This window comes from Halostella pelagica (assembly GCF_004762015.1).
Classification (GTDB): domain Archaea; phylum Halobacteriota; class Halobacteria; order Halobacteriales; family Natronoarchaeaceae; genus Halostella; species Halostella pelagica.
In genome coordinates, this window is record NZ_SJES01000003.1 from 448,672 (window position 1) to 504,199 (window position 55,528).

General features: G+C 64.4%; 56 protein-coding genes and 1 tRNA gene (2 of these 57 running past the window's edge). 22 read left to right on the plus strand and 35 right to left on the minus strand.

All coding sequences use genetic code 11. The annotated features are described in order from the left end of the window. The 3 genes in view from EYW42_RS10315 to EYW42_RS10325 are tightly spaced (at most 32 nt apart) and all read left to right on the plus strand, a layout consistent with a single transcriptional unit that may run on beyond the window. Positions 1-197: the 3' portion of an ABC transporter permease gene (locus EYW42_RS10315; RefSeq protein WP_375137130.1), read on the plus strand. 1,630 nt of this gene lie to the left of the window's left edge; the window shows 197 of its 1,827 coding nt (coding positions 1,631-1,827); the start codon falls outside the window, past its left edge; it ends in the stop codon at positions 195-197. After that, positions 190-1,287 carry an ABC transporter ATP-binding protein gene (locus EYW42_RS10320; RefSeq protein ID WP_135535174.1) on the plus strand — a complete coding sequence of 366 codons (1,098 nt, stop codon included), beginning with the start codon at positions 190-192 and terminating at the stop codon, positions 1,285-1,287. Before EYW42_RS10315 ends, EYW42_RS10320 begins: the two co-directional genes overlap by 8 nt. A gap of 32 nt (positions 1,288-1,319) precedes the next feature. Beyond that, positions 1,320-2,690 (plus strand): hypothetical protein, encoded by a 1,371-nt coding sequence (locus EYW42_RS10325; RefSeq protein WP_135535175.1) that lies wholly within the window; start codon positions 1,320-1,322, stop codon positions 2,688-2,690. A 121-nt stretch (positions 2,691-2,811) separates the two neighbouring features. Here the strand turns inward: EYW42_RS10325 and EYW42_RS10330 are convergent, their stop codons facing one another. The 3 genes from EYW42_RS10330 to EYW42_RS10340 form a co-directional block, all read right to left on the minus strand. Further along, positions 2,812-5,262, minus strand: a complete 2,451-nt coding sequence (locus EYW42_RS10330; RefSeq protein ID WP_237561307.1) for an ATP-dependent DNA helicase — start codon at positions 5,260-5,262, stop codon at positions 2,812-2,814. Positions 5,263-5,430: 168 nt separating this feature from the next. Next, entirely contained in the window at positions 5,431-6,051 is a 621-nt protein-coding gene (locus EYW42_RS10335; protein WP_135535176.1) for a YtxH domain-containing protein, read from the minus strand. 237 nt (positions 6,052-6,288) lie between these two features. Beyond that, a complete protein-coding gene (locus tag EYW42_RS10340) occupies positions 6,289-6,738 on the minus strand; it encodes a PaaI family thioesterase (protein ID WP_237561308.1) in 450 nt (149 codons plus the stop codon). Positions 6,739-6,872: 134 nt separating this feature from the next. On the opposite strand from EYW42_RS10340, the gene EYW42_RS10345 reads away from it, so the two are divergent. Continuing rightward, positions 6,873-7,421: a DUF1684 domain-containing protein gene (locus tag EYW42_RS10345; RefSeq protein WP_135535177.1), complete on the plus strand. Its 549-nt coding sequence runs from the start codon at positions 6,873-6,875 to the stop codon at positions 7,419-7,421. A gap of 42 nt (positions 7,422-7,463) precedes the next feature. Here the strand turns inward: EYW42_RS10345 and EYW42_RS10350 are convergent, their stop codons facing one another. After that, positions 7,464-8,144 carry a class I SAM-dependent methyltransferase gene (locus EYW42_RS10350; RefSeq protein WP_135535178.1) on the minus strand — a complete coding sequence of 227 codons (681 nt, stop codon included), beginning with the start codon at positions 8,142-8,144 and terminating at the stop codon, positions 7,464-7,466. Between the two features lie 89 nt (positions 8,145-8,233). On the opposite strand from EYW42_RS10350, the gene EYW42_RS10355 reads away from it, so the two are divergent. Then, positions 8,234-8,677 (plus strand): DUF2391 family protein, encoded by a 444-nt coding sequence (locus tag EYW42_RS10355; RefSeq protein WP_135535179.1) that lies wholly within the window; start codon positions 8,234-8,236, stop codon positions 8,675-8,677. A 60-nt stretch (positions 8,678-8,737) separates the two neighbouring features. Then, complete coding sequence (locus EYW42_RS10360) at positions 8,738-9,316, plus strand: DUF7090 family protein (RefSeq protein ID WP_135535180.1); 579 nt, start codon at positions 8,738-8,740, stop codon at positions 9,314-9,316. Here EYW42_RS10360 and EYW42_RS10365 read toward each other — a convergent pair. The 6 genes from EYW42_RS10365 to EYW42_RS10385 form a co-directional block, all read right to left on the minus strand. Beyond that, the gene (locus EYW42_RS10365) at positions 9,313-10,089 is read right to left on the minus strand and encodes a DUF7089 family protein (protein WP_135535181.1); all 777 of its coding nucleotides are present in this window, start codon (positions 10,087-10,089) and stop codon (positions 9,313-9,315) included. The genes EYW42_RS10360 and EYW42_RS10365 overlap by 4 nt on opposite strands. Next, on the minus strand, positions 10,089-10,178 hold the full coding sequence (locus EYW42_RS20685; RefSeq protein WP_449271870.1) for a hypothetical protein: 90 nt from the start codon (positions 10,176-10,178) through the stop codon (positions 10,089-10,091). Before EYW42_RS20685 ends, EYW42_RS10365 begins: the two co-directional genes overlap by 1 nt. A 164-nt stretch (positions 10,179-10,342) precedes the next feature. Next, on the minus strand, positions 10,343-11,818 hold the full coding sequence (locus EYW42_RS10370) for an MATE family efflux transporter (RefSeq protein WP_135535182.1): 1,476 nt from the start codon (positions 11,816-11,818) through the stop codon (positions 10,343-10,345). Positions 11,819-11,968: 150 nt separating this feature from the next. Continuing rightward, positions 11,969-12,727, minus strand: coding sequence for a Zn-ribbon domain-containing protein (locus tag EYW42_RS10375; RefSeq protein WP_135535183.1), 759 nt, complete (start codon positions 12,725-12,727; stop codon positions 11,969-11,971). Continuing rightward, positions 12,727-13,113: a DUF2073 domain-containing protein gene (locus EYW42_RS10380; RefSeq protein WP_135535184.1), complete on the minus strand. Its 387-nt coding sequence runs from the start codon at positions 13,111-13,113 to the stop codon at positions 12,727-12,729. Before EYW42_RS10380 ends, EYW42_RS10375 begins: the two co-directional genes overlap by 1 nt. A 4-nt stretch (positions 13,114-13,117) precedes the next feature. Further along, positions 13,118-13,759: an Era-like GTP-binding protein gene (locus EYW42_RS10385; protein WP_135535277.1), complete on the minus strand. Its 642-nt coding sequence runs from the start codon at positions 13,757-13,759 to the stop codon at positions 13,118-13,120. A gap of 1,199 nt (positions 13,760-14,958) precedes the next feature. On the opposite strand from EYW42_RS10385, the gene EYW42_RS10390 reads away from it, so the two are divergent. Beyond that, complete coding sequence (locus tag EYW42_RS10390) at positions 14,959-16,452, plus strand: Cdc6/Cdc18 family protein (RefSeq protein WP_135535185.1); 1,494 nt, start codon at positions 14,959-14,961, stop codon at positions 16,450-16,452. Between the two features lie 484 nt (positions 16,453-16,936). Here the strand turns inward: EYW42_RS10390 and EYW42_RS20110 are convergent, their stop codons facing one another. Further along, entirely contained in the window at positions 16,937-17,755 is an 819-nt protein-coding gene (locus EYW42_RS20110) for a S26 family signal peptidase (RefSeq protein ID WP_135535186.1), read from the minus strand. Positions 17,756-17,885: 130 nt separating this feature from the next. Between EYW42_RS20110 and EYW42_RS10400 the strand changes: the two genes are divergently transcribed. Next, on the plus strand, positions 17,886-19,529 hold the full coding sequence (locus tag EYW42_RS10400) for a DNA-directed DNA polymerase II small subunit (RefSeq protein WP_135535187.1): 1,644 nt from the start codon (positions 17,886-17,888) through the stop codon (positions 19,527-19,529). A 506-nt stretch (positions 19,530-20,035) separates the two neighbouring features. Here the strand turns inward: EYW42_RS10400 and EYW42_RS10405 are convergent. Beyond that, positions 20,036-20,461, minus strand: coding sequence for a hypothetical protein (locus EYW42_RS10405; protein WP_135535188.1), 426 nt, complete (start codon positions 20,459-20,461; stop codon positions 20,036-20,038). A gap of 97 nt (positions 20,462-20,558) precedes the next feature. Between EYW42_RS10405 and EYW42_RS10410 the strand changes: the two genes are divergently transcribed. From EYW42_RS10410 to EYW42_RS10435, 6 genes are all read left to right on the plus strand, one after another. Next, positions 20,559-21,689 carry an ATPase domain-containing protein gene (locus tag EYW42_RS10410; protein ID WP_135535189.1) on the plus strand — a complete coding sequence of 377 codons (1,131 nt, stop codon included), beginning with the start codon at positions 20,559-20,561 and terminating at the stop codon, positions 21,687-21,689. A 186-nt stretch (positions 21,690-21,875) separates the two neighbouring features. Beyond that, on the plus strand, positions 21,876-23,054 hold the full coding sequence (locus EYW42_RS10415; protein ID WP_135535190.1) for an aspartate kinase: 1,179 nt from the start codon (positions 21,876-21,878) through the stop codon (positions 23,052-23,054). 317 nt (positions 23,055-23,371) lie between these two features. Beyond that, positions 23,372-23,611 (plus strand): hypothetical protein, encoded by a 240-nt coding sequence (locus EYW42_RS10420; protein ID WP_135535191.1) that lies wholly within the window; start codon positions 23,372-23,374, stop codon positions 23,609-23,611. Between the two features lie 65 nt (positions 23,612-23,676). Then, the gene (locus EYW42_RS10425; RefSeq protein WP_135535192.1) at positions 23,677-23,871 is read left to right on the plus strand and encodes a cold-shock protein; all 195 of its coding nucleotides are present in this window, start codon (positions 23,677-23,679) and stop codon (positions 23,869-23,871) included. Positions 23,872-24,050: 179 nt separating this feature from the next. Next, positions 24,051-24,470, plus strand: coding sequence for a Rieske (2Fe-2S) protein (locus EYW42_RS10430; protein WP_135535193.1), 420 nt, complete (start codon positions 24,051-24,053; stop codon positions 24,468-24,470). 152 nt (positions 24,471-24,622) lie between these two features. Continuing rightward, entirely contained in the window at positions 24,623-25,963 is a 1,341-nt protein-coding gene (locus EYW42_RS10435) for a tryptophanase (RefSeq protein ID WP_135535194.1), read from the plus strand. 18 nt (positions 25,964-25,981) lie between these two features. Here the strand turns inward: EYW42_RS10435 and EYW42_RS10440 are convergent, their stop codons facing one another. The 4 genes from EYW42_RS10440 to EYW42_RS10455 form a co-directional block, all read right to left on the minus strand. Next, a complete protein-coding gene (locus EYW42_RS10440) occupies positions 25,982-26,167 on the minus strand; it encodes a hypothetical protein (protein WP_135535195.1) in 186 nt (61 codons plus the stop codon). Continuing rightward, complete coding sequence (locus EYW42_RS10445) at positions 26,167-26,508, minus strand: hypothetical protein (RefSeq protein ID WP_135535196.1); 342 nt, start codon at positions 26,506-26,508, stop codon at positions 26,167-26,169. The genes EYW42_RS10440 and EYW42_RS10445 overlap by 1 nt, the downstream gene beginning before the upstream one ends. 69 nt (positions 26,509-26,577) lie before the next feature. Beyond that, positions 26,578-27,237: a metallophosphoesterase family protein gene (locus EYW42_RS10450; protein ID WP_135535197.1), complete on the minus strand. Its 660-nt coding sequence runs from the start codon at positions 27,235-27,237 to the stop codon at positions 26,578-26,580. 50 nt (positions 27,238-27,287) lie between these two features. Continuing rightward, complete coding sequence (locus EYW42_RS10455; RefSeq protein ID WP_135535198.1) at positions 27,288-27,914, minus strand: IMP cyclohydrolase; 627 nt, start codon at positions 27,912-27,914, stop codon at positions 27,288-27,290. A 389-nt stretch (positions 27,915-28,303) separates the two neighbouring features. Between EYW42_RS10455 and EYW42_RS10460 the strand changes: the two genes are divergently transcribed. Next, a tRNA-Gln gene (locus EYW42_RS10460) sits at positions 28,304-28,376 on the plus strand. 97 nt (positions 28,377-28,473) lie between these two features. Here the strand turns inward: EYW42_RS10460 and EYW42_RS10465 are convergent. Beyond that, positions 28,474-29,112, minus strand: a complete 639-nt coding sequence (locus EYW42_RS10465; protein ID WP_135535199.1) for a zinc-ribbon domain-containing protein — start codon at positions 29,110-29,112, stop codon at positions 28,474-28,476. A 239-nt stretch (positions 29,113-29,351) separates the two neighbouring features. Between EYW42_RS10465 and EYW42_RS10470 the strand changes: the two genes are divergently transcribed. Further along, positions 29,352-30,401 carry a hypothetical protein gene (locus EYW42_RS10470; RefSeq protein WP_135535200.1) on the plus strand — a complete coding sequence of 350 codons (1,050 nt, stop codon included), beginning with the start codon at positions 29,352-29,354 and terminating at the stop codon, positions 30,399-30,401. Position 30,402: 1 nt separating this feature from the next. Here the strand turns inward: EYW42_RS10470 and EYW42_RS10475 are convergent, their stop codons facing one another. Beyond that, on the minus strand, positions 30,403-31,056 hold the full coding sequence (locus EYW42_RS10475; protein WP_135535201.1) for a helix-hairpin-helix domain-containing protein: 654 nt from the start codon (positions 31,054-31,056) through the stop codon (positions 30,403-30,405). Between the two features lie 140 nt (positions 31,057-31,196). Between EYW42_RS10475 and EYW42_RS10480 the strand changes: the two genes are divergently transcribed. Both EYW42_RS10480 and EYW42_RS10485 read left to right on the plus strand, forming a co-directional pair. Next, the gene (locus EYW42_RS10480) at positions 31,197-31,817 is read left to right on the plus strand and encodes a hypothetical protein (RefSeq protein WP_135535202.1); all 621 of its coding nucleotides are present in this window, start codon (positions 31,197-31,199) and stop codon (positions 31,815-31,817) included. After that, positions 31,814-33,136 (plus strand): cytochrome P450, encoded by a 1,323-nt coding sequence (locus tag EYW42_RS10485; RefSeq protein WP_135535203.1) that lies wholly within the window; start codon positions 31,814-31,816, stop codon positions 33,134-33,136. The genes EYW42_RS10480 and EYW42_RS10485 overlap by 4 nt, the downstream gene beginning before the upstream one ends. Before the next feature lie 227 nt (positions 33,137-33,363). Here EYW42_RS10485 and EYW42_RS10490 read toward each other — a convergent pair whose 3' ends face one another. The 5 genes from EYW42_RS10490 to EYW42_RS10510 all read right to left on the minus strand — a co-directional run bounded on the left by EYW42_RS10490 (position 33,364) and on the right by EYW42_RS10510 (position 40,520). Continuing rightward, positions 33,364-34,323 (minus strand): transcription initiation factor IIB, encoded by a 960-nt coding sequence (locus tag EYW42_RS10490; protein WP_135535204.1) that lies wholly within the window; start codon positions 34,321-34,323, stop codon positions 33,364-33,366. Between the two features lie 531 nt (positions 34,324-34,854). After that, entirely contained in the window at positions 34,855-36,165 is a 1,311-nt protein-coding gene (locus EYW42_RS10495; RefSeq protein ID WP_135535205.1) for an oxidoreductase, read from the minus strand. A 69-nt stretch (positions 36,166-36,234) separates the two neighbouring features. Further along, positions 36,235-36,732: a KEOPS complex subunit Cgi121 gene (cgi121, locus tag EYW42_RS10500; protein ID WP_135535206.1), complete on the minus strand. Its 498-nt coding sequence runs from the start codon at positions 36,730-36,732 to the stop codon at positions 36,235-36,237. Beyond that, on the minus strand, positions 36,732-39,083 hold the full coding sequence (locus EYW42_RS10505) for an ATP-dependent DNA helicase (protein ID WP_135535207.1): 2,352 nt from the start codon (positions 39,081-39,083) through the stop codon (positions 36,732-36,734). The genes cgi121 and EYW42_RS10505 overlap by 1 nt, the downstream gene beginning before the upstream one ends. A 48-nt stretch (positions 39,084-39,131) precedes the next feature. Further along, on the minus strand, positions 39,132-40,520 hold the full coding sequence (locus EYW42_RS10510; RefSeq protein WP_135535208.1) for a hypothetical protein: 1,389 nt from the start codon (positions 40,518-40,520) through the stop codon (positions 39,132-39,134). Between the two features lie 115 nt (positions 40,521-40,635). Here EYW42_RS10510 and EYW42_RS10515 point away from each other — a divergent pair, with 115 nt between their 5' ends. Further along, positions 40,636-40,881, plus strand: coding sequence for a ferredoxin (locus EYW42_RS10515; RefSeq protein WP_135535209.1), 246 nt, complete (start codon positions 40,636-40,638; stop codon positions 40,879-40,881). Between the two features lie 268 nt (positions 40,882-41,149). Here the strand turns inward: EYW42_RS10515 and EYW42_RS20340 are convergent, their stop codons facing one another. Beyond that, positions 41,150-41,284 carry a hypothetical protein gene (locus EYW42_RS20340; RefSeq protein WP_259371289.1) on the minus strand — a complete coding sequence of 45 codons (135 nt, stop codon included), beginning with the start codon at positions 41,282-41,284 and terminating at the stop codon, positions 41,150-41,152. Between the two features lie 137 nt (positions 41,285-41,421). Further along, positions 41,422-42,336 carry a malate dehydrogenase gene (gene mdh, locus EYW42_RS10520; protein WP_135535210.1) on the minus strand — a complete coding sequence of 305 codons (915 nt, stop codon included), beginning with the start codon at positions 42,334-42,336 and terminating at the stop codon, positions 41,422-41,424. A 140-nt stretch (positions 42,337-42,476) separates the two neighbouring features. Between mdh and EYW42_RS10525 the strand changes: the two genes are divergently transcribed. Then, complete coding sequence (locus EYW42_RS10525) at positions 42,477-43,115, plus strand: Sjogren's syndrome/scleroderma autoantigen 1 family protein (RefSeq protein ID WP_135535211.1); 639 nt, start codon at positions 42,477-42,479, stop codon at positions 43,113-43,115. A 2-nt stretch (positions 43,116-43,117) separates the two neighbouring features. Here the strand turns inward: EYW42_RS10525 and EYW42_RS10530 are convergent, their stop codons facing one another. Further along, positions 43,118-45,577, minus strand: coding sequence for a DEAD/DEAH box helicase (locus EYW42_RS10530; protein WP_135535212.1), 2,460 nt, complete (start codon positions 45,575-45,577; stop codon positions 43,118-43,120). A gap of 456 nt (positions 45,578-46,033) precedes the next feature. On the opposite strand from EYW42_RS10530, the gene EYW42_RS10535 reads away from it, so the two are divergent. Both EYW42_RS10535 and EYW42_RS10540 read left to right on the plus strand, forming a co-directional pair. After that, positions 46,034-46,423, plus strand: a complete 390-nt coding sequence (locus EYW42_RS10535; RefSeq protein WP_135535213.1) for a hypothetical protein — start codon at positions 46,034-46,036, stop codon at positions 46,421-46,423. Then, positions 46,416-46,670 (plus strand): HalOD1 output domain-containing protein, encoded by a 255-nt coding sequence (locus EYW42_RS10540; protein ID WP_135535214.1) that lies wholly within the window; start codon positions 46,416-46,418, stop codon positions 46,668-46,670. Before EYW42_RS10535 ends, EYW42_RS10540 begins: the two co-directional genes overlap by 8 nt. A 197-nt stretch (positions 46,671-46,867) precedes the next feature. Here the strand turns inward: EYW42_RS10540 and EYW42_RS10545 are convergent, their stop codons facing one another. The 9 genes from EYW42_RS10545 to EYW42_RS10585 form a co-directional block, all read right to left on the minus strand. Continuing rightward, positions 46,868-47,440, minus strand: a complete 573-nt coding sequence (locus EYW42_RS10545; RefSeq protein WP_135535215.1) for a dolichol kinase — start codon at positions 47,438-47,440, stop codon at positions 46,868-46,870. Beyond that, positions 47,440-49,203 carry a glycine--tRNA ligase gene (gene glyS, locus EYW42_RS10550; RefSeq protein WP_135535216.1) on the minus strand — a complete coding sequence of 588 codons (1,764 nt, stop codon included), beginning with the start codon at positions 49,201-49,203 and terminating at the stop codon, positions 47,440-47,442. The genes EYW42_RS10545 and glyS overlap by 1 nt, the downstream gene beginning before the upstream one ends. Continuing rightward, positions 49,196-50,047, minus strand: a complete 852-nt coding sequence (locus tag EYW42_RS10555) for a CBS domain-containing protein (protein ID WP_135535217.1) — start codon at positions 50,045-50,047, stop codon at positions 49,196-49,198. The genes glyS and EYW42_RS10555 overlap by 8 nt, the downstream gene beginning before the upstream one ends. 77 nt (positions 50,048-50,124) lie before the next feature. Then, positions 50,125-50,694 carry a DUF7529 family protein gene (locus EYW42_RS10560; RefSeq protein WP_135535218.1) on the minus strand — a complete coding sequence of 190 codons (570 nt, stop codon included), beginning with the start codon at positions 50,692-50,694 and terminating at the stop codon, positions 50,125-50,127. 63 nt (positions 50,695-50,757) lie between these two features. Beyond that, entirely contained in the window at positions 50,758-51,168 is a 411-nt protein-coding gene (locus EYW42_RS10565) for a DUF7555 family protein (RefSeq protein WP_135535219.1), read from the minus strand. Continuing rightward, positions 51,168-52,739: an ABC transporter ATP-binding protein gene (locus EYW42_RS10570; protein ID WP_135535220.1), complete on the minus strand. Its 1,572-nt coding sequence runs from the start codon at positions 52,737-52,739 to the stop codon at positions 51,168-51,170. The genes EYW42_RS10565 and EYW42_RS10570 overlap by 1 nt, the downstream gene beginning before the upstream one ends. Beyond that, on the minus strand, positions 52,732-53,970 hold the full coding sequence (locus EYW42_RS10575; RefSeq protein ID WP_135535221.1) for an ABC transporter ATP-binding protein: 1,239 nt from the start codon (positions 53,968-53,970) through the stop codon (positions 52,732-52,734). The genes EYW42_RS10570 and EYW42_RS10575 overlap by 8 nt, the downstream gene beginning before the upstream one ends. Beyond that, a complete protein-coding gene (locus tag EYW42_RS10580) occupies positions 53,967-55,496 on the minus strand; it encodes an ABC transporter permease (RefSeq protein ID WP_135535222.1) in 1,530 nt (509 codons plus the stop codon). The genes EYW42_RS10575 and EYW42_RS10580 overlap by 4 nt, the downstream gene beginning before the upstream one ends. A 2-nt stretch (positions 55,497-55,498) precedes the next feature. Continuing rightward, positions 55,499-55,528: the 3' end of an ABC transporter permease gene (locus EYW42_RS10585; RefSeq protein WP_135535223.1), read on the minus strand. The gene runs 1,011 nt beyond the window's last position; only the last 30 of its 1,041 coding nucleotides appear in the window; its start codon lies off the right edge, out of view; the stop codon is at positions 55,499-55,501.

The following is a 55,528-nucleotide window of genomic DNA, read 5'->3' on the forward strand; positions in this document are numbered from 1 at the left end:
CCATCAGCGTCGGCGAGTTCGATTCGACGGTTATACTCGCGGAGGGGTCCAAGAGCTACACGATGCCAGTCGCCGTCGAACGCTACCGCGGCCGCCGTCTCGGCCCGGCGACCGCGATGGGAACGGTCCTGCTCGTCGTCACGAGCGTCAGTTTCGTCGTCATCGACCGACTCGGGGGGCGGTTCGAGCGTGGTTGACCTGCGCGTCGACGCCGTCTCGAAACGGTACGGCGAGACGACGGCGCTCGCGGACGTGAGTCTGACCATCGCAGACGGCGAGTTCTTCACCCTCGTCGGTCCCTCCGGTTGCGGGAAGACGACGACGCTCCGGGCCGTCGCCGGATTCGAAAGCCCGACGACCGGCGAAATACGCTTCGGCGACCGCGAGATGACCGGCGTCCCGCCCGAGGACCGGGACGTGGGCATCGTCTTCCAGTCCTACGCGCTCTTTCCGCACATGAGCGTCGCCGAGAACGTCGCTTACGGCCTGCGGTTCCGCGACCCGCCCGACGGCCAGTCAGTCGACGAGCGCGTCGCCGACCTCCTCGACCTCGTCGACCTCAGTGGGACGGGCGAGCGCGACCCCAGCGAACTGTCGGGCGGTCAGCAACAGCGGGTCGCACTCGCTCGCGCGCTCGCACCCAACCCGCAACTTCTCCTGCTCGACGAGCCGATGAGCGCGCTGGATGCCCGCCTCCGCGAGCGACTCCGCCAGCAGGTCAAGCAGATCCAGTCGGACCTCGGGATCACGACGCTGTACGTCACCCACGACCAGGAGGAGGCGCTCGCGGTGTCCGACCGCGTCGCCGTCATGCGCGACGGCCGCGTCGAACAGGTCGGCACGCCACAGGACATGTACCGCCGCCCCGAGACCCGCTTCGTCGCTGAGTTCGTCGGCGAGAACAACGTGTTCGAGGGCCGGGTCGCCGGTCACGCCGGTGAGACGACGACGGTAACGGTAGACGGTGAGGACCTGCTGATCTCTCGCGTCGACGCTACCGAGGGGGAGTCCGTCGCGTTCTGCGTCCGCCCCGAAGCGCTGTCGGTGGTCGACGGAGCGGCCGACGGCAGCGCCGGTGACACCGCGGACGGGAGGACTCTCGACGCCCCCGCGAACCGCCTTTCCGCCGATGTGGAGTACGCCGAGTTTCTGGGCGAGGCGGTTCGTGTCCATGCGACGTGGAACGGGCGAGATCTCGTCGTGCGCCTCCCGGACGAACCGAACGACGGCGCGCTAACGGTCGGGTTCGACCCCCGGTCGGCACACGTCGTCGAAGGCGACCGGTAGAACTTTCGTCGGTTGATCGATACGTTTTCGTGATGCATCTCACACGGAGAGGACTTCTCGGCGCGGTCGGCGCGGCCGGGGTCTGTGGCGTCGCGGGCACGGCAGTCGGACGCCGCAGGGCGAGGCAGGCCGACGAAGAGATGTGGACGACGAGCTACGACGCCGGCCGCGTGGAGTACGCCGACGCTGCGGCCCGGCGCGGTGACGCCGTTTTGCTCGCCGGCCGATCGATCGGCCAAGAGACGACAGCGTACTGGACGCTGGCGGTCGGTTCCGATGGCGAGAAGCGACCGGCGACGACGTTCGAGCGAGAGACACAAAGCACCGTCGACGCAGTGGTGCCGACGCCCGAGGCCGCCGTGGTCGCGGGCATCGATCTTGGGCCGGAGGACGCCGTCACGGCTCCGTGGACGCCGTGGGTATCGAAGGTCGGTCAGGACGGGGTCGAGTGGACTTACGGAAAGGACGAGGTAGAGGAGGACTACCGAGTCAGCGGCACTGCCCGGACGAACGGCGGCGACTACGTCATCGTCGGCTCCCGGGGCATCTACGACCCCGACCCGTGGATACTCCGCCTCGCCGAGGACGGGAGCGTCATACAGGAACGGTCACTGGACCGAGACCGACCGGCGGAGTTCTGGGACGTCACCGCGGTCGGCGACGGCGAAATCGTGGTCGGCGGGACCGTCGGCGAGTCTCGGGAGTCGTCCGCGTTGCTCCTGCGGATCGATTCGGATGGCGATACCCGCTGGGATCGGACGTACGACGATGCTGACGGGGTCGGCCTCACCCGCGTGCGGTCGGTGGCGACCGACGGCGACGGGGTCGCACTCGCGTTGGACGGCCACACGGACGGTGACGCCGGTCCGACAGTCGGATGGGCTGACGGTGAAGGGTCGCTCGAACAGGCGACGTACCTGTTCCCGTCGCAGGCATCGGCGGCCGAGTCGGTCGTCCTCACTGACGCCGGCTACCTTGTCGGCGGGAATTTCGTCCTCGAAGACAGCGTCGACGACTACTGGCTCGCGGCCGTCGACCGCAACGGCAGCGTTCGGTGGCAGGCCCGATACGACGATGGAGGCTACTTCGGTGACCTCCTCGGCGACGGAGCGTACGCCCTGTTCGCTGGTGGTGACGGAGAGGATGCGACCCTCCATCGGTTCGACTCCGCGACGGTTCCCCGTCGGAACGAGGCGCGGAGCGCGTCGATGGCGAGCGAGCAAGAAACGACTGAAGCGGCGACCGACCGAGCATCCCCCGATACCGCCGACGGCGGGACGACGCCCGGGGACGCCAGTACTGAGGAGACAGCGACGAGCGGTACGCCCGGATTCGGCGTCGGCGAAGCCATCGCAGGGAGCGCCGCACTCGCGCTGATCCGTCGGCGGCGGTGCGACGACTGACCGCCACAGCGGCCAGCCTCGACTTCGCGGCCGCCGTCTTTCCTGGAACCGACGGAGCCCGACCGTATCACGATCTCCAGATGAAACCAAGGGGTCTCAGCCGTGGACTGCCGCGGGAGTGCTACTCCACGCTCGACCAGAATCGGTCCAGCCCTAACGACAGCATGTCGGGGCTCACGGGCTGGAACTCGTCGTCGTCGGGCAGGTACTCTCGAACGCTGTCCCACGAATCGCGGGCGTACCGCTCGTCGACGAAGACGCGGACGCCCACTTCCTCCGGGCCGCGGATCACGCGGCCGATGGCCTGACGGGCCTTCCGTACCGCGGGGATGGTCAGTGCGTACTCGAACCCGCCGCGGGACGCCCCCCGAGAGCCTCCGTCACCGGAACCGCCGCCGAACTCGCGGTCGTACGCCGTCCGTACCGCTCGCGTCCGAGGACTGGCGGTGTTGATGATCGGGACGCCACAAACCACCGCGGCGCGGAGTTTGTCGCCCTGATAGTCGACACCCTCCGTGAGCGTGCCGCGCAAACTGGTGACGAGCACTTTCGACTCGCCCGCGAAGAAGTCGTCTTTGAGGTTCTCGGTGGCGTCGTCGCCACTGGACTCGTCGATGAGGACGGGTTTGTCGACGCGCTCGCGCAGACTCCCGGCCGCCCACTCCGCCTCCGCGTAGTTGGGCATCCCGACGAGTACGTTGCCCGGCGAGCGCGCGACTTCGGCGATAGCGTCCGAGTAGGTCTGGCGCGTCTGGTTGCTCTCATCCGCGGTCCGCTGGTCGGTGCCTTCGCCGCTCGTTTGCCCCGGCTCACTCGGCGGCGACCCACGGTTCTGATATGTGAACTTCGGCGCGTCCACCGCGAAGCTCTCGCGGTTCTCCGCGGGGAAGTCGAGGCCGTAGGTCCGCTCGACGACCGGGCGGTCCTCCTCGTGTTCGATGTGGCGTAACCCCGTCACCTCGGCGAACATGTCGAGCGGTTCGAGCGTCGCGCTCATCAACACGCCGCCGCCGAACTCCGCGAGTTGCTCGCCGATGGCGTCGCTGGGGACGCAGTTGTGCATCGAGAGGCTGGCGTTGTACGCCCGACGCCAGGAGCCGTCGGGCTCCGTCGAGTCCCAGGTCCGCTCGAGTTCGATCTCGCGGAAGTAGTTCGTGTGACCGTTTCGGTACCACTCGCCGAGAACGCGGCCCGCGGCCGGTGCGGCGCGCTGTTTCTGCTCGTCCTCGGCCTCGTTGAGGATCCGTGCCACGACCGCGCCCACCGTCTCGGCGCGCACCCAGACACCCCCGCCGTACCCCTCGCGCTCGGCCCACTCCGAAATATCGTCTTCCTCGGGCGTCTCGGGGTCTCGTAACGGTATCTCCTCGTCCGGTAGGTCGTTGAGGTTCGCCTTCCATCCGCGGTGTTCCCGTTCGAGATGCGCCGTCACGCGCCGGTCCAGTTCGTCTCTCAGGTCCCTGATGAACTCCCGGGTCGACTGCAGTTCCGAGAGCGTGACGTCGCTGTCTTCTAGTTCGCCGCGGATGAGGTCGGCGTCCGCTCGCGCGTTGTCGCGCCCGTCGCCCTCATCGAACTGGATCGGCTGGATGACGCGGGAGAGTTCCGTCTCGGCGTCGCGCAGCGTCCTGTCGCCCACCGCCTCGCTCACCAGGTCGCGAACGCGCGGCTCCAGCATGTGCGCCTCGTCGCAGACGACGAACGTCGAATCGTCCAACAGTGCGCCGGTAAAGGAGCCGGTCGTCGTCGGGTCGAACGCGTGATAGTAGTTCCCGACGACGACCTCCGCGTGGCCGAGCATCGCGCCCATCATCGAGTGCGGACAGGTGCCGTGTTCGACCGCGCGCGCCACGAGGTCGTCGGGCGTCAGGTGGCCGGCGGCGGTGAAGTCGAAGGGGACGGCCTCCGCCGGGTCGCCGTCCTCCGGAAGGTCCGCGAGGTACTGCGCGTAGAACGGGCAGTACTCGGTGCCCTCGGACTCGGGCATGCCCTCCGGATACGGCGACGGCGAGTCGGCCGTTTCGAGATACGTCGCGCCGCCCGACCCCGAGTCGGCGAGGCCGACCTGCTGGCTCCGGGCGTCGGCGGTGAGCGCCTCCGCCGTCGTCGGTCCATCGCCGGTGAGGCCGCGGGTGCGGTCCCGAAGGTCCTCGCAGCGGTCGTACACGTTCTCGTCGTCGATGCCGCCCGCGCCCTCGCGGTTGTACGGGCAGACGTCGGCTTTCCCCACGAGCGTCAGCCCCGAGACGGAGCGGTGGTCGTCCGGGAGGTTCGAGTTGATAGTTCGCATGTCGGCTTCGAACTGGCGGAGTTGCTGTTTGACGCTCGTCAGCGCGACCACGCGTTCGAAGTCGCTGTCGGGGTCGCGCACCAGCGAGATCCCTGCAGTCAGAGCGAGCATCGTCTTGCCCGTTCCGCAGGCACCTTCGAGCGCGACGAAGCCACCGTCTCGCGCCGTTTCGACGGCCGTTTCGATGCCGTCTTTCTGGTCGTCGTACGGGTGGTCGTGACCGAACACGTCCCGCCAGGTGGCACCCATGGTATCATCCGCTATCACTGCCGCGTCGGGCATAGGACTGTCGGAACACTGGCCGCGGCTTCCGAGAAAAACCTTCGCACGAAGCCGTGGTTCGACGGCCGATCAGCGGACCGAGTGTCGCGACGGGAACCGAAAACGGCCGGTGGTCCCCACGGCCGGGCGACCGACGCGGTGTGAGTTTCGCCTACCGGGTGCTTTCGTCTACGGAGTGCTATCGCTTTCCGGCCCGGTACTGTCGCCGTCCGATCCGGACCGGTCGCCGTCCGAACCGGTGCTTTCCGCCTTGTCCTCGGCCTTCTGGGCCGACTCATCGATCTTGTCGGCCGCCTCCTGGCCCCCTTGCTCGATCTTGTCGGCCGCGCTCTCGCCGGTTTCCTGGATCGTGTCCGCGGCTTTCTCGGCGGCCGATTCGGTCTCGTACGCCATCTCTCCGGACCGCTGGGCGGTCTCGTCGGACAGCGTCTGGGCCTTGTCGGTCACCTTGCTAAGGGTCTCGCCGGGCGACTCCGACCGTCGACGCAGCGCGTAGGTGACCCCCAGCGCAGCGCCGACGAGGAGCAACTTGGGGAGCACGCTACTCCCGTCATCTCGGCTGGTTCCGCGAGACGCGGAGACCGACTCCGTCGCCTCCGATTCTTCCATCGCCTCCCGCAACGACTGTTTCAACAGTCCCCGAACGATACCGTCGGTTTTGGCGGGCGAGCGTCCCGTCCGAGCCTCTTCGAGAGACTCTTTGAACACTTCCTTCAGTGCCTCGCGAACGATTCCTGTGGCCAGTACTGCTAGCGTCTCCTTCCTGTTCTGTGATAAAGCGCTACTCATCGTAATCCCCCGGAAAAGCGATCCACACGGACCGTGGAATAGGTTCGGGGTCACTGATTCGGTAACTGTGAGCTACTGACGCGATAGCTCCAGACCGCTGATGAGATAGCACCGACCGGTGACTCGATAGCCCCAAGCCACTGACCCGGTGACCCCGATTTGCTCGTTGGGTCGTCCCTGCGCTCTCGCCGTACCGCCGACGACGGAGTGATGAGTGTCCGACGGACACCTACTCGTTCACGTCGGGTCTTCGGCGTCACCGTCGCGGGTTGTCCACGTGGACTGGCCCTCTCCGCCGGCGGTTTTGTACACGCCCCGCGCGTCGGCGACTGCGTCGCCCGCTCCGTTCGTGATGTCGACGGAGACGACGGTCGTAGTGTCGCCGTCTCTGTCAACTTCGGCCTCCGCGCGTAGAGACTCGGTCGCCGGCGAGAGGTAGTCTATCCGCATGTCTATCGTCGGGTTCGGTTGCTGATGCAGCGAGAACACCGCCGCGCCGCCGACGGTGTCCGCCAGCGAGTAGGTGACGCCGCCGTGTGCGACGGTCGACCACGGAACCGAGGAGTGATGCTCCGCGAGGTCCAGCGTGGCGACGGCGCGGCCGTCCTCGACCGACTCCAGTTCGATGCCGAGATGCTCGACGAACGGTAGCCGTTCGAACAGCGACTGTGCGTTCAGGTCGTCCATACCGCTTTACGAGTACGGAGGAAAATAAACTATCCGCACGTAGTTCGTTTCTTCTCGGTGGGGCAGGCTGAAAGACCGCCCCGTGCAATCGACCAGACGCAACCATTACCCGCCGCCCGCCCGAATCCCGACGTATGACCGACGCGTTCGACGAGACGGCATGGCGGCGGGAACTGGAGATCCAGCGAGAGCAGAAAGACGAGTTCTTCGCCGAACACCGTCAGTCGCCCGTCCCGCCCGAGCAGCGAGAGGCGTTCGACGGCCTGGACTACTTCGACCCGGAACCGGACTACCGCGCCGAGGCAACCGTCACGGTCCACAACGACCCGGAACCGGTGACGATGGACACTACCGCCGGCACCGAGGTGCGGTATTTGCGCGAACTGACGCTCACCGTGGAGATACGCGGCGAACAACACGACCTCGCAGCGTACCGTCAGGAGGGCGACGAGCAGTACTTCGTTCCGTTCCGCGACAAGACGACGGGCCAACAGACGTACGAAGGCGGTCGGTACATGGAGTTCGAGAGCGAGGGAGAACTAGAAGACGGCGACGAGATAGTGCTCGATTTTAACCTCGCGTACTCCCCCTTCTGCGCGTACAGCGAGACGTTCGCCTGTCCGCTTCCGCCCGATGAGAACTGGCTGGACGTTGCGGTAGAGGCCGGCGAGAAAGCGCCCTGAACAGTCTGTTGTAGCGGAGGGCTCAGTTGGGAGTTGACCGAGTCAGGGCGCGACGCCGACGGTCAGCAGCGTGCCGAATTCTCGGTATCGTTCGACCATGTCCTCGCGGGTTTCCCAGTTGTCCGTGGGGAACTCCTCCGCGGGCGGAATGTCCATCTCGCGGTCCGGAATAGTGTCTTGCTCGGCGACGAAGAGACCGGCGTCGCGGAACGCCTCGCGGTACCGCTCGCGGGACCAGCGAGTCATGTCGATATCGATCTTCTCCTGCCAGTCGTGTGAGTGGACGTTCTCCTCGTAGTAGTTCACCGCGCAGTAGAACGTCCCGCCGGGGCGGAGGATCCGGCGCACCTCGCTGAGGGTCTCGTCGGGATCGCTCGCATAGTAGAACGCCTCCATCGACCAGACGTGGTCGACGGAGTTCTCCGCGAACGGGAGCGCTCCGAAGTCGCCGACGACGTAGCCGACCTGCGGGTCATCCGTGTACTCGCTGGCGTTGCGCGCCATCTCCGGCGATCCGTCGAGGCCGTACGCGCGGCCAGCGTCGTTGGTGTCTCGCAGCGCACGACCGGCGTAGCCGCTGCCGCAACCGAGGTCGAGGACGACATCGCCCTGTTCGACCGGCATCCGCGAGAGGGCGTGTTTCGCGGTGTGCCAGTGTCGTTTCTCCATGCCGCGGTCGCGGCCGGTGGCGGCCCACTCGTCGAACTCGGCTCTGACGCTCATGGGCATCCGTAGACGGTACGGGGACAAAATCGGTTCGGACCCGCGCCGCGACTCGGGAATGTTATCAACGCCGGTCCGAGAGATAGGGTATGGCCGACCGTCGGAAACGATACCGCATCGCCGACTCCGCACAGCAGGTCGTCGGTGGGTTCCTGCTCGCGGGGCCGTTCGTCGTCACCGAGGAGGTGTGGGTCCTCGCCGCAAACATGACGTTCTGGCACGCCCTGTTGACCGTCGGGATCGTCGCCGGTATCGGGTACGGAGCGCTGTACAAGGCTGATTCCGGACGCGATGCGGAACAGGAGGCCGAAGTCGCCGGCATCCCGGTGCGGTTCCTCTCGCTGATGGTCGTCTCCTACGGGTCAGTGCTACTGCTCGCTCTCGCACTGACCGCCCCGCGGACGTTTCTCCTGCAAGAGGAGATACTCGCCGATCCGACGACGGCGGCCATCACGATGACCACACTGAAGGCCGTCTCAGTCGGCGCGATATTCAGCGTCGTCGGCGCAGCCACGGCCGACAGCGTGTTCTAAGGGCTCCCTGCGACGGCCGGACCCAGCAATCTTAAGTTGATCCCCCTCGCTTCACGGGGTATGGATTACACGCTCGCGATAGATGACAGTCCTGACACGGTACCGGGCGGGACTGGCGTACTGTTGCTCCACCCCAGTACGGGCGAAACAGACCGTATCGACACGGATTTTCTGAAGAAAGACACCGACCGTTTCCTCGTCATATCCACGCGAACGACGGCGCGGGAGGTCACCCAGAAACTCGACTACTACGACGTCGATGCCGAGAGCGCCGTCATCCTCGACACCCTCTCAGTAGACCGCGGCTACTCCCGCCGGAGCAGCGAGAACGTCCACTACGTCGGCGCGCCGGACGACTTGGACGGCATCGTCCAGCAAACCGAGGAGTTCCTCGCCGGTCACGACGGGAAGCTCCGGGTGAGTCTCGACTCGATCACCGAACTCGCCTACTACGCCGGGGAAGAATCGACCATGGACGCTATCCGCGCGATTCTCGCTCTGCTCGACGACCACGACGCGGTCGGACTGTTCCATCTCGCCACCGAGGTCCATAGCGACGATGTCGTCGACTCGTACCGCGACCTCTTCGACGGCGTCATCGACCTGAACGAGGACGGGACCGTCACCACTGACTTCTAAAGTTCTCCGAAGGTTTTCTCCGCCCAGGTGACGGCGTACTCGACGCCGTGACTCCTGTAGGCACTCGTATCCAGCGCTGCGAACGGCGCGGGCAGTTCCAGACCGTGTTTTATCGCCGCGCAGGCGAGTTCCGTCGCGTCGGAGAACTCCGTCTCGTTGCGGGCCACTTCCCCCGGGAGGTCGTCAAGACGGCCCTCGATCCGCGTCCCGGCGTCGTGCCAGGTCTCCCCCAGACGCGGGCGCTCGGCCGGCCAGTCCGCGAACGTTTCACGGGTGTGCAAGCCGATCCAGCCGTCGTACAGCGCCGCGGCGACCTGATACGTCGCGTTCGGGTCTAGGGGGACGACGTCGGCGAGGTCCGAGTACGAGTCGCGGAAGAACCCGAGGAAGTGCTCGGGTTCGCCGGTCCCGACCTGGACGAGTGCCTCGGCGATCAGGAAATCGACGAACGGCTCGGGCGACCCCTCGACTCTCGGTTTGACCAGAACTGCTGGCGGGACAGTCTGGCGAGTCCAGGTGACGCTCCCGTCGCCCGGCATGCCGACCGTGAAATCGGTTCCCGCGTAGCGTTCGAGCAGTCGCGGCGCGTCGTCCGGTAGCCACGCCGCGGGGTGGGTCGCCGGGTCGAGTTCGTCGACGAACAGCCCAAGGTCTTCGGCCTGTTCCGGGCGAATCGTTTCGAAATCGGTGGCGCAGTCGAGCACGACGGCGTCGGACGCATGCGTCTCCCGGATCGCTTCGAGGTCCGACGGGAGGTCGCGGGTCCCGAACATCAGGCGAGCAAGGACTGGATGACGAGAACGACCGCCAGCAGTCCGGAGACGCCGATGGTACCGACAACGACTTTCGTGGCTTCGCTCATACTCGACGGGAATGCCCGCGAGCGCATAAAACCACCTCAATCCGGTCGAGTTTGGAGTTGCATCAGTGGTCAAAGCAGGGTCTCGTAGGGTCGTTGTACCTGTATCTCGGCTATTCACCCACCCCGTACCGGCGAACTCCCGAACTGAATGACAACAGACCCTATCAGTCCGCACCCGTCGCGCCGATATCCGATTCGCGGGCGACGCGCCGCCAGGCACCGGACCAGAATCGGAGGGTGTTGACCGCAGCGCGGACGTACATGTCCGCCAGGATAGCGGCGTAAACGGCGACGAGACCGAGATCGAGCCCGGGGTCCAACGTGACCCCGGCGACGGACACCGCAGCGACGCCCGCGGGAAGCGCCAGCGTCGCGATAGGGAGTTTGAACAGGTAGGTTCCGGCGACGGTGCCGTACAGCGGCCAGCGCGTGTCACCCGCGCCCCGCAGTCCACCTCGCATCGTCCGAGAGACGCTGAACGCGGCGACGCCGACACCGAACATCCGAATAAAATCGACAGTCAGGTTCACGTGTTCGGTGCCGAAGGCGACCGCGATGGGGCGAGCGAGCGCGACGATGACGCCGGCGATGATCAACTGTGTCGCCAGCGCTATCCGGAGCGTTTGCCAGCCGTACTGGTCCGCCTCCGCCTCGTCTCCCGCGCCGAGGCTCTGGCCCACGAGAGTGCTAGACGCCGTCGCGTACCCCCAGGCGGGCATCAGCGCGAGCAGCATCACCCTTCGGCCGATGGCGTAGGCGGCGAGGACGGGCGTTCCGAGCGCTCCGAGGATGAACAGGAACGGGAACCGGCCGAACGTCCGAGAGAGTCGGGTTCCGGCCAGCGGAAGCCCGACACGGACGAGTTCGCGGAGTATCTCGCCGTCCCACTGCCGCCCGCCGAGTCGCAAGCGGACCGAGAAGCGGCCGGACAGAAGCAACGCGAAAAAGACCAGTGCCGCGACCGTGTTCGCAACGGCGGTCCCCCACGCCGCGCCCGCGACGCCCCACTCGGGGAACGGACCGAGGCCGAAGATGAGAACGGCGTTCAGCCCGATGTTCGTCGGCAGGGTGACCAGACGAACGTACATCGGCGTCCGAGTGTCGCCCGCACCGGCGAGGGCGCGAGCGGCGATGAGACTCCAGAACCGGAAGAAGACCGAAAGCATGACGATCTGCAGGTAGACGGCACCGAGTTCGATCGTCCGGGGGTCGTCGTTCAGGAGAGCGATGAGCGGTTCGGCGTACACCCAGGTAACTACCGTCAGCGGAAGCGAAACCGCAAGCGCTAGCCACAGCGACTGCTTGATCGCGAGGTCCGCACGCGCGTCGTCGCCCGCCCCTTTGAACCGCGAGACGATGCTTATCGTGGCGCTGGTCAGTGCGAGCGAGAGTCCGAACGGGACGAAGTAGTACTGAAACCCTAGTTCCAGCGCCGCGACCCCCATGTCGCCGACGGCGAGACTCACCATGAAGAAATCCGCCGTCCGAAGGAGCGTTCGCATCGCTCCGGTGATCATCACGGGGACTGCGAGGTCGAACGCCTCCGACCCCTTCTTCCGGTCGACGAGGCCGATTCGGGCCAGTGCCGCCGGAAACAGAAAGAGGGCACTCCGGACTCGGCGCTTTGCGTCGTCCAGCATTCGAACCGAAATACGCCCTCGTCGGAGTTACTTCTTGCCAACTGCTCCCTCGGCAATTGGCATTGTTTCACATAGAACAGAAAACACCCATACAGCCACTCTCAGCTATAGAATCGCGGTATTTGGAGATGAAACAGAGGGGTGGTGAGATCACTCCGCGTCGGACCGCCAGGTTTCGGGCACTTCGATGACGTACCGACCGTCTTCCTTTAGGGAGATGATGTACTCGTCGCGGTCGTACAGTTCCATCAGGTTGAGTTCGTAGTGACCGGGGCTGACGATCTTGATGCTCTCGAACTGATTGTTGAGCTCCTCGCGGAGTTCGGAGAGGTCCGGCTGATCGCCGTCCGGCACTTCCGCGACCTGCGCGTCCTCGCCAGTTGCAGGGGAGTCATCCGCCGAGTCCGGCGGATCGTCCGGAAGCTCGTCGCGCGTCACGACATCGGTTCGCGCGTTCGACTGGGCGGAATCCTCCTGAGACGGCGTCGAACGAGGGTTCGCTGAACGACGCTCTGCATCGTTCCGGCCGTCGCCTCTCCCGCCGTCTGACCCCGACGTAGCGGACGCGTCCGCGCTCGCTTCCGACGAGTCGGTTCCGACCCACTCCTGAACCGTTTCGCGTGCGCGACCGACTCGACCGGTCGCACCAGAGTCCCGGTCGTCACTCGCCTCGGTTGTGTTCCCCGACGCTGCGGATCCAGCCTTCGCGGTCGTCGCCCCGCTACTCCGACCGGTATCGTCCGCGTCGGTCTGGGTTCGCTCGTCGGCGTCGCCGGTAGCCTCACCCGCAGGCCGCGAACCGCCGGGGTCGAACTGGAACTTGTTTCCGCCGCAGTCCGGACAGCCGGACAGCATCTCCTTGGAGCCGTCGGCGAACGTCCGGCCGCAGTTCGTACACTGGTGGGGCATTATCGGCGAGAGACGAGCGCGCTGATGAGCGTCTCGTCCTTGTGGAGCGTTTCGATCTGATTCGCCGGGCCGATGACGGTCAGTTTGTTCGCTGACTCCTTGCCCATCAGTCGGTCGAGGAAGCTCGAATCGTTCGTCTTCGCGCGCGGGTACGTCTCTATCTCGATCCCGTTGAACCCGTCCGGACTGATCTCGGTCATCGTCACCTCGATCAGTCGACTTTCCTCGTCGGGAGAGAGTCCTTCCTCCAGAATGACGATGTTACCCTCGTGAACGCCATCCAGGATCATCCGGATCTTCTCCATGCTCGTCATGCCGGACATCCGCTCGCCGCTGATGAGGTCTATCTGAACGCCGTCGTCGTCCGGGTCTTTTGTTTCTGGCATAGTGTTACCCGAAGTACTCCGCGATCTTGTCGTAGACCTCGTCCATGTTGTCGCCCTCCAGTGCCGAGAGGGGAACCGTCTCGTGCTGGGGGAACGCGTTGCGGATGCGTTGCTGAGTCGAGTCATCCAGGTCGATCTTGTTCGCGAAGATGAGCACCGGCAGATCACGGCTCTCGATGATGCCGATGAGCATCGTGTTCACCTGCGTGAACGGGTCCTCCGTCGAATCGAGGACGTAGATGACGCCGTCTACGTCCTCGCGGAGCCAGTGCATCGCCTCCGCGACGCCTTCGGTGGCCTCGCGGGACCGCCGAACGGCGTCCTCTTTCTCCATGTCGAACTCGGTGAACTCCTCGTAGTCGACTTTCGTCGTCACGCCCGGCGTGTCGACGATGTCGATAGTCACCGATTTCCCGTTGCGCTTGATTTCGACGTCTTCCTTCCGTCGCGCGCGTCGTGTTTCGTGTGGAATGTGGCTTTCCGGGCCGACTGCGTCGCCCGTCCAGTCCCGCGCGATGCGGTTGGCGAGGGTAGTCTTCCCGGCGTTCGGCGGTCCGTAAATTCCGATACGTTTCTGTTCGTCGTCCGCAAACAGACGATCTCTCGCCCGTGAGATGCTTGCTTTGAGTCCGTTTATCAGTCCCATCCTGACCTCACGCACCCGTAGGTGCTTGTCCACCTAACAACACCGGACTCACTTAAGCCTATGTCAGACATGTATCCGCTTGGATAGGGGTGTTTTTCGTGTCCAATCGCCACGCAGTCATGCGGTTCTAGTACAATATCTCGGCTAATTGTCAACGGTTCATCTGATCGTTCTGTCACGTATCGGTCCTATCAGTCGGACAACGCGGCAGGAGGGTCGCGGCGGTAGGGAGAACTGTGGTTCGACTTCCACCTGAAACGGAGGGGTGGAGAGTGAGACTGAATCAGAATCCCCGTCGCTGCTAGGTGGTTTTACCGGTTATTAACTAGGGCACTGGTCAGACGTGAGGTAGTCTATAGAGTGAGAGGGGATGTCAGTGTCCCGGTTGGACCCGAAACGGTAGGGGGTACCCCCCCCCACCCCTTCGTTTCGGGTGGAACGGAGAAAAGCCGGGGGTAGGGGGAGAATCCCCTGTCTAGTAGCGCTGATTTTATTACACTACAACAATAACAGCATCCGTAATGGGTAAATAGCGTTTTATTGATGGTGTTGTGGATGAAAAGATCCATCACAAACCGTTAGCAATTCGGTCGGCGGTCCGGCCCGCCACGGGGAACAACCGAATCGACTCCGGTTGAGTGACTCCCGGGGGATGGTCTGTTAGTTAGTTCCACTTGAAACGAAGGGGTGGGGGGTGTGATTCGGGCGTCTCGATCTCCGTTCTCTTGCCCGGTTTTATCGTCCCGAAACTAGTATCCTGAAAGTCGGGTGTCGGTAACGGTTCGTTTCGATCGTAGGCCGGCGTTTCCCGTCGACGGTACGGATACTTCAGTTCGGCCAAACGTCATCCGGCCACTGCTGGATTACCTTCTCGTGATCGTCGCTACAGCCAAATACGGCGCTTCTTCTTCTTCCTTCCACTCAGACAGGTCTATTGGTCGTCACTCGTTTGGTTCACTGAAAACCCGAAAACGTGCTTTATAAGCTCTCTACCGGCATGATCGAGTCACCTGTTTCGGGTTCGTCAACGAGAGGGAAGATTTTAAGACCCTGGTCTACCTTCCCTTCGTTTGCATCAACTGGACGGACCGTGGGTACATTTGGACGGTGGATCCGGCATCTGAGGCTATCACGTCGGATTCGTTCTCTCTCCGCGGGGCGGTCTCCAGATGAAACGAAGGGGTGACTGAACTTCACAGATGTCCAACGAGGAACCGGGACCGAGCGATTCGGCGAGCGTCGATATAGACTCGTCGCAGGACTTCGACGTCGACCTAGACGATGTCGTTCTAGAGGACGAGGAGGAGGAGAACCAGGGGCTGTTCGACGACCTCCTCTCCGGGGAACCGATATTCGAGAACAAGGAGGTGTTGCGGCCGTCGTACACGCCGCACGAACTCCCGCACCGGAAAGAGCAGATAAACAAGATGGCGACGATCCTCGTCGCCGCACTCCGTGGTGAGACGCCGTCGAACATCCTCATCTACGGGAAGACCGGAACCGGAAAGACCGCCAGCGCCAAGTTCGTCAGTCAGGAACTCGAAAGTACCTCGCAGAAATACCGGGTGCCGTGCGATGTCGAGTACATCAACTGCGAAGTGACGGACACGCAGTACCGCGTACTCGCGCAGTTGGCGAACAAGTTCATCGAGGAGAACGAGCGACTCATCGACGAGTGGCTCGCGGACCTTCGCGAACTCCGCGAGTCGGCGCTCGAAGACACGTCCGCCTTCGACGACGCCGACTTCGATTCGATAGACGCCGTCGACGACCGCATCGCGGAACTAGAGGCGGACAAGGCGGAGTTCGAGACGGTCCCGATGACCGGCTGGCCAACCGACCGCGTGTACAGCGTCTTCTTCGACGCGGTCGACTACCACGAGCGCGTAGTGGTCATCATGCTCGACGAGATCGACAAGCTCGTCGAGAAGTCCGGCGACGACACCCTCTACAACCTCTCGCGGATGAACTCGGAGCTCGCGAACTCGCGGGTATCGATCATGGGGATCTCGAACGACCTGAAGTTCACTGACTTCCTCGACCCGCGCGTCAAGTCTAGCCTCGGCGAGGAGGAGATAGTTTTCCCGCCGTACGACGCGAACCAGCTACGGGACATTCTCCAGCACCGCTCCGACGTCGCGTTCAAGGCGGACGCGTTGACTGACGACGTGATCCCGCTCTGTGCCGCGTTCGCCGCGCAGGAACACGGCGACGCTCGTCGCGCCCTTGACCTGCTTCGCACCGCGGGCGAACTCGCCGAACGCGACCAGTCGGAACTCGTCGACGAGGACCACGTCCGGCAGGCTCAGGACAAGATCGAACTCGACAGAGTGGTCGAAGTAGTACGGACGCTCCCGACGCAGTCGAAGATCGTCCTCTTCTCTATCATCCTTCTCGAAAAGAACGGCGTCCACAACGTCAACACCGGCGAGGTGTACAACATCTACAAGCGCCTCTGCGAGGAGATAGACGCGGACGTCCTCACTCAACGTCGCGTAACGGACCTCATCAGCGAACTGGATATGCTCGGCATCGTCAACGCGGTAGTCGTCAGCAAGGGTCGCTACGGCCGTACCAAGGAGATCAGCCTCTCGGTCCCTATCGAAGAGACGGAAGCCGTCCTCCTATCGGACTCCCGACTAGGAGATATCGAAGACGTTCAGCCGTTCGTGCAGGCTCGGTTCGACAACTGAAAAGCCCTTGTGCGCCGCTGGCGCGGCGCACTGCGCCCATTTTATGTGCTAAAAAACGACGCGGCGCGCCGTTTTTGGCATCCCGAAGCACCAGCGGCGCTTCGGACCTCGCGGCAGCGAAGTTGCCGCTCAGTGCGAAAAACGCCAGGGCGTTTTTCAGCACCGCCAACGAGCGCCGACGGCGCTCGTTCCAGGCAACCAGTCTGCGCGAGCACCGAGAGAGCAACGATCTCCCGAGCCGTCACTCGCTCCGCTCGCGAAGACGCCGGCGGTTGCCGGCGCACGCTCGGAGTACCTGCCTTTCCCCGTCCGCTCGGGGCGCTCACGTTCGTTCGCGCACCCGAGCGCGGCCGGCCCGACAGCACCGTTTTGTGTCCGGAACTTCCCTCCAGGCGATGATTCTGTGGAACATTCGCATATCTGAACCCCCTCGTTTCTAGTGGAGATTCGACAGAGAAGCCCCGTACGGCGTCCGAACGGGAGGTTACAGCTTAGCGAACTGCAGGCGAATCCAGCCTAACCACGGGATTCGAACTTCTGCACGGCCCTCGATCCACTTCGGTTTGACGACGGTAGTTCGGCCGGCAACCTGGTCGTAGTACGGCGTATCGTCGCCTTTCGTGATGAACCCGTCGTGTGGCGCGGGACAGTTCCGCACCTCCTCGCAGGTGTCGCCTCTGATGTGCGACTCGTTCGCATCGCTGACCCAGTTCTCGCCCTTCTCGACGTAGAAGCGGGCGCGGTGGATTATCGGAATTCCCTCGTCTCCGTTCGGTTTGAAGACGATCACGTCGCCGTAACTCCCGAAACTCCGCTCGTCGGTCTCGATTCCCCGCTGGTACGTGACGACGCCGTGGACGGCACCGTCCCCCGCGAACCGGTCTTCATCGACGATGAACACGAGGTCGTTTTTCTCCATGTGGGGTTCCATGCTCCCGCTTTCTACCGCGACCAGTGGTGGCCAGATGCCGCTGACGGCGAACAGGAGCAAGCCGACCAGCGCGACGATAGCCATCGTACTCAGCAGGTCTCGGAGAGCGGCGACGCCCTCGTTGTCGCTCGTGAGGAACCAGGTGACCGGATTCTCGCTTGCCCTCTCGTCCTCGTCGTCGCCGGCAGTGTAGCCCGGAGCGGCTGACGGCTCCTCTGCCGTTTGGTCCGCGTCGGCACGGTCACTCCCGTGAGAATCCGCTTTACTGGGCGGTGCCCGGTCCGAACCCACCGCTGTGGATCCGTCTTCCCCCGACGGATCGTCTTCCTGGGGGGTACGGTCCGGTGTGTCACCGTCTCCGGAGTCAGTCATCGTCACCGCATACTCCCCTCCGCAAAATCAACCTTCTGTTATGGGTGGTCGACGAACCCGACGCGGGTGTCAATCGAACCGGAAGTTCCGTTCCGCTACGTTTTTGCACTCTCCCCGGGATTAGTGGTGTGTGCCACTGGAGGCCCCCGCTCGCATCGTCCGCGAACTCACGAGCAGGGGGTACAACGCTGACCGCGAGGCCGTGACGCTCATCGCCTCGGCCGACGACCCCGCCCGCGCGCTCGAACGCGTCGTCGACGAAGCGCCGGAGGGCGCGCTGACTCTCTCGGTCGAACACGTCCGAGACGTACTCGACGCTGACGCCGGGGGGGACCCCGCTACGATGAACGAATCGGCGTCGACCCGGGCCGGCGCTGTGGATGCACCGCTGGCGGAGGACACGACTGACGCGACCGACGCCGCGGCCTCCCCCGAGACGGCCGGCTCCGACCGCCCGAACCCGGACCCCTCTGCTTCGACTGCAACACCCGACGACGGACGACGCTCTCCTTCTAATAACTCTCCAGGCGAAACGGAGGGATCGACGGGCCGTTCCGCCGACCAATCGGTTCGGTCTATCGAGATCGGAAACGACATCACCGGCAGGAGCACCGGAACGGGCGAATACGAGGATTTCGTTACCGTGTTCCGCGACCGGTACGACCGCCTCGGAGAGAAACTCCGGACTCGCGTGAATCACCGCCCCGCCGAAGCGATTCAGTCAATGCCCGGCGGGAGCGAAGCCGCGATAGTCGGGATGATAAGCGACATTCGCTCGACTGCGAGCGGACACTGGCTAGTCGAACTCGAAGACACGACGGGCACGTTTCCGTGTCTCGTCATGAAAGACCGCGACATCGCGGACCTGGTCGAGGAACTGCTCTGCGACGAGGTGATCGCCGTGGAGGGAACGCTAGCGGACGACGCCGGGATCCTCTTCGTCGACTCGCTCCACTTCCCGGACGTTCCCCGTACGTACTCGCCGAATACCGCCGACCGCCACGTTCAGGCCGCCCTCATCAGCGATGTTCACGTCGGCAGTCAGGAGTTCATGACGGACGCCTGGCACCGCTTTACCGACTGGCTTCACACCCCGGAAGCGGAAACCATCGAGTATCTGCTGATCGCCGGCGATATGGTCGAGGGCGTCGGCGTCTATCCGGACCAGGACGAGGAACTCGACATCGTCGACATCTACGAGCAGTACGAACGCTTCTCGGAGCATCTCAAGGAGGTGCCGGGCGACATCGAGATCGTCATGATCCCCGGCAACCACGACGCCGTCCGCCTCGCGGAACCGCAACCCGCCTTCGACGAGGAGCTCCGCGAGATCATGAGCGCCCACGACGCCCGCATCACCGGCAACCCCTCGACGGTCACTATCGAGGGCGTCTCCGTCCTGATGTACCACGGCGTTTCGCTGGACGAGATCATCGCGGAACTTCCCGAAGACAAGGCCAGTTACGACGAGCCACACAAGGCGATGCATCACCTCCTGAAGAAGCGCCACGTCGCGCCGCAGTACGGGGGCCACCTCCGCGTCGCGCCCGAGGAGAAGGATTATCTCACAATCGACAGCGTCCCTGATATCTTCCACACCGGCCACGTCCACAAGCTCGGCGTCGGCAAGTATCACAACGTGCTTTCGATAAACAGCGGCTGCTGGCAGGCCCAGACCGAGTTCCAGAAGTCGGTCAACATCGATCCGGACGCCGGGTTCGCGCCGGTCGTCGACCTGGACACGCTGGAGCCCACGATCCGAAAGTTCCATTAAAAAGCCCTTGTGCGCCCTTTTTATGTCCACCAGGCCCGCCAGTCTGTGCGAGTCGTCTCGATTACGACGACACGCTCCGAGCGCCTGCCCCTCCCCGTCACTCCCCCGCTCACTGGCGAGGCGACTCCGTCGCCACGCGATGCTCACGCGGCATCGTTCGGCCGAGTAACTAACCGGAGGTTTATAAGAAATCCCGCGGCCAGACAGCTCGTGACCTAACGAATCGGTGCGAGAGCGGACGAGGCGGGTGAACGGCGACCCCTCTCGCGACAACACGTGCCGTCTGTTCGTTATTATCGCGCGGCATCCATCGCACTCTACAAGTCCGATTTCGGATCGTCGACGTGTTCGTTGTCAACGGCCCTGACGAGACCCGCGTTGAGTCCCACGGTCAGGCGCTACTCGGGCGGGAGAGAGACGTGAGTCATCGTCGCGGTCGTTCGATGATACGCTCGAGACGGACGAACGGCTAACCGAGCGTGCGGACGACAACCGCCCATCCCTTGCTACGGTTCCAGACGGTATTTCACCGTCGGTGTTCCCTCGAATCGGGGGCCGGCCCCGCGTTCGTCGAACCCGATGTTCCGCGCGGCGGCGGCGACGTGCGGGACGGTTTCGGGTGCGATCAGCTCGACCGACATATCTTCCTGTTCGGCGAAGCGAACAGGCTCACCGAGCAGTCGCTCGCAGGCATCTTCAGTGCCGTCCAGTTGTGTGACGTGGACGCAGTCTTCGCGCGCGTCGAAGCTCACGAACCCGAGCAGATCCGGCCCCCCTTCGTCTGCGTCGGCGTTCGGATCGGTCTCTTCTTCCTCTGATTCGGCGACGCGGACCGTGCGGTCGTGTACGAGGTTCCGCATTACGTCGGTGGGAGAGTCCGCGATCCCGGCGAGGTCGTCCGCGTCTGCCTCCACGGCGTCCCGTATACGCATCACCTCCATGGTATCGCCCCACACAGAAAAAACCGTGGCGTGCGAGCGGTGGTGACGGGCGGCACACTTTCAACCCGTCGGCCACAATCCACGGGGTATGCCGGAACGCCCCGACGGGACGGACCGTTGTGACTTCTGTCGGCTTCCGTATCCGACACCTCCGATCGAACTCGCCTACGAAGGGACGACGTACGAATTCTGCTCGACCGCCTGCCGAGACACGTTGCAGTCGTCCGATCGCGTGTTCACCGAATACCACGGACACAGGTGCTTCGCGACGGGCGTCTCAGCTCTCGACACCGCGCTTCCCGAGGGTCTCCCGCGTAACTCTCTCGTTCTCCTCTCGGGCCAGCCAGGTACTCGTCCCGGGGCGCTCTACGCCGAACTCGTCTGGCGAACCCTGCAACGCGGCGAATCTGCGGTCTTCGTGACCTTTCAGGAACCGCCGATTTCGGTCGTCGAAACGTTTCTCATGCTTGATTGGAACGTCCTTCCCTTTCTCGAACGAGGTCAACTACGAATACTCGACTGTTTCACCTACCGCGTGGAGGACCGCAACCGCATGCTCGACCGGATGAGCCAGTGGAACCAACACCTCTCCAACGTTACTGCCCCTGCGACGAAGTCGGTCCATGACCCGAGCGACATGGCCGAACTGGAGAACAAACTCGACAATTGCCTCGAAACCGAGTCGATGGTCGAGGAAGGCATCGTCCTGATCGATTCGCTGACCGAACTCGGAACGCTCGTCCAACCGGTCCAGGCGTACAACTTCGTCAAAGATATCCGCGCCGATGTTTGCAAGGGTCGATTCGTCCCCGTCTTCGCCGGAGCGACCTTCTCCGGACAGGCGGAGTCGTTCCCGCACGACCTGGAGTACATCGCGGACGGGATCGTGGACATGGAACTCAACGGCGAGATCGTCGACGACACGCTGCTTCGGCGGATCCGGGTCCGAAAGATGAACAGCGTGCTCACCATCTCGGAGTGGGCGACCTACGAGTTCACGAACGGTACCGGTCTCGTCACGTTCGACCCGACCGAGGAGATGGCCGCGACTGACCAGGGGCCCAGAGAGTCCTCGAATGGGATGACTGACCCGGTTCGGGGCTCTGCGAGGTCTCCCGGGGTTCGAGAGGCGGATTGCGACGCGTCCCCTCCGGACCCTCCCAGTGCGGACGCGCCCGGCGCTGACGCCGAGTCGGATATCGACTCTTCCAACGAGTAGCGTCCGGTCGCACCGTGGGCTCCAGTCGGACGGCCCGACGACTTGACCCGGCACGGGTCCCGAGCGGGAACGCTCACAAGTGGACACCGTTTCTCCCCCAAAATTACCGGAGATGGACACAGTTATCAGCGCGGTACGGCAACGGTATTCCATGATCGCAGTTAGTCCGAATCCACGGGTGATCGGATGCGCGTAGTCGCGAAGTTCGGCGGAACCAGCCTGGGCAGCGGCGACCGCGTCAACCGCGCCGCGGACTCCATCGCCACCGCCGTCGAGGCGGGTCACGAGATAGCCATCGTCGCGAGCGCTATGGGGTCGACCACCGACGAACTTCTCGACGAGATCACATTCGAGACGGACGACGCCGACCGCGCTCAGATCGTTAGCATGGGCGAACGGACCAGCGTGCGGATGCTCAAGGCCGCACTCGCCGCTCGCGACATCGAGGCCATCTTCCTCGAACCCGGCAGCGAGCAGTGGCCGGTAATCACCGACGCGGCGGGCGAGGTCGACGTCAAGGAGACGAAGCGTCGCGCCGCAGCGCTCGCTGAGCAGTTAGACGGCGTCGTTCCAGTGATCACCGGGTTCCTCGCCCAGGACCACGACGGCAACGTCACCACACTCGGCCGCGGCGGCAGCGACACCACGGCCGTCATGCTCGGCAAGTACATGAACGCCGACGAAGTCGTCATCGTCACCGACGTCGAGGGCGTCATGACCGGCGACCCCCGCGTCGTCGAGGGCGCGCGCAACGTGGGCAAGATCACGGTCGACGAACTCCGAAATCTCTCGTTCCGTGGGGCCGAGGTCGTCGCCCCCAGCGCGCTCTCGTACAAGTCGAGCAACATGGACGTACGCGTCGTCCACTACCAGCACGGCGACCTGCTCACAGGCGGCACCCAGGTCGAAGGGGAGTTCAACAGCCTCGTCGACATGCGCGAGGAGTCGCTCGCCTGCCTCACGGTCGCCGGCCGGGCCATCCGCAACAGCTCGGGCATCCTTCAGGAACTCACGGCGGCGCTCGGCGAGGCCGACGTCAACGTCGACGCCATCGCAAGCGGCATGGACTCGGTCACGTTCTACGTCGACGAGACCGCCGCCGAGCGGGCCGAAACCGTCCTTCACCGCGAGGTCGTCGACCAGGAACCGCTCTCCAGCGTCACCGTCGAGAGCGGTCTCGCCGCCATCCGCGTCACCGGCGGCCAACTCCCCAATCGCTCCGGCATCATCAAGGCTATCGTCGACCCGATGGCCGACGCCGGCATCAACCTGTACGACCTGATCACGAGCGCCACCTCGGTCGCCCTCTTCGTCGACTGGGAGGACCGCGAGGACGCGCTGGAGATCATGCAACGGCGGTTCTAAGGAACGCCCTTGCGAGCGCTTGGCAGTGCTCGCTGCGTCCTTTTCATGTCCGCCGGAGGACGCTTCGCGCCCTCCGAGCAGTCACTCGCTCTGTTCGCGAAGACGCCAACGAGCGCCGCAGGCGCTCGTTCCAGGTCCGCCAGTTTGCGCGAGTCGCCACGGTAGTGGCGATACGCTCCGAGTGCCTGCCTTCCCCCGTGTGCTCCCGACGAGACGCGAGCACGGCCGCTGGTTCGTCCAGGCGTAACCATCCTTCGGACCAGACGGTCGCTGGAACGCTCGACAGGAGTTTTATCCGCGCGGCGAGTATCCGTGCTATGGTTGAACACACCGCTACGTTCGAGATCGAATCGGCGTCTGACGCGCGGATCGTGTCCAGGGCGCTCGACGAGTTACACAACCGATTTCGGGAGGAGGACCTGGAAGTCGGAGACGGCAAGCGGGGAATGAACGAGATGGTCGAGGAGTTCAGGTCCCTGCACGAACAGATCGACGCCGATTCTACGGGAACACTGGTGGTCACTTATACGGACGAGAACCCGCAGAACGATCCGTAGCACCCTGCCGTGGTAGCGCGACCCTCGGAAGTGTTATCCATGTATGAGCACTACGTATATTTGCAATGGCAAACGGAACTGTTGATTTCTTCAACAACACTGGCGGCTACGGATTTATCGAGACTGAGGATGCGGACGACGACGTTTTCTTCCACATGGAGGACGTTGGCGGTGCAGACCTCGAAGAAGGCACGGACATCGAGTTCGACATCGAAGAGGCCCCCAAGGGCCCTCGCGCGACGAACGTCGTTCGCGAGTAAACGCGGACTATCGTTTCACGACGATCGCTGTAAACGACATTTTTCGAGTACACTACCCCCACGAGTCAGGACTTTACGGTGCACGGAGTGCAGTACCGACGACTCGCCGCACCTGACGCGGCGGGGACGTACGGTCGACTGCCGCGATGTTTTTCACGCTCGGTTCTGTCACGGCTACTATGGCTGACCGACTGACGACGGTGGACACCGTCCGGGAGGAGGGGTCCTGGCTGTTCACCATTCGCGACGAGTACGGTGAACTCGACGAAGCCATCCTCGTCCCCTGCGATGACGAGGAGGGGGACGACGTCGAGGCGTGGATCAACCGCTGCACTCACGAGGCTCAGCGACTTGACCGCGGATTCGGCGCGGCGATGCGGGACGGCCAGATCATCTGTCCGAAACACGGGTCGATGTTCGACTCGTGTTCGGGCTACTGCGACAACGGCGACGCAGCAGACACGACGCTTCCCGGCGTCGACGTGACTGTCACCCACGGCGACATCTATCTGACTGACGACGACGTCGCCTTCGAACACGAGGGCGGCATCGACGACGATGACGACGGTCCCGATTCGACGTCGCATATCGGCTTCTGATCCCCGAACGGACCGCTAACGGTCACCATTCGCCACCAGTGAATACGTCTGTCCAGCGGAGTCGGTGAACCTACCGCCCGCCGGCAAATCTGTCTGCCGTCACCCAGATACTCGCAGCTAGTTTGAACAGCAGGCACTCCCTTGTATGCGCCGTGAAAGCGCACAAGACCAAAGTGGTCGAACGGATCGAACTACCCGACCGCGAGGCACGCGAGGCTAATCTGGACGAAGCGGGCTACAACGTGTTTAACCTGAACGCTGACGACGTGTACGTCGACCTGTTGACCGACAGCGGAACCGGTGCGATGAGCGACGAGCAGTGGGCCGCCCTCCTCCGCGGCGACGAGGCCTACGCCGGCAGCGAGAGTTTCGCCGAACTGGAGTCCGCCGTCGAGGACGTGATGGGGTTCGAGCGGGTCGTCCCCGCTCACCAGGGACGCGGCGCGGAGAACCTCCTCTACGGCGCACTGGTCGACGACGGCGACGTCGTGCTCAACAACACTCACTTCGACACGACTCGCGCCCACGTCGCCAATCAGGGCGCGGAAGCCGCGGACTGCCCTGCTGAGATCGCCTTCGACGCTGACGCCGACGCTCCCTTCAAAGGCAACTTCTCGGTCGACCGCGCCCGGGAACACGTCGAACGGGTCGGGGCCGAGAACGTACCGGTCGTCGTCCTGACGATAACTAACAACTCGGCGGCCGGACAGCCGGTCAGCGTGGCGAACACCCGTGACGTCCGCGAGTTCGCCGACGAGATAGACGCGACGTTCGTGATAGACGCCTGCCGCTTCGCGGAGAACGCGTACTTCGTCCGCGAACGCGAGCCAGGCTACGAGGAGGCGTCGGTGGCGGCCATCGCCCGCGAGCAACTCGACTACGCGGACGCGCTGGTCATGAGTGGCAAGAAGGAAGGGCTCGTCAACGCCGGCGGGTTCGTCGCCGTCCGCGACCCCGACCTGTTCGACCGCGTCAAGCAACGCGCCATCCTCTTCGAGGGGTTCCCGACGTACGGCGGGATGGCCGGTCGCGACCTCGCGGCGATGGCCGTTGGCCTCCGCGAGGCGGTCGACCTCGCCCGCGTTCGAGACCGGATCGAACAGGTCCGCGACCTCGGCGAGCGACTCCGCGATGCGGGCATCCCGCTGTACTGGCCGCCGGGCGGACACGCGGTGTACGTCGACGCCGGTGAGATGTTCGCCCACGTCCCCACCGAAGAGTTCCCCGGGCAGGCGTTGGTCTGTGAGCTCTATCGGGAGGGCGGCGTTCGCGCCGTCGAACTCGGCGAGTTCGCGTTCCCCGGAACCGACCGGCCCGACCTCGTTCGACTGGCGCTTCCCCGTCGGACGTACAGCCGAGAACACGTCGAACACGTCGTCGACACGTTCGCCGCGGTCGCTGACCGAGCGGACGCGATATCCGGGTTGGAAGTGATAGACGAACCCGAAATGGCGGAGTTACGCCACTTCTCGGCGCGACTCCAGCCCGTCTGACGCCACGGAAACGGGTCACTACCCCCGATCTCCGCCCGTCCCGTCGATAAACGCCTGCAGGTCGTCGTAGCAGTCGAGGCAGAGAAACTGCGACGACGGTTCGACCGCTTCGCCGTCAGAGTCGACTACTTCGGTTTCGACTGTCGCGTGCCGCTCCTGAGTGTCGATGGTGGTGTTGCACCGCCCGCAGTCGAAGGTCGGCATCACCGGCCGAACAGTCGCTCGGGGAGCGACCTGGACTGGGTCTGCTGGCCCCGTCCCAGCCGACTCCGGAGACCACCGCTCTGTTGGGTCTGGCCGCCGCCGAACCGCCGCTTTACCTCCTGTCGGATCATATCGATGTCGGCCACCTTGTCGGTCCGCCGCTGCTCGGCGCGCCGCAGGAACAGCCCGACCGCGAGAAACATCGCCGCGTCCTTGAGTTCCGAACGGAAGCGCTGCCGGTCGTTTCGCACCACGAGCGCCTTCAGCAGCGACAGGCCGCCGATGGCGAAGTACAGTCGTGAATCCGTTCCCCTTCCCCTGAACATGTCTGTCACAGACATCGCATCGGGTATACTCCGCACGACGGGTTAACTGTTCGCTCGTACCCCTGTGCGGACCATTCAGTTCGCTTACCGCCCTTTCTTCAGCCGGGATCCGATCTTCCGCGGGAGGCCGGCCTCCTCGACTACCCGTTGCACTTCAGCGACGTCGTACTCGACCCGGTACTCCTCGACCGTCAGCGCGTCGAGATCGAGAACGGCATACGCGGCCCGCGGGTCGCCGTCCCGCGGTTGACCGACGCTGCCGGGGTTCATCACGATTCCCTCCTCGTACTGCTCGTGGCCCTGAACGTGTGTGTGACCCATGATCAACGCGTCCTCGTCGCCCAGCAGATGCGGGGAGAAGTCGTCGGGATACGTGTACCGGTCCGGGTCGTCGGGGTGGCCGTGGACGATTTTCACGCGGCCGTCGCACTCGATGCGCTCGTCCGGCAGCGCGGCCAGCCACTCGACCTGGTCGTCCGACAGCGTCTCTCTCGCGTGTTCGACGCCCGCGCCGGCCATGCTGTTGAACCGGAACTCGGTTCCGGTCGCCACTGCGCGGTCGTGATTGCCCATCACCGTCGGGACGTTCCGCTCCCGGACCGCGTCGACGCACTCGGCGTGCCAGGGGTTGTAGCCGACGACATCGCCGGCACAGAGCAGGCCGTCCACGGCCGGCATGTCCTCAAGCACCGCGTCCAGCGCCACCTTGTTACCGTGCACGTCCGAGATCACACCCAGTCGCATGAGTACACTGAAACGGGCGCGGTCCTTGAGGGTTGTCCGCTCTTTCCGTCCTACTCGTCGCCGTTGACGACCGCCGTCTCGAACCCGCTGTCGGTCCGCGCGACACCGGCGGCACACACCGCGTGTTCGAATTCAAGGTCGAACGCTTCGCGCGCGGCGGTCTCGGCGTCGGTCGCCTCGAAGTCGAACGCCTCGGGGCTGTCCGTTTCGTACGTCGCGACGAGCGTCGGCTCCTCGACCCGCTCGACGATCAGTGCGTCCTTTCGGACGATGCCGATGTACGCCTGCTTGCCGACCTCGCCGTCGGCGTCCCCGTCCGTCGAGCCTTCTCCCGTCCCGCCGCAGAGGACGCCGGCGACCCGCGGGGTGTCGTACTCGTCTTTCTCGTAGTCAAGCGCTAGCAGGCTCTCCGCGAGGGCGTCCCGCGCGGGATAGCCGAGTTCGATCTTCTCGGTTATCGGGTCGACGTGCGAACCGTTGCCAAGCACTGCCGCGCCGTTCGCGGTCCGCACGCAGTTGTATGAGATGTACGGATTGTCCGTTTCCGGTGCGTCCTCGGTCGGACCGACGGTCAACGCGTTCTCGCGCTCCGCGATCCGGCGGTTGGGAAACGACCGGGAGGAGACGCGGTACGCGGCCGCGTCCGTACCGACAACGACGAAGCGTCCGATGTACATACGCGAACGTGGACGGAAGCGGGAAAAAGAGGTGTCGATACGCGTGCGTTCGACGGGTGGAGACGATCGCTTGTCCTGTCGTGTTCCCAGTGCCCGAGCGTAGGTCGCTGAGGTTCAACTTCTTTCGAGGCGGAGTCCCCTTTCTCAAGGAGTCGTTCGAGAATCAGAGATTCTCGTGACTTTGACGGTGGGGAAACAAACTGCCATCGGAAGGAGCGCTATCCCATCCCGACTCCTACCGCAGGTGAAGGCGATCCGTACCGGAACGATGTGAACGAGTGACTAACCAGTCCTCTCTTTCAGACCCGAACGAGTTCGAAACACTCAAATGCGGAAACGCGTTACTGAAGGGTGAAGCGTCGGAAAGTCGGAAACCGGCGAACGTGTCAAGTCCATTAGGGTAGTGGCCAATCCTGAAGCCTTCTGGGGGCTTCGACCCTGGTTCGAATCCAGGATGGACTACTCGAAATTCTAACGTCTCTCATTCCAGCAGTGGCACCTAACCGAGGGCGTCTTTTCCGGCGGGTTCGAGACGCTGCTTTCTGAAAGCGTTCTCCCGTCAGCCTTCGCTGCCGCCGGCGTTTTCAGGGACGAACCGAGCGGCGACCCAGCCGATCGCGGCCGAGATACCCGCGGGGATAGCGACGAACAGAAACAGCACGAAAAGCAGGCCGCCTCGTCCCTCGATGCCGCCGTCGACCGTGATCCCGGGGCTGAGCGCGATCACGGGCACCAACAACAGTACGATAGCGACCGCGTAGCCGCTCTTTGCGACAGCGCCCTGGACTGTGCGGCGACGGACGAGATACGCAGTGGCCCCGAGCCACGCGACGAAACCGAAGGCGAGCGCCCACCCGCTCCCGGTCAGGACTGCCAGCACGATAGATCCCACTAGGCCGACGATAATCCCGCCGACGATGCCGACGACGACGGTGAGCGTATTATCCACGAGTCCGTCCGGAGCCAGCAGTTGCTCCGGGCGTTCGTTACCGGTCGAGACGGAACTCTCTCCGGCGTCGGTCCGTTTCCCGGTCCCCGCTGACGGGGATCCCGTTTCGTCCCACGCGCCGTCCTCGTTAGTGTCCCCGGACTCGAGTTCCGCAGTCAGATCGGCCGAGCAGTGCATGCAGTAGGTCGCCGTCTGGCCGATGGGTTCGCCACACTCCGGACAGTGCGGGTCGCTATCGGCGCTGTTCATGCTCTGTCTCCCGTCTTTGAGGGTGTGGCGTTCGTGGTCATCGTCCGGATCTCTTTCACCTGAGCGTGTGGTACTGACCCTTATAACTTATATCCGTGCGTTAAGGGGTTCGTTCTGTCGTTCTGTCGAGTACGAGAGTACGGTAGCGCATCGTCCCTCGTCGATCTGCGGAAATTCGACTGATGGATGCTACCTAGTCACGAATTACCATTTTATACACAGCGAACATATCGTGGCCCATGTCGCAACTCCAGGCGCACTACGAAGCGGTTCGAGAACGCCGCGGCTACGACGCGGTCGACGTGCCGATCGGTGACCTGTCGGCGTCGTACGGTCGGAACCGCTTCGCGTTCACCGAGGACGCCGACGCAGTGGAGCGAGCGACCCCGGCCGAAACGTGCGTTTCAGTGGGTCTCTCGATGACTGGTGCCCCACACGTCGGAACGCTGGGACAGATCCAGTCCGCCGTCGACCTCCAGCGTGCCGGATTCCACGTGCAACTGGTTCTCGCGGATATGGTGGTGTACAACGCGGGCGAAGCCGATATCGAAACCCTCCGCACTCGCGCCGAGCGCTACCGGAAACTCGCGCTGGAGATGGGGTTCGATCCCGAGCGCGGACGGATCTACTCACAGGACGAGTCTCACGGCGTCTTGCACACCGGATTCCTGCTCGCGAGAGACTACGATCCCGACGCGGGAGACGGACGGGACGAACGGTCGACAGAGTTCGAGGAGGCGCTCGACGCTGCCTACGACGACCTTGACGAGTCAAGCGACGCGACCGAGTTCTCCCGGGAGTTGTGCGGACTCCTCCTCGCTGCAGACTCGATCAACCCGCTGCTGAAAGACGAGTACGAGCGCGTTCTTCTCGCTCTCGGCGCTGACAATGTCGGCCTCGCTCGCCACATCGACGCCGTCCGCGAACGCGCCGGCGTCGACGGGTCAGTGGTCGGCCTGTACTCCCGACTCGTAGACGGGGTCGACGACACGCCCAAGATGTCGAAGAGCATCCCCGGTTCGAGCGTTCACCTCGACATGGCTCCCGAGACACTCCGCGAGTCAGTCCGCGACCCGGATCTGGACGCGGACCGACCGGCGGAATCAGTCGTCTTTCAGATGATGCGTCACGCGTCGCCGTACTCGGCGTCGACGCTCGACGACCTGCGAGCGGTCTGCGGCGGGAACTCTGCGGGAACTCGTTCCGGCGAGCGCTGGTCCGAGGCCGTGCGGGAGTACGCCGACTACCTTGCAGATATCGCCGAGACGTGGCGACGGACTGCCGGCTAGTTCACCCCTCTCGACGAAACGCTTCGTAGATCGCCGCCGCGCGCTTCGGGCCGACGCCCTCAACTGCCAGTAGCTCCTCTTCCGTGGCGGCGACCAGCGACTTGACCGACGGAAACGTTTCGTACAGCGCGTCCGCAGTCCCGGGACCGACGCCGTCGATACAGCCGTACATCCGCTTGGCGACGGGTTCAGTTCTGCTGGTCACTGCGCCGGTCGACAGGGCGCGCGCTGACGGCTCTTCGGTGTGTTTGCGCGCCAGGCGAACGGCAACGTCGGCGAGTCGGTCGCCGTCGCCGCACGGTATCACCGGCGTTCCTAACCGGGCGGTGATCGACGCCACGGTCCCCCGAACCGATGCGTCCGGGACGCCGGGCCGGCGGCTTTCGACCTCTCGGAGGTCCCCTTCGATGAGGACGTACGCGTGGTCGTACGTCTCGTTCATCTGCCGGACCTGCGCTTCCAGGTCCGACCCGACGCGACCTATCGTCGACTGCAGGTAGTCGTCGCTCGTCTTCCGTTCGAACCCGACGTTCCTGATGACGATGTCGCCGGCGGCGAGACGGCGGACCTCGACGGCATCCACGTCCGCGTGGCTCCGTAACGCCGCCGCGACCGCGGGCGGCTCCCGGTCGTCTACGAATGCGGAGACGGCCATACGATCAACCGAACGTAGACGCCCGTTCGGTATGAACGTCAGGTTCGTCGCCGGCGCGGGACGGGTCGATACTCTCGTTCAGCGGAACGACGTTTCCGCGAACCGAAACGTCGATAGGCGTCACCGTTCATCCCGCCGACATGGTGTCGTCTGTCGCCGGGACGTTTTCCGCGGTGTTCGCGCCCGAGTACTTCGTCCTCCTCTGTACGCTCGCACTGATCGGCTACGAATGGCGGGCCGCACCAGCGAGGAACTATCCGGGGCTCGCAGTCCGGGTAGGAGCGCTCACCGCGGCCTGGGCCGTCGCGTACGTCGTTTACGACGCGGGTCCAGTTCTCTTCGACACCGTCCCGGAGTGGGGACCGGATTTCACCGGCAGCCTCGGCATCGCTGTCGGCTTCTTTCTCCTCTGGGCGGTCTGGCGGCTCCGAGTCTGGGGACCGCTACTCCCGGCGCTTTCGGCGGTACTCCTCGGTCTAACCGTCCCTCACCTCCTGCTGACGCCGTTCTGGGACGTATCGAGTCACGTTGCCTACGCCGCCGCACCGGCGGGCTATCTGGCCCTGCTCGACCGCCGGTTTTCGCCGCTGCTTGCCGTCCCGGTCGGAATGGTCGTCGCCCGTCCCCTCGCCGGCGCGCACACGTGGCCGGAATCTATCGGCGGTCTCCTGTTGGCCGCCGGCGTCCTCGCGTGCTTCCGGTACGTGCGGGGCCGGGAGAGTGACGCTTTCAATACCGCCGCGCGCGAGATCCGACCATGAGTAACCAGGAGGTTCCGACCCCCTCTGGACTGCCCGTTCTGGGCCACACCGTGGCGTTCGCCCGCGACCCGTTCGGTTTTCTCGACCGGGCTACCGGCGAGGCGGGCGACGCGTTCCGGATGGATGTCGTCGGGACGGACGTCTACGTCCTCACGCATCCGGAGCACTTCAGACAGGTGCTCGTGACGGACGTCGACCGGTTCGGGAAAACGGAGGATTTCTCGCGGGCGTTCGGCTCCGGCCTGCTCTCCACCGAGGGCGACCGGTGGCGACGACAGCGGGACCAGCTGCAGCCGTTCTTCTACGCCGACCGGATCCGAGGGTACGGAGACACCATGGTCGAGCAGATAGAGCGTCGCGCGGAACGGTGGTCGCCCGGCGAGACGCTGGACGTTGCGAGCGAGATGAAAACCCTCACGCTCGAAGTGCTGTTCGCGACGCTGTTCGGCCGCGAACTGGACCCGACGGCCGACGCGGACCTCTACGCCGCCGCGAACGGACTGAACGCGTGGTTCGCGCCGTCGTCGTGGGCGCTCCCAACGTGGGTACCGACGCCCGCGCGGCGGCGGTTCCGAAACTCGTCGCAACGACTCCGGGAGGAGGTCGACCGTCTCGTTCGGGCCCGGGAGCGGGCGGACGGCGCGGGCGACGACCTCGTCTCAAAACTCCTCGCAGTCCGCGACGCCGCCGACGGACGGGGTCCGACTGACGAGACGATCAAAGACCAGCTAGTGACGTTCACGTTCGCCGGTCACGAGACGACGGCGCTTGCCCTGACGTACACCTGGTATCTCCTATCGGAACATCCGGACGTGCGCGACCAGCTCTACGCCGAACTCGACGCGGTTGTCGATGGGCGCGAGCCGACCGCTGCGGACGTCGAGCGACTCGATTACGCGGATAGCGTCCTCCGGGAAGCGATGCGGCTCTACCCCCCGGTCCACACCATCCCGCGCCGGACGGAGGACGCAGTCGACGTCGACGGCTACCGCATCCCGGCCAACAGCGAAGTCCACCTCTCGGTCCGGCAGGTACATCGCAACGGGGAGTTTTACGACGACCCCGGCGCGTTCCGACCGGAGCGATGGACCGAGGCGTCCGACCGTGAGAGACACGAGTTCGCCTACGCCCCGTTCGGCGGCGGCCGGCGAACCTGCATCGGCCGGGCGTTCGCGCTGTTCGAGGCGAAACTGGTGCTCGCGACTATCGGTCAGCGGTACCGCCTTGACGCGCCGGCTGACTTCGCCCTCCAACTCGACCCGCAGATGACGACGCAACCTGACGGCGCGGTGCCGATGGCCGTCACCGAACGCGACTGACGGCGTGGGGTGGTATGCGCTGCGTGCGAGCAGTTCGTCCCGCGTCTGGACGGTGAGGGAAGCGCCGCCGGTGGACGACTCCTTGGACTGACGAGATACTGGCCGGCATCCAGGTGTCTCCACTGATAGCCGTTGTGAACCTGCGTGTCCTCGTGTACGATTCCGTCGACGAAACGGGTGAACGGCTCCGTCACCGTCCCGGCGTACGCGCGCCGGGGAGAAAAGCGCTAGTCGTCCTCCAAAACGTCGGTCTGTTCCTGGTAGCGGTTCCGGATAGTCACTTCCGTCACCTGCGCGACCTCGGCCACCTCCCGCTGGGTCTGTTTTTCGTCGCACTCCAGCGAGGCGGTGTAGATCGCGGCTGCCGCGAACCCGGTTGGGGACTTCCCGGAGTGGAGCCCTTCCTTCGCGGTCTCCTCGACTATCTCTCTTGCACGCGTCCGTACCTCCTCGTTCACGTCGAGCTCCGAGCTAAACCGCGGGATGAACTGCTTCGGGTCGACGGGTTTCATCTCGAGGTCGAGTTCCTGGGAGATGTACCGGTACGTTCGGCCGATCTCTCGACGGTCGACCCGGGAGACCTCGGTGATCTCCTCTAAGCTCCTGGCGATCCCTTCCTTGCGGCAGGAGGCGTACAGCGTCGCGGTGGCGACGCCCTCGATGGAACGCCCGCGGATGAGGTCCTCGTCCAGAGCGCGGCGATACATCACGCTCGATATCTCCCGGACGAACCGGGGGACGCCGAGCGCGGACGCCATGCGGTCTATCTCGGAGAGCGCCTGCTTCAGGTTGCGCTCACCGGCGTCGCGGGTGCGGATCCGGCGCTGCCACTTCCGGAGCCTGTGTAACTGTCCGCGCTTCTCGGATTCGATCGACCGCCCCTTCGCGTCCGTGTTGCGCCAGTCGATATCCGTCGTCAGTCCGCGGTCGTGCATCGTCTCGGTCGTCGGTGCCCCGACCCGAGACTTTTCCTGCCGTTCCTGGTGGCTGAACGCCCGCCACTCCGGCCCGTAATCGATCGCCTCGTCGTCGACGACGAGGCCGCAGTCGTCACAGACAAGTTCCCCACGGTCGGGGCTCTGGACGAACCGTTCGGTGCCACACTCCGGGCACTCGGAGTCCTCCTCTGTGCTCTCTGGTTCTATCTCGGCGCGACGGCCGCTTCGATGGGTGTTCAGGCGTGACATTGTGTGCATCCGGGAGATGACGGCGGCGACTGGCAGTCCCGACCAGACGGAAAAGCGCCAGCAGTTCGACCGACTGCCCCCATCCCCTCTTCTGTTTTCGCGTTACCGATCCCGACCCTTTGTTATGAACCGGCTATGATCGCCCGACCGAGGGCAACGTCTGGTTACTCGGTGACATACCACTGCGATGCCTCCGTGCCAGTCCCGTCGGGGGGTTTGTACCCTTCTACGCGAACGTAAGGGGTGTCTTCCCGTGACCGTTCTCAATCGTTTCTGTCAATTACTGCGCCGCCCATCTTACTAGATACCAAACAGAACAGTAACGTACAACTATACCCCGTTCCGGGCCTGCTCTGTACCGGCTCCGAGACCGGCCGCCGGCGGAACGGGGTGTCGGTACTGACGCCGTACCATGGCGGTCTACCGCCGGGTTCGACTCCGGGTTGTTCTCTTACCGAACGTATCGTCGGCTATACGGACGCTAATTCGTCCTTTCTTCCGTCGCTATCCGCCGATGAGTGGGGTCGGTCGTCACTCTTCCCGGTCGTACGCACCCGCTTTCTCTAACCGCCCCCGCGCCGCCAGCACTGACGGCGTTCGACAGACGCCCGGGGCACCCGTGACCTGCGGCACCGTGCAGTTGTTGCAGCTCTCGCAGACTGTCCGGGCGGGGGGTTCGTCGAGCAAGCGTGCTCCGAGTCGGGGTTCGGCGTAGAACGGGCGGCCAACGCCGACCGCGTCGCAGGCGTCACCCAGCAGGCGGTCTATCTGCTCGCGGCCCCGGATCCCGCCTTCCGCGAGGACCGGAACATCGACGCGGTCGCGGACGCGACGGCAGAAATCCGCGTTCCATCCCGGTTCGAAGCCGTACCGCCGCGACTGCAGTCGGTTGAGCGCGGCGACGAGTCGTTTGCGGAACCGTCCGCCGAACGCCGCGTCGTACCCTGTCTGAAACCGCTCGTCCGACCACGCGCGCTCCGGAAACTCGCCGCGGACAATGCTCATGTCCCACACCACGGACCCTTGTACCGGAACGACGGCGTCGTACCCTATCTCGCACAGCAACTCGGCGATCCGAACGCCGTCTCCGAGGCTCAGATGCCGTCGGACGAGCGCCGGAGCGGCGGTTTCGGCCGGCACTTTCGTCACCAGGGGGATGTCGCCCGCCCGCTCCCGGATCTCGTCGTGGACGACTTCGAGAAATCGAACGCGCTCCCGGTGTGACCCGCCGAACTCGTCGTCCCGGCGGTTGTAAAACGGTGAGAGGAACTGCTGGACGATGCCCATGTTCGCCCCGGCGAGGTGGACCATGTCGTAGCCCGCATTGACGGCGCGCTCCGCGGCGGCCCCGAAGTCGGCGGCGAGGTCGTACACCTCCGCGGTCGAAAGCACGTGCGGGTCGTACGACAGAAAGCCCGACCTATCGAGCGCGCGGAGTTGCCAGGGGAGACGGGAGACAGCGAGTTGCTCCAGACCGGGATTCGCCTCGCGGTACTCCGCGTGCCACGTCTCCATGCTCCGGAGGCCGCCGTGTTCGAGTTGTATCGCGATCCGGCCACCGTGGTCGTGGACGGCGTCGGTCAGCGCGGACAGTTCCGCGACGAACTCGTCGTCGTGGACCCGCGTCATCCCGGGCGCGGCACACCCTCCCTCCCCGCGGACGATGGTCGCGCCCTGGAAGATCAGACCGACGCCGGACTCGGCGGTGGGCTCTAACTCCGCGATCAGCGTGTCGACGGCGTCCGGCCCGTTGCCGGCACACTCCAACAGCGGGGCGCGGTAGAGCCGGTTCGGCACGGTCAGGCCGCCGATATCGACCGGATCTTCGAGCCGGGAGGACATGCTCTCACGTTGGAGTGCGCTCGTCAAAAGCGTTCAGTCGCTCATACTGCTGAACTCGACCTATCGAAACTACTTCTCGACTTCTAACAACGCCACTCGTTCGCACACCAGAGCACCGATATCCGCGTCCGTCGCGTCGCGTTCGGCGTCGGTCACGTCGAAAAAGTCCCGGAGTAGCTCTTCGTCGGCGTGTTCGACGGCGGCGGTCGGTTCGGTGATGTCGAGCTGTTCGGTCGCGGCCTCTGTCGCGCCCGCCTCGTCGTCCCCATCTATCAGCACCACGACCGCCTGTTCGCCCTCGCTGACGCCCATCTCGAAGGCCTGGTTGATCTGTCGCCGCCCGGCGGCGTACAGCAGTATCTCGACGCCACGGTTCCGAGCGACGTTCTCGCCGCGTTCGATAGCGCGGTCTGCGAGCTCGACGGCCCGTTCGAGATGGTCCCGGCCGGCGACGTAGCGGGCGTCGAACGCCTGCACGGCACAACCATGCTCGTCTCCGATCTCCCCCAGTCGCTCGACCAGTGCGTCGGTGTCGTCGACGGTCAGGCGGCCTTCGACCAACTCCATCAGAAATCACCCAGGCTCGCCTGTCCGGCGTCGTCCGACTCGTTCGCGGCGGACGACTCCGCCGATTCCTCCCGTTCGTCTCGCCCGTCGCCTCCGCTTCCGTCCGTCGACGGGACGGCGTCGCCCGTCGCCTCGTCGACGCCCTCCATCGAGGGGTCCTCACGCCCGGCGTTTTCGAGCACGTTCTCCGCGGTCTTGCGACGGCCGCGCAGTGCGCGCAACACGACCGACTTGTCGGCCTCGCGGAGTTCGGACCGCGTCTCGATGCCGGCCTCGTACAGGCGTCGTGCGCGCTTGCGGCCGACGCCGCGGACACCCGCCAGGTCGAGCAGTTCCTCGCCGACGCCGTACTGGACGCGCTTTCGCGCCTCGCGGATGGCGGTCTCCTCCCCGACGTCGAGTTCGTTCGCCAGTTGTTCGGCGGCGTTCAAGAGCCACTCCGCGGTGTCGACCTTGCCGCGGATGTCGCCCGGCCCGATGCCGTACTTCTCGGTGATACGGTCCTCGTCCACCTCGCCGGCCCAGTCCTCCAGTAGCTTCGCCGTCTTCAGCGCGGCGAGCCAGTCCTCGAAGCGGCCCTCCTCGAACTCGCTCGGCGTCGCGCCGAGCAGTTCGCCCTCGCGCTCGTAGCACAGTTCCATGTACTCCTCGTGGTCGCCCGACCGCAGGTACAGTTCGTACATGTCCGGCGTCCGCGAGACGAGGTGATAGAGGCCGAGCGCGGTTGGTCGCCCCTCCACGGAGCGCAGGCCGTCGACGATCTCGGCGGCGCTCATCGGGTCGAGGTAGAGCCGCGAGACGGTGTGGCCGAGGGCCGTAGCTGTCAGTCTCCCCTCGTCACGGTCGACGAACTCGTTGCGTTCCAGATACTCCAGCACGTCGTCTGTCACGCGCTCTAGTCGGCCCGGCTCGGCGGACTGGGAGGCATACAGGGTTCGCTCCAGGAACGAGAGCAGTTCGTCTCGGGACCCTGCGAACCCCGTCGCGACGGTGGCGAGGACGTGGGTTCGCAGCGCCGGTTCGGCGGCCAGTTTCGACCGGACCGGCTCGGGGTCCGCGTACACGTAGCGGTCGAACAGTTCGTCGAGTTCGTCGTGACTGCTGGCGACGAGCACCGCCTCGCCGTACGGGTCCATCCCGGGCCGACCCGCGCGACCCATCATCTGGTGGACCTCCAGCACGTCGAGCGGTTGCATGCCGCCGGCGGTGCCGTCGTAGCGCCGCCAGTCCCGGACGACGACCCGTCGGCTCGGCGTGTTCACGCCCGCCGCGAGCGTCGGCGTCGCGCTGATGACCTTCAGCAACCGGTCGCGGAAGGCGTCCTCGACCAGCGAGCGGTGGTCGGCTGCCAGTCCGGCGTGGTGGAACGCGGCCCCGCCCTCGACGGCGTCCGCAAGGTCTTCGCTCGTCTCCGTGTCGCTCACGTCGCGGATCTCGTCCGCCACGTCGGCGAGTTCCTCGCGCTCCTCGACGGTCAGATGCGGGTCGACCGTGTCGGCGAGTCGCCGCGCCGCGGCCTCGGCGTTCCGACGGGAGTTGACGAACACGAGCGTCGACCCGTCGTCTTCGAGAGTGTCCCGAACGACGGCGGCGGTCTGTTTCTCGCCGCTTCGCACCTCCAGTTCGGATTGCGTGCCGTCGTCCAAGTGGAGCGCGTTCCCGTAGTGGACCCCCTTCTTCAGGTCGATGGGCCGCCACGTCGAGTCGACGAGTTCGGCGTCCAGCCACTCCGCGACGTCGTCGGCGTTGCCCACCGTCGCCGACAGCGCCACGGTCTGGAGATCCGGGTTCAACTGGCGGAGTTTCGCAAGCGTCACCTCCAGCGTCGGGCCGCGCTGGGCGTCGTCGATCAGGTGCACCTCGTCGGCGACGACACAGGAGAGGTCCTCGATCCACGCCGCGCCGTTTCTGACGAGCGAGTCGACCTTCTCGCTGGTCGCGACGACGATGTCTTTCGTCGACAGCCACTCGCCGTCGCTCTCGTAGTTGCCGGTTGAAACGCCGACTGAGACGCCGTACTCCTCGAACTCCTCGAACTCGGCTTTCTTCTCGCTCGCAAGCGCCCGGAGCGGGACGATGTACAGCGCTTTCCCGCCGGAAGACGCGCTCTGCTCGTCTGCCGAGCCGTCCGAGCGTGGCTTGGAGACGCCCCGCTGGATCGCCGACAGCATCGCCAGTTCCGCGATGAGCGTCTTGCCGCTCGCGGTCGGGACGCTCGCGACCACGTTCTCTCCCTCGGTAACGCCCGCCTTGACGGCCTCGGCCTGCGGGGGGTAGAGCTCCTCGATCCCCTGTTCCTGCAGGTGGTCCGTGACGCCGGGCGGGAGCCCCGACAGGTCCGCTGTTTTCATTACCCCTCCGTAGGGGCGTCCTGCGGTTTAAACTGTCGTCTCGGGCGGTCAGTCGTCGTCTCGACTCCGCTGAGTGCGGTAGCCGAGGGCCGCTGTCAGGGCCGCGATGCCCGCCCCGATCCCGAACCCGTCGAGTTCGCCGGCGGCCGTTCCGGTGTCGTCGTCCGTCGTCGGAGTCTCCTCTGTCGTCCCGTCGGTGCTCGTCCCGCTTGCCGTCGTCCGGTTGGGTCCAGCAGTCGTCCCGTTCGTGTTCGTTGTCCCGCCTGCCGTCGTCGTCCGGTTGGATTCAGTCGTGGTCGACTCCTCGCCGCTTGATTCCGGCGCTTCGACCAGTGCCAGAGTTGCGCTCGATCCGTCGCCGCCGTAGTCGCTCCCCGCCACGACGACGCGGTCCCCCTCGTTCGCCGGTAGCACCGACTCCCATTTGAGCCGCGGCGAATCGTCCACGCTCGCGTGCCACGTCGTCCCGTCGTCGTTCGCCCGAAACGCCCACGGCGGCCTGGCGCAGCCCTCTCCCCAGTGGTAACCGCACGCGGCGACTCCGCCGGGAACGGACGACACGTCCTTGATGTGCGGGTCGGGTTCGAACTCCGTTTGTTCCCACTCGACCTCCCACTCCGGACCGAGTTGCGCGAGCCACGTCGAGTTCGTTCCCGCGAGGACGAGGCCGCCTTCGTCGAACCGGTCGGCGGCGATGATCTTGCGTTCGAACTCCGCCGACCGATCGATCTCGATTCCGTCGCCGACGGTGACGTGCCAGAGCCACCCCTCGGCTTCGTCGGAATCGCGCGTTCCGGCGAGTACGACGCCGTCGTCGGCCACGACCTCCGCTCGGATCTGCCGTCCGTCACGGTCGTCGAACGTCCGAGACTCGCTGACTTCGCCGGCGGAGTCGAGGAGCGTGAGATGCGGGTACGTCGGTTCGGGGGACGGCGTCGCCACGCAGAGGACGACGCTTCCATCATCGAGTTCAGCCGCAAACGTGTCGCGTCCGGACACGTCGACTGTCGTCGTCCACGCCTCGCCGCCGTCCGCGGCGGTCTTCGTTACGAACTGCTCGGCGCGCCCTTCGCCGGCGGTCCCCGCGAGCAGAAACCCGTCGTCCGCGGTGACGGCGACGGACGTCACTGACCGCCGCTCGTCGTCCCCGTACTCCCGTCGCCACTGCTCTCTGCCGTCGCCGTCGACCCGTCGGAGCCAACTGCGGCCGCTCGTTCCGGCGTCTCGGTCGATACCGGCAAGCGCGAATCCGTCGCCGTGTGCGACCGCGTCGGTCACTTTGAGGGATTCGTCTTCCCCGTAGGTGCGCTGCCAGACGACGCCGTCTGCGACGTCTTGACCGACACACGATCCGTCGTCAGCGGCGGCCGGACTGCCGACCAGTCCGACGGCCGCGGCCGTCGCTAGGAACTGTCGACGTGAGAACGCGGAGGGCATTACTGGTGCTGATACGCGGCCGGGTAATCAATGTTGACGTTACCGATCCTCTCTGGGGGCCGCTGTCGACGGTGTATCCGCCATCTCTATGTGGACACTGCGCTTACCTTTGGGCATGAAAGTCGAATTCGACCGCGACACTTGCATCGGTATGTTCCAGTGCGTCGCCGAGTGGGACGGTTTCGAGAAAGACACCGACGCCGGCAAGGCGATCCTGGTCGACGGCGAGGAGGTCGAGGAGGACCTGGTCGTCCGAGAGGTGCCCGAGGACGAGGAACTCGACGCCAAGTTCGCAGCGCGGGCCTGCCCCGTCGACGCCATCGCGGTGTACGACGAGGACGGGGAACAGCTCGTTCCCTGATAAGGCGAGGCACGACTGCTAAGGAGTGCCGAGGGCTTTCAATGTCCACTGGAGCGGCTTCGCCGCTCCGAGCCTGCTCTCCGTTCGTAACGACGCCAAAGCGCTCTCTTCGGTCTCGTGGAGGCCTAGGTCCGCTAGTCTGTGCGAGCGCTGGCGGTAGCAAGCGAACGCTCCGAGTGCCAGCCTTCCCCCGTCCGCTCGGGATGTTCGCCACGCTCACACCCGAGCGCGGCCGCTAGACGGCGACTACCCGGAGAAAAACGCCGGCTCACTGTACGACGTTCCAGGGGTCGTCCGCGTCCTGCGGGTCGTCGCGCTCTTCGGGCGACAGCTCCGCGTCCGGAACGGAGTCGCCGATCAGTTCGGCCCACTCCGTGACGTGTGTGTTCGCGTCCTTACCCATGGTCGGTCACCTACGATTGGAATCAACCCGGTTTCGCATAATTCTTTCGTCACCCCAGGTACGTGTCTGTGAACCGGCCGCTGGCGGAGGGTTCGCGGGACGAAAAATGCGGTTCTGCGGCAGGGATCGCGGCGCGACTACGAGATCTCGTCGTACTGCTCCGACAACTTGTCCGCGGCCTCGCCGAGCTGTTCGCGCTCGAAGGCGGTCAGGTCCCAGTCGATGACCTCCTCGACGCCGTCGGAGCCGATCCTGACGGGGACGCCGAAGGCGACGTCGTCGTGGCCGTACTCCCCGTCCAGTTTGACGGAGGCCGGAAGCACCTCGCCCGTATCCCGGAGGACGGCCTCGACCATGTGGCCGACGCCCGTCGCGGGGCCCCACTCTGTCGCGCCTTTCTTCTCGATGACGTTCATCGCGCTCGTCTTGAGTTCTCCGAGGATCTCGTCTTTCTGGTCGTCGTCGAACTCTGGGTCGCGACCGTCGACGCGGACCTTCGAGAAGACGGGTACCTGAGCGTCACCGTGCTCGCCCAGGATGGTCGCCTCGACGTTCTGGACGGGCGCGTCGAAGCGCTCGGCCAGCACGTAGCGGAAGCGGGCGGAGTCCAGGCGGCCGCCGAAGCCGATCACCTTCTCGCGGGCGCGTTCGCCCGTCTCGTACAGGTGGCGGTTCAGCAGGTCGACGGGGTTCGACGTCGTGATCGTCACGAAGTCGTCGTTGTGTTCGGCGATCGACGAGCCGATGTCCTCCATGATCGGCGCGTTGTCGCCCGCGAGGTCGATGCGAGTCTGTCCGGGCTGGCGCGGGATGCCGGCCGTGATGACGACCACGTCGGACCCGGCGGTGTCCTCGTAGCCGCCCTGTCGGATGGTCGTGTTCGAGTCGTACGCGACGCCGTGGTTCGCGTCGGCGGCCTGTCCGATCGTATCGTCTTCTTTATCCGGGATGTCGACGAAGACGAGTTCGTCGGCCACGTCACGGAGCGCGATGTTGTATCCTGCGGCGGCGCCGACCGTTCCGGCCGCGCCGACCACACTAACTTTCGTCATACCACGTAAATAGCGCCCGCGATTCACGTTAAAGACTTCGAAACCTCGAAATTCAGCGATGTTCGTCGGTCCCGGGTTCGTCGTTTGTCGAACTATTTGGGTTCGCAGTCCTTTTCGACCCCACGGCCCATCTAGGTGGTATGAGCGACTTCGACAAGGAAGCGGAGCGAGAGAAACTCCGCGAGCAGTTCGAGGAGGAAGAGTCCGACCGTCAGCACACCCAGCAACTGAGTGAACTCCTGTTGAAGGGCGCGACCATGACGAACAATCACTGCGACCGGTGCGGCGACCCCATCTTCCGGTACGACGGCCAGGCGTTCTGTCCGACCTGCCAGTCCGAAGGGCAGGCGGCCGGCGGAGGCGCTCAGGGTGGCGGAAACGCACAGGCGAATCCACAGAACCAGCGTTCGGCGACGAACGCAGAACGGCCCGAAACGGCCGAACGAGCGGTGGAGTCCGATGATACCGATGCCGCGGCCGGACCGACGGCGAACGAGGCAGCGCCGCAGGCTGACGTGTCTCGCCCCGCGGATCCGAAGTCGTCGTTCGCGTCTGCTCCGGCGAACGCATCGGGTCGCAGTGCCGGTCCGACGCCCGCAGAGGTCTCTTCGGAGGCCGCGCCGGAATCCGGTGATGTGGCCGCCGCCCAAGAAGCCCTCCGCGCGACGCTCACGAAGTTCTCGCGGAAGGCGGCCGAGACTGACGACCCGCGACGGGCGCGGGAGTGTCTCGCCGCCGCGCGGGAGGCCGCCGAAGCGCTCGACACACTGCCGTACTGATCCTACCCGGCGTACTCGCTCCCCACGACTTCCCGGATCCGCTCCGCTGTCACCTCGCCGACGCCGTCGGCCTCGGTGAGGTCGTCCTTCCGGGCGGTCATCACGGCTTCGACGGTGGCGAACTGCTCAAGCAGTGACCGCGCCGTGACGGGACCGACGTCGGCGATGGAACTGACGACGTACTCCTGTTGCTCCGCGAGCGTCTTCGACTGCTTCTCGCCGTGGACGCTCACCTCGCGGTCGTCGGCCTGCTGTTCGCGGCCGGCGATCACTTCGAGCAGGTCCGCGGTGTCACCCTCGCCCTCGGTCCGGAGGACGCTTACGCCGAAATCGACCGCGAGACTGGACAGCGCGCCGCGGATAGCGTTCGGGTGGACGTTGCGCTCCCCGTAGAGGTCGTCGCCTTCCAGGATCAGGACGCCTCGGGAGTAGTGTCGGGTCAGGTCGCCCACCTGCTCGAAGACGGAGCGCTCGTCGCCGCCGGTGAGCGTGTCGAGGAGGTCGCTGACCGTCTTGCGCTCGACCGCGACACGGTCAGAAAGGACGTAGTCGCCGACGGCGAGCGTTTCCAGTCGCGTCTCGACGCCGTCGCGCTTCGAGAGGTTCCGCGCGATATTCGAGTCGAGTTCGCGCTGGTCGACGACGATCTCCAGCGACTCCTCGTCGCCGTTCGCGGTGGCGACGGTGCCCTCTGCGACGTCGGCGGTTGCGTCGCCGTCGCTCTCGTCCGTCTCGTCGCCCGCGAAATCCTGTAATCCCGGCTGGTCGCCGCTGTTCGCCGCCGCCGCGGCCGCTCCGCCGTTCGCGGCACTGGCGTCGGTCTCCCCGCCGGACACACCTTCTGCGTCGCCACTGCTTCCGGCTGGCTCCGCGAAATCGCCGAGCCGCTGTTGGCTGTCGTCTAACTCCTCCTCTAAGTCGTCGGCGACGCCTTTCAGCTTCCGCAACTCGTCTTCCATCTCCGACTCCTTCCGGCGAGCGATCCAGAAATACGCCTCGTCGCGGGTGTCCTCCGCCATCAGAACGACGACTTTCCCCTCGGCCTGCCGGCCGGTCCGCCCCTTGCGCTGGATGGAGCGGATCGCCGTCGGAACGGGTTCGTAGAACAGCACGAGGTCGACCTCGGGAACGTCAAGCCCCTCCTCCGCGACGGAGGTAGAGACCAGCACCTCGAACTCCCCGTCCCGGAAGGCGTCTAACGTCTCCTGCTGTTCGGTCTGGGTCATTCCGTCGCTACCCTCTTTGTCGCCCTGTCCGACGAACCGCCGGGTGTCGAAATGGTTGCCGAGAAACTCCGTCAACACCTCGGCGGTGTCGCGGGACTCGGTGAAGACGATGACGCGCTCGCCGTCGTCGATGCCGAGCGTCTCCGCCAGCAACATCCGCGTCTCGGAGAACTTCGGGTGCCGGTCGTCGTACTCCTCGGCCTTGCGCATCGCCTCGCGGACTTTCGGCTCCGAGACGAGTCGCTGGCTGGCTTTCGACGCGCCCGAGGACCGAGCGGCGTTGCGCTGGCGCTCGAAGTACCGGCGCAGCGCCTCGACACTCTGGGTCTCGACGTACGTCACTGCGGTCCGAAGCTTCCGGATCTCGGCGTGTGCGGACATCCCCTGATACCCCTCGGACTGGTCGTTATCGATGAGCTTCTGGAGCTCCGCCCGCATCCCCTTCAGGTCCGTCTCCGAGAGGTCGGCGCTGGTCTTTCTGGTGACGCCGAGTTCCTTTAGCTTCTCCAGTCGGTCCTCGATCACCTCGTTCAACGCGTCGCGTATCTCGACGACGGTGTCGGGGAGTTCGATCGTCTTCCACTCGACGTCGGTCTCGTGGGTGTACTCGCCCACGTCGGCGTCGTCCTCGGTCATCACCTCGACCTCGCGGATGCCCAGGTTCTCGCAGACGGTCAGTATCTCCTCCTCGTCCCCGCCGGGCGAGGCGCTCATCCCCGTGACGAGCGGGTCGTCGGCGTCGGCGTGGTAGCGCTCGGCGATGTAGTTGTAGGCGTAGTCGCCCGTCGCACGGTGGCACTCGTCGAACGTGCAGTGGGTCACGTCAGCGAGGCTGACTCGGTTGCCGACCAGGTCGTTTTCGACGACCTGCGGCGTGGCGATGACCACACTTGCGTCCTCCCACAGTTCGGCGCGGTCGTCGGGCCTGACTTCGCCGGTGAACATCGCTATCTCCTCGTCGGGGATCGTGAGCGCGTCGCGGTAGAAGTCGGCGTGTTGCTGGACGAGCGGCTTCGTCGGCGCGAGAAACAGCGACTTTCCGCCGACCTCGTCGAGCCGTCGGGCGGTCACGAGCAGACTGACCGTCGTCTTCCCGAGGCCAGTCGGCAGGCAGACGAGCGTGTGGTCCTCGGCGGCGGTGCCGGCGAGTTTGATCTGATAGAGGCGACGCTCGATGAAGTTCGGCGTCAGCAGCGGGTGGTCGACGTAGCCCGGTTCCTCGTCCGTGGCGGCCATTGGCGGCCATTATACCCCGCCGGCGTTAAGAGTTCGTATAGCGCGGTGAAAGTGGTCCGCTATCTTGCTGGTTACCATCGGGAACGTGCTGTTGGTGAGCGTCCTCGAGACGATGCTGATGCAGTACTCGGACGCGGTGTGGGACCGCCTGCAGCCGTCGAGATAGCAGTAGATAGTAGCGCAGTTTGTTTATCCAGGATTGTGTCTGACATTGACCCGGACAGTTCGGCAACTACACGTACGAACCGAACGCTGGTACTTTTCTTAGCTATCGGTAATATTGGTGGACTCGTGCTGAATACACAACGCGTATCTCGCGATGAGATTTGTTGATTAGAAGAAGCGAGAGTGTCGATCCAAAGACACCACTTAGGAACGGTGGATTGTAAAGTCAAGTGGAGATGGCGTGTGGTATTCTGCAAAAAAGGTGAAGTAGACGGAGCTGAGAAAGTCCCTATGACACTCGATCCCTCTGAAGAACAGGATTGGGCCGAGCGGTGGGATCAGCTCTACGAGGCTCTATCGGCCGAGCCGCGTCGGATGATCATCTCTTCGTTGCTAGACGAACCACAAGAACGTCGGCTTCCGTTGCCTGATGTTGCCGAATCTCCCAACCAGCCGAAGGATGCCGAGATCTTAAGCATCCAGTTGCGCCATCACCACCTCCCCCTACTCGCGGAGGCGGGGTACGTCCGTTGGGAGGATGAGCCGTTCGTCGTCCAGCGTGGTCCTCGGTTTGAGGAACCTGCCTTCATCATAGAGCTGGTTACAGACTCCATCGACGAACTCCCCGCGTCATTGATTAGAAACTGTAAGATTTTCCAGGACCGGGTGAAAAATGACTGAACCTGATATTGTCTCCAAGATTGTCAAAGCGGTGGCTGCCGCCGATGGGGTAGACACAGCCGAACTCGACTCGCTATACGAGTACATAAACCCAGAAGCATTGTATACATTGTGCGAACAGGAGCGTGGGGAATGGAGTTTCACGTTCCAGTTCTCAGATCATCAAGTAACGGTCACCCACGATTCACAGATACTCGTCGATGGTGTCGCACATACTCCTGATGTATCGAACCGTTTCGATGCATGACCCAGAAAGAGGTACAATCACTTCAACCCGAGGTGGATGTTCTCGCTCTGCTGAACTCACCCTCTCTATTCAGCAGATAGCTTTTGGCATAGTTCGGATAAATCGATAGCCGCTTCGGTAACTACTCACCCTGTACTGGCCGCGAGTTTCACGCTCCGATCTGAATAAAGAAACCGTATTCCCAACTACTAATAGTGTTACAGGACGACGAACGCTGTCACCGCGGCGGCAATTGGGATCGTGATGTTGTCGTCGATGACGTAGGTCGCGATCACCGGCTTCACGCCGTCGGCCAGCGTCGCCGCGACGGCCGCGAGGGCGGCGGCGTGAAGCGGCAGAAACGGGTACGCTAACAGGAAACAGGTCGTGAACATCGCGGCGAGTACGGGCCATCGCTTGATCGTCCGCAGTTCGCCCGACCCGAGCAGGCCGCTGACGGGGTCGCCGAGCGTGAGCATCAGCATTGCCGGGATGGCGATCCGCGGTTCGAACACTAGGCCGACTAGGGTCCCGCCAAACACGTACAGCGCGTAGCCGGCGACGTTGTCCTGTTCGTACTCCCGTGTCAGCTTGTCGTATACGACCCACTCCAGCCCGGCGAACAGCCGGAGCGCCTCTAGCACTATCGTCACGACCGTTCCGGCGATAAGCACCCACTGGATGTGCGTCCACTGGAGGTCCAGCCAGGAGACGTGCTTGCTCAGGACGTATGCCCCCGGTATCGTCGCTCCGCTTGCGTGGACGAGTCGACGGGCGACTTCGTTCGCCATTATTCGGCGTCCGCCGGCGCGAGCAGTTCATCGAACGTCCGGCCGCCGTTCCGAAGACCGGCCAGCGACTCGGCCAGTTCGTCGACGTCGACGCGGGTCTGTTCAGTGGTGTCTCGTTCGCGGACTGTGACGGTCCCTTCTTCCAGAGTCTCGTAGTCGACCGTCACGCAAAACGGCGTGCCGACCTCGTCCTGCCTGCGGTAGCGTCGCCCGATCGCGCCGGAGTCGTCGTAGGTGACGTCCAAGCCGTTCTCCCGGAGTTCGGCGGCGATCTCTCTCGCACGCTCCGCCATGCCGTCTTTGTCCATCAGCGGGAAGACGCCGACCGTGGTCGGCGCGACTTCGGCGTCGAGTTCGAGGTACGTTCGCTCCTCGCCGTCTACCTCGTCCTCGCGGTAGGCGTGAGCGATGACGGTGTAGACGACCCGGCCGACGCCGAACGACGGTTCGACGACGTGGGGCGTGATGTGCTCGCCGGATTCTGTGACCTCCTCGACCGCGAAGCCAGTTCTCTCGACCGGCACCACGTACTCGTCGCCGTCGACCTCGACGGAGACGGTGTCGCCGTCGAACACGGTCCTGTCGCGCTCGGCTTTCGTCTCGAGCGCGTCGGCGATTTCGCCGGCCTGCCCGCCGAACTCCGGGCCGAGATAGCTCATGTCCGGGTCGACAGTTGCGCGTTCGACGGTCTTTGGCTCGTCGTACTGCTTGAACAGGGTGAACTCCTCGTCGGAGTACTCGCCGTGCTTCGAGAGGTCGTAGTCGCTACGGTAGGCGAGGCCGGCGAGTTCGAACCAGTCACCGTCTATCTCGGACTCGGCGTCCCAACAGTCGGCCGCGTAGTGGGCGCGTTCGCCCGGGAGGTGCTGGCGGAACCGGAACCGGTCCATGTCGACGCCGACCCGTTCGTACCACGGCTTGGCGACGCCGAGATAGTAGGCGACCCACTCGTTCGTGAGGATGCCGTCCTCGACCGCGTCGCCGACGGTCGTCTCGACGTAGTCGCCGTTTTCCTTGTTCTGCTCGCTGGCCGGATACAGCGTCACTTCGACGTCTTCGACCCGTTCGAGCGGCGGTTCGTCCTCCTCGGGGTCGATGAAATGCTCCAGTTCGGCCTGCGTGAACTCGCGCACCCGAATGATCGAGTTCCGCGGGCTGATCTCGTTGCGGTATGCCTTGCCGATCTGGGTGACGCCGAACGGCAACTGGTTGCGCGCGTACTCCTTGAGGCGGGGGAACTCGACGAAGATGCCCTGGGCGGTCTCAGGCCGGAGATACCCCGGTTGCGAACTGCCGGGGCCGATGTTCGTCTCGAACATGAGATTGAAGTCCTGGACGGGTTCGCCCGCCAACTCCGTCCCGCAGTTCGGACAGACGAGGTCGTGTTCGGCGATCATCTCCTCGACTTCGGAGATGGGAACGGCCTCGGCGTCCTCGATGTCGGTCGCGTCCTCGACCAGATGGTCGGCTCGGTGGCTCTCGCCGCACTCGGGACACTCGACGAGCATGTCGTCGAACCCGTCGAGGTGGCCCGACGCCTCGAAGACCGGTTCGGGCATCACGGTCGGCGCGTCTATCTCCTGGTGGCCCTCCTGTACCGCGAACCGGTCCCGCCAGGCGTTCTCGACGTTGCTTTTCAGCGTCGCGCCCTGCGGACCGTACGTGTAGAACCCGGAGACGCCGCCGTACGCACCGTTCGACTGGAAGAAAAAGCCCCGGCGCTTCGCCAGTTCCACGACGCGCTCGCCGATGTCCTCAGTCATACAGCGCCCCCAGCAGATCCACGTCGCGGACGATCCCCACCAGGTCGTCGCCGCTCACCAGCGGGATCTGCTCGATGTCGTTCGTGATCATCAGCTGTGCCACTTCCCTGGCGGTCTTCCCCGAGGTCACCGTCACGACATCGCCGGACATGAACTCCTTGACCGGACCTGCGGGGATCTCCACGTTTCGAGTCGGCAGGTAGCGGTTGCCGACCGCCTTGATACCCTCCCAGGCCCAGTCGTCGTCCTCGTTGGCGATGCTGTCGCCCGTCTCCGCCTCGCCCTCGACGACCCGCGCGACGTCGAGTACGTCCACCTCCGTGATGACTCCCGTCATCGACCCCTCGTCGTCCAGCGCTATCGCGTAGGGGACGTTCGCGTAGTATATCTCGCGCTCGGCGACGTGAAGCGGGGTGCCGTCCCAGACGGTGTTCAGGTCCCGCGAGGCGAGTTCGCCGACGGTCCGGTCACCGTCGGCTTTCTCTTCTGCGATCGCGCGAATCACGTCCGTGACTGTGACGATCCCCTCTAACTGTCCGTCGACGACGGGGACTCTTCGCGCTCGTTCCGTCACCATCAGTTCGCTTACCTCTTCGAGACTGGCGTCCTGTGTCGTCGTCGAAACCTCGTTCAATAGGAGGGCGAGCTGGTCCTCGTCGGGATTCTCGATGAGCGACTCGCGGGAGATGAGCCCGCGGTACTCCTCGCCGTCGTCGGTCTGTTTGAGAACCGGAACGGACGAAAACGACCGCTCTTGGAGGTACTCCAGTGCGTCGTCCCGAGTACCCGGAAGCTCAACGGTCACGACATCCGAGCGAGGTGTCATCGCGTCAGCGACGTTCATACCCGCTGGGTAGGACTTCTCCCCTCTTGTACCCTACGAACCCCACGCTCCCGTCTCCCGCGGTGGCGACTGCAGTGCTATCTCTCCTCGTCGAGGTCGACGAGGCGGTCGGCCTCCGGGAAGAACTTCTCGTAGTCGTCGTGTTTGAACGAACCCAGATGGTCGCCCGACAGCGTCTCTGCGTGCGTGTACATCTCGTTTTCCTCCCGGGCGGTCCGGACGGCACCCTCGGCTCGGTAGCGCTGGAAGTTGCCAGCGATCAGGATCGAGGTTTCCGTCTCCGGGTCGAGTAGCTGGGTCACGTGAAAGACTCGGCCTTCCGCTTCGGCGCGGAACACGTCGAACGCGGGGAACTCACACGCTTCGACCGCTTCACGGAACGCCTCGGCCTGGTTGTCGGGAACGACGTGTACGAGCCCCCACCGGTCTCCCGGCCCGTCTTCCGGCGGTTCAGCCGCGGTGTCTACCGCTGTCACCGTCACGGTGTCCCATCCCTCGTCTTCGAGTTCTTCCGCCATCGCCTGCATGTCGTCAAGCGTCTGACTCCACGCGTCCTTGTGGATCGGGACGCTCGCTTCCAGTTCCTCTTCGGAGCCGAGCGGCTGCGAATTGGAATCGTCATCTCTGGACTCGCCGGGTTCTCTCATACTCGTTCGTGATGATGGACCGGTGTAAGCTTTTCTGACTGCTGAAGAACTCGCGCGCCGCCGTTACCCGCCGACGCCGAAAACGAACTCCATCGCCATCGACGCCCCGAGGACAGCGAGGGAACTGAGAAACACCCGCGCACCGCCGCTCCAGCGCTCGTCATGACGGACGGTGAGGTCGTCCGGCAGTGCGGTCCGCGTCGCTTGCTCGAAGCGTGATTCGGTCTCTGGTTTCTCTTCTCCCCCGTCAGTATCGTAATCCTTCCAGGCGGCTCTCGGGCGGAGTTTCAGCGTTCCGATTCCGAACAGCAACAGGCCGAGGAAAAACAGCCAGTATTTCACGCCCGTCCATCCCCAGCCGAGCGGAAGACACAGTACTGTACCGATAACGAACACAACGGCGGCTAGCGAGACGGCGTATACGATGCCGTCGACGCCCCGTCGCACCCGGAGCGAGATGCCGCCGGTGCTCATTACTGCTGCATCTCCGTCCGATACTCACCGGGGGATGCGTACTCGCTTTTGTGTCGGTGGCACCGACTCTCGCGGCCGCTCTCGCTTATCTCGTGCGCCTCGGGATATTCAGCGTCGCACTCGCTCCCGAACTGTTCGTTGAGATACTCACCGGCGGCCTCTTCGTCGCCGTCCGCAACCATGCTCGCCGCCTCGCTGACGTGCGTCTGGACCTCCGGCGGTACGTCGAGATCACCGAACAGTTCCTCGACGATCTCGTCGATGCTGGCGAACCGTGTGTCGAATGCGAGGAACTCCTTGACGCGCTCGACGGTCGTCCGTTCGGCACGGGAGCGCTCCCGAAGTACCTCTCGGAACACCTCGATAGCCGTCCACACCTCCATGTCTATATCCCGGTACTCCTCCGGTCGGATCTTCATGGGACAGCGCGTCGAGAACGGGCAACCGGACGGCGGGTCCCGCGGGCTCGGCGGCGTACCGCGGAGCGTGATCCGGTCTTTTTCCAGGGTGGGATCCGGCTCCGGGATCGCGGACAGTAGCGAGTGCGTGTACGGGTTCCCCGGAGTCTCGAACATCTCCTCCGTCTCGCCCAGTTCCATGATGTTGCCGAGGTACATGACTGCGACGCGGTCACAGATGTGCCGGACGACGGAGAGGTCGTGGGCGATAAAGAGATACGTCAGCCCGAACTTGTCCTGTAGGTCCTCGAGCAGATTGAGTATCTTCGCCTGCACGGAGGCGTCCAGCGCGGAGACTGGCTCGTCGAGGACAACGAAATCCGGCTCTAGCGACAGCGCCCGGGCGATACCGACTCGCTGTTTCTGCCCGCCGCTGAACTGGTGCGGGTAGCGGTAGTAGTGTTCCTCCTGGAGGCCGACCGTCTCCAGGAGCTCTCTCACCCGCCGTCGCCGGATCTGGTTTCTCGACTTGTGGACCGTCACGTCGACGGTAACGCCGCCGCCGCTCTCGGTCACGTTGATCGTCAGCTCCGAACTGTCTATCGGCGCGCTCTCGCGGAGATGGATGAGTTCGGCTTCCGGGGTTACGACGATGTCGCTGTCCTCGTATTTCGCCTCCGCGACGTGACGAGCCATCTCACCGTTGACCGTCACTTCGGACGGGTCGGCGTTCTGGACGCCGACCTCGAACGTGGGCCAGTTGTGAACTTCGAGCGGTTCTCGAACTATCTCCCCGACCGTCATTCGGTTGTTGAGGCTGGAGTCGGGGTCCTGAAACACCATCTGGACGTTCCGCCGCCACTGTTTCAGCTCTTTCCCGTCCAGCGTCGTGATGTCGGTGCCGGCGTACGCGACCTCACCGGCGGTTGCGGACTCTAGCTGGACGAGCGTCCGTCCCAGGGTCGTCTTTCCGCACCCGCTCTCGCCCACGAGACCGAGCGTCTCCCCGCGTTCGATGGTGAACGAGACGTCGTCGACGGCCTTGACCGGGTTCCCACCTAACAGGCCACCTTCCTTGCCGTAGTACGTTTTCAGGCCGTTCACGTCGACGAGGGTGTCCTGCTTGCTATCCTGTACGGTCGTCTCCTGGTCTCCGTATGCTTGCTTACTCATCCGTTCCCACCTCGGTGTCGTCTCCCCGACGCTGATGCTCCGTTACCGCCTCGATTCGACTGGCGTCCTCCGGGTAGAGCAGACACGCCGCAGTGTGTTCTTTCTCCCCTTCGCCGACGGACACCTGTTCAGGGTGAACAGACGTGCACTCGTCGAACGCCTTCGGACACCGCGGTGCGAACCGGCACTGCGACGCCGGTTCGTTCGGCGTCGGCACGTCGCCCTCGATCGTCGACAAGCGGTCGCCGCCCGGGTTCCGTCCCGGAATAGACGAAAGCAGCCCTTGCGTGTAGGGATGTCGCGGGTTCTCGAACATCTCGACTACGGGCGCTTTCTCGACGACTTCGCCGGCGTACATCACGTTGACGCGCTCAGCGACCTCCGCGATGACGCCCATGTCGTGGGTGATGAACATGATCCCCAGGTCGTGTTCCTCCTGCAGTTCGGACAGGAGGTCGAGTATCTGCGCCTGGATGGTGACGTCGAGCGCCGTCGTCGGTTCGTCGCAGATCAGCACGTTCGGGTCGCAGGCTAACGCCGTCGCGATGACTGCCCGCTGGCGCATCCCTCCCGAGAACTGGTGCGGGTACTCTTTGAGCCGTCGGTTGGCGTCCGGGATCCCGACTGCCTCCAGCAGGTTCGCGGCCTCTTCGGTCGCTTCACTGCCGCGTAGTCCCTGATGGAGTCGAAGCGACTCCTTGATCTGGTTTCCGACGGTGTAAACCGGATTCAGGCTGGTCAGCGGGTCCTGAAACACCATCGCGATGTCGCCGCCGCGGACGGAGTGAACCGCGTCGTCGGGCGCTTTCGCGAGATCAACGTACCCTTCTTCGACGGTCACGTTGTCGCCGCTTCCTTCGGACTCAGCGAGGGCGATGAAGGTCTCGCTGTCGGGTTCGCTGATCGTCTCGCCCGGCGCTACCTCGACCGTCTTGTCCGGGTACTCCCGAGCTAACCGTTCGACGGTACTGGGGTGACTGTACCGGATACTGCTTCCATCGAGAACGTGTCCGGGTTCCTCGACCAGACCCATGATAGAGCGCGCGGTGACGCTCTTTCCGGACCCGCTCTCTCCGACGATACCGAGCGTCTCGCCGCGTTCGATGTCGAAGGAGATGTCATCGACCGCGCGGATCGTCTCCTTGTCTGTGAAGAACGCCGTCTGGAGGTTCTCGATCGACAGGATCGGATAGCTGTTGTCCGGGCCGACCCCGTAGGCGACTTGGCTCATGCGCCACCTCCTGCCGCGGCGGCCTCACCGCCACTGCCGGTGTCGCTCTGTGGGTCGATCGCGTCGCGGATGCCGTCGCCCAGAGCGTTAAACGCAGTCACGACGATGACGATCAGTAACCCCGGCACGATGGAGATGTGCCAGGAGTCGGTCGCGATGTACGACTGTCCGAGGTCGATGGCGCGGCCCCACTCCGGAGTCGGCGGCGTGATGCCGAGACCGAGGAAGGACAGCCCGGAGACGGAGATGATGATGCCCCCGAGCGTCATCGATCCGTAGATGAGCATGTAACCGACCACGTACGGAGCCATGTGTTTTCGCATGATCCGTCGCGGAGTCTGGCCGTAGCTCTTTGCGGCGTCCACCCACTCCTCTTGAACGACCTGGAGCGAGGGACCACGGATGGCGCGCCACATTGCGGGCCACCCCCAACTCCCAAGCAGCAATGCCAGGAGTAAGCCGCCGTTGTATATGTCCGCTATCCACGTCCCCCTGAGTATCACCACCGCCCCTATCAGTACGAGCAGGCGCGGCATCGCCTGGATGGAGTCACTCAGTATCACTGCCCCGAGGTCGACTGCACCCTTGTAGTAGGCGGACACCATCGCCAGTGAGAACGCGATCACCGATGAAATGCCGAGCGCGAGCAGGCCGATGAACAGCGAGACCCGCGACCCGGCCGCGAGGAACGTAAAGAGGTCCTTCCCGTTCGGTAACGTCCCGAACGGATGGAACCGGTCGTAATCGTCGTAGGTTCCGATACCGTGGTTCCCATTGCTTCCGCCGCCACGGGAGCGGGAGCCGAGATTTGCGTTGCCGACCAGCGTCGACCGCACTTCGCCGCTTTCCTGGTCGAGATATTCGGTCTCGTAGCTGTACGGTTCCTGGATGTTCTCTTCGACTACCGTGGGTCCGAGCGCCGGAGCGAACATCGCCATCATGAAGAACATCGCAATGACGACGAAGCCGAACTGTCCCCAGCGGTGGGTACGCATCCGGTCGATCATGTCGTCGGCCGGCGTCCAGTCCGCGTAGCGGTAGTGATTGCGGAAGACGAGATACCCCTTCCAGAACCAGGCCAGACAGCCGAACGCGTACAGGTAGATGAGCGCGACCCGAATAGCCCATGCGATGGCGGCCGGCAGGCCGAGGAAAGTGCCTTCCCAGCGCCAGAACTCTACCGTGAACCCGGCTATATCGGCTGCGAACTGCTGTCCGCCCGGAACACGGTGTCCGCGGTTCGGAATCACGTCTCGGGACAGCAGCGTGGGTATCTCCGCGAGACGGTCACCGATGCTCGCGAGCACCGACCCGACTGGTTCGAACAGGGCGAGAAGCGGGAGACCGAACAGTCGGTCAGCGATCGTTTGCCACGGCGGGAGTTCCATCATCGCGCCGAATAGCGCACCGACCTGTAACGCAACGAGCACACCGAGGACTGCGAGCCATCGGAGAGCCGGTTCCGGATTATTCCGGATACGGTCGAGCAACGGTGCGTCGTCTTTGATGGATGTTCGTTCACTCATTATCACTCACCCTCGTATCCGACTCGCGGATC

Coding starts and splice junctions, on each gene's coding strand:
- EYW42_RS10325 (WP_135535175.1), top strand. CDS start 1,320: ATGCATCTCACACGGAGAGGACTTCTCGGCGCGGTCGGCGCGGCCGGG.
- EYW42_RS10330 (WP_237561307.1), bottom strand. CDS start 5,262: ATGCCCGACGCGGCAGTGATAGCGGATGATACCATGGGTGCCACCTGG.
- EYW42_RS10335 (WP_135535176.1), bottom strand. CDS start 6,051: ATGAGTAGCGCTTTATCACAGAACAGGAAGGAGACGCTAGCAGTACTG.
- EYW42_RS10340 (WP_237561308.1), bottom strand. CDS start 6,738: ATGGACGACCTGAACGCACAGTCGCTGTTCGAACGGCTACCGTTCGTC.
- EYW42_RS10345 (WP_135535177.1), top strand. CDS start 6,873: ATGACCGACGCGTTCGACGAGACGGCATGGCGGCGGGAACTGGAGATC.
- EYW42_RS10350 (WP_135535178.1), bottom strand. CDS start 8,144: ATGAGCGTCAGAGCCGAGTTCGACGAGTGGGCCGCCACCGGCCGCGAC.
- EYW42_RS10355 (WP_135535179.1), top strand. CDS start 8,234: ATGGCCGACCGTCGGAAACGATACCGCATCGCCGACTCCGCACAGCAG.
- EYW42_RS10360 (WP_135535180.1), top strand. CDS start 8,738: ATGGATTACACGCTCGCGATAGATGACAGTCCTGACACGGTACCGGGC.
- EYW42_RS10365 (WP_135535181.1), bottom strand. CDS start 10,089: ATGTTCGGGACCCGCGACCTCCCGTCGGACCTCGAAGCGATCCGGGAG.
- EYW42_RS20685 (WP_449271870.1), bottom strand. CDS start 10,178: ATGAGCGAAGCCACGAAAGTCGTTGTCGGTACCATCGGCGTCTCCGGA.
- EYW42_RS10370 (WP_135535182.1), bottom strand. CDS start 11,818: ATGCTGGACGACGCAAAGCGCCGAGTCCGGAGTGCCCTCTTTCTGTTT.
- EYW42_RS10375 (WP_135535183.1), bottom strand. CDS start 12,727: ATGCCCCACCAGTGTACGAACTGCGGCCGGACGTTCGCCGACGGCTCC.
- EYW42_RS10380 (WP_135535184.1), bottom strand. CDS start 13,113: ATGCCAGAAACAAAAGACCCGGACGACGACGGCGTTCAGATAGACCTC.
- EYW42_RS10385 (WP_135535277.1), bottom strand. CDS start 13,759: ATGGGACTGATAAACGGACTCAAAGCAAGCATCTCACGGGCGAGAGAT.
- EYW42_RS10390 (WP_135535185.1), top strand. CDS start 14,959: ATGTCCAACGAGGAACCGGGACCGAGCGATTCGGCGAGCGTCGATATA.
- EYW42_RS20110 (WP_135535186.1), bottom strand. CDS start 17,755: ATGACTGACTCCGGAGACGGTGACACACCGGACCGTACCCCCCAGGAA.
- EYW42_RS10405 (WP_135535188.1), bottom strand. CDS start 20,461: ATGCGTATACGGGACGCCGTGGAGGCAGACGCGGACGACCTCGCCGGG.
- EYW42_RS10410 (WP_135535189.1), top strand. CDS start 20,559: ATGCCGGAACGCCCCGACGGGACGGACCGTTGTGACTTCTGTCGGCTT.
- EYW42_RS10415 (WP_135535190.1), top strand. CDS start 21,876: ATGCGCGTAGTCGCGAAGTTCGGCGGAACCAGCCTGGGCAGCGGCGAC.
- EYW42_RS10420 (WP_135535191.1), top strand. CDS start 23,372: ATGGTTGAACACACCGCTACGTTCGAGATCGAATCGGCGTCTGACGCG.
- EYW42_RS10425 (WP_135535192.1), top strand. CDS start 23,677: ATGGCAAACGGAACTGTTGATTTCTTCAACAACACTGGCGGCTACGGA.
- EYW42_RS10430 (WP_135535193.1), top strand. CDS start 24,051: ATGGCTGACCGACTGACGACGGTGGACACCGTCCGGGAGGAGGGGTCC.
- EYW42_RS10440 (WP_135535195.1), bottom strand. CDS start 26,167: ATGCCGACCTTCGACTGCGGGCGGTGCAACACCACCATCGACACTCAG.
- EYW42_RS10445 (WP_135535196.1), bottom strand. CDS start 26,508: ATGTCTGTGACAGACATGTTCAGGGGAAGGGGAACGGATTCACGACTG.
- EYW42_RS10450 (WP_135535197.1), bottom strand. CDS start 27,237: ATGCGACTGGGTGTGATCTCGGACGTGCACGGTAACAAGGTGGCGCTG.
- EYW42_RS10455 (WP_135535198.1), bottom strand. CDS start 27,914: ATGTACATCGGACGCTTCGTCGTTGTCGGTACGGACGCGGCCGCGTAC.
- EYW42_RS10465 (WP_135535199.1), bottom strand. CDS start 29,112: ATGAACAGCGCCGATAGCGACCCGCACTGTCCGGAGTGTGGCGAACCC.
- EYW42_RS10470 (WP_135535200.1), top strand. CDS start 29,352: ATGTCGCAACTCCAGGCGCACTACGAAGCGGTTCGAGAACGCCGCGGC.
- EYW42_RS10475 (WP_135535201.1), bottom strand. CDS start 31,056: ATGGCCGTCTCCGCATTCGTAGACGACCGGGAGCCGCCCGCGGTCGCG.
- EYW42_RS10480 (WP_135535202.1), top strand. CDS start 31,197: ATGGTGTCGTCTGTCGCCGGGACGTTTTCCGCGGTGTTCGCGCCCGAG.
- EYW42_RS10485 (WP_135535203.1), top strand. CDS start 31,814: ATGAGTAACCAGGAGGTTCCGACCCCCTCTGGACTGCCCGTTCTGGGC.
- EYW42_RS10490 (WP_135535204.1), bottom strand. CDS start 34,323: ATGTCACGCCTGAACACCCATCGAAGCGGCCGTCGCGCCGAGATAGAA.
- EYW42_RS10495 (WP_135535205.1), bottom strand. CDS start 36,165: ATGTCCTCCCGGCTCGAAGATCCGGTCGATATCGGCGGCCTGACCGTG.
- cgi121 (WP_135535206.1), bottom strand. CDS start 36,732: ATGGAGTTGGTCGAAGGCCGCCTGACCGTCGACGACACCGACGCACTG.
- EYW42_RS10505 (WP_135535207.1), bottom strand. CDS start 39,083: ATGAAAACAGCGGACCTGTCGGGGCTCCCGCCCGGCGTCACGGACCAC.
- EYW42_RS10510 (WP_135535208.1), bottom strand. CDS start 40,520: ATGCCCTCCGCGTTCTCACGTCGACAGTTCCTAGCGACGGCCGCGGCC.
- EYW42_RS10515 (WP_135535209.1), top strand. CDS start 40,636: ATGAAAGTCGAATTCGACCGCGACACTTGCATCGGTATGTTCCAGTGC.
- EYW42_RS20340 (WP_259371289.1), bottom strand. CDS start 41,284: ATGGGTAAGGACGCGAACACACACGTCACGGAGTGGGCCGAACTGATC.
- mdh (WP_135535210.1), bottom strand. CDS start 42,336: ATGACGAAAGTTAGTGTGGTCGGCGCGGCCGGAACGGTCGGCGCCGCC.
- EYW42_RS10525 (WP_135535211.1), top strand. CDS start 42,477: ATGAGCGACTTCGACAAGGAAGCGGAGCGAGAGAAACTCCGCGAGCAG.
- EYW42_RS10530 (WP_135535212.1), bottom strand. CDS start 45,577: ATGGCCGCCACGGACGAGGAACCGGGCTACGTCGACCACCCGCTGCTG.
- EYW42_RS10535 (WP_135535213.1), top strand. CDS start 46,034: ATGACACTCGATCCCTCTGAAGAACAGGATTGGGCCGAGCGGTGGGAT.
- EYW42_RS10540 (WP_135535214.1), top strand. CDS start 46,416: ATGACTGAACCTGATATTGTCTCCAAGATTGTCAAAGCGGTGGCTGCC.
- EYW42_RS10545 (WP_135535215.1), bottom strand. CDS start 47,440: ATGGCGAACGAAGTCGCCCGTCGACTCGTCCACGCAAGCGGAGCGACG.
- glyS (WP_135535216.1), bottom strand. CDS start 49,203: ATGACTGAGGACATCGGCGAGCGCGTCGTGGAACTGGCGAAGCGCCGG.
- EYW42_RS10555 (WP_135535217.1), bottom strand. CDS start 50,047: ATGAACGTCGCTGACGCGATGACACCTCGCTCGGATGTCGTGACCGTT.
- EYW42_RS10560 (WP_135535218.1), bottom strand. CDS start 50,694: ATGAGAGAACCCGGCGAGTCCAGAGATGACGATTCCAATTCGCAGCCG.
- EYW42_RS10565 (WP_135535219.1), bottom strand. CDS start 51,168: ATGAGCACCGGCGGCATCTCGCTCCGGGTGCGACGGGGCGTCGACGGC.
- EYW42_RS10570 (WP_135535220.1), bottom strand. CDS start 52,739: ATGAGTAAGCAAGCATACGGAGACCAGGAGACGACCGTACAGGATAGC.
- EYW42_RS10575 (WP_135535221.1), bottom strand. CDS start 53,970: ATGAGCCAAGTCGCCTACGGGGTCGGCCCGGACAACAGCTATCCGATC.
- EYW42_RS10580 (WP_135535222.1), bottom strand. CDS start 55,496: ATGAGTGAACGAACATCCATCAAAGACGACGCACCGTTGCTCGACCGT.